Source organism: Amycolatopsis roodepoortensis (assembly GCF_024628825.1).
GTDB classification, from domain to species: domain Bacteria; phylum Actinomycetota; class Actinomycetes; order Mycobacteriales; family Pseudonocardiaceae; genus Amycolatopsis; species Amycolatopsis roodepoortensis.
In genome coordinates this window covers 8,475,917-8,532,882 of the sequence record NZ_CP102415.1, presented here as the reverse complement: position 1 = coordinate 8,532,882, position 56,966 = coordinate 8,475,917, and the positions used below count along the sequence as shown (strand labels likewise).

The 56,966-nt window shown below is 68.9% G+C and carries 52 protein-coding genes and 1 pseudogene (2 of these 53 running past the window's edge); 26 read left to right on the top strand and 27 right to left on the bottom strand.

All coding sequences use genetic code 11. The features are described 5' to 3' along the window. The 6 genes from NQK81_RS41055 to NQK81_RS41030 form a co-directional block, all read left to right on the top strand. On the top strand, window positions 1-850 hold the 3' portion of the coding sequence (locus NQK81_RS41055) for a class I SAM-dependent methyltransferase (RefSeq protein WP_126734119.1). The gene continues 2 nt to the left of window position 1, outside the view; 850 of the gene's 852 nt are visible here — the last part of the coding sequence; the start codon is cut by the window's left edge — 1 of its three bases falls inside, at window position 1; it ends in the stop codon at window positions 848-850. Beyond that, window positions 847-1,749 carry a GNAT family N-acetyltransferase gene (locus tag NQK81_RS41050; RefSeq protein WP_126734120.1) on the top strand — a complete coding sequence of 301 codons (903 nt, stop codon included), beginning with the start codon at window positions 847-849 and terminating at the stop codon, window positions 1,747-1,749. Before NQK81_RS41055 ends, NQK81_RS41050 begins: the two co-directional genes overlap by 4 nt. A gap of 24 nt (window positions 1,750-1,773) precedes the next feature. Then, the gene (locus NQK81_RS41045) at window positions 1,774-2,703 is read left to right on the top strand and encodes a GNAT family N-acetyltransferase (RefSeq protein WP_257485794.1); all 930 of its coding nucleotides are present in this window, start codon (window positions 1,774-1,776) and stop codon (window positions 2,701-2,703) included. Between the two features lie 137 nt (window positions 2,704-2,840). Next, the gene (locus tag NQK81_RS41040; RefSeq protein WP_257485793.1) at window positions 2,841-3,530 is read left to right on the top strand and encodes an ATP-binding cassette domain-containing protein; all 690 of its coding nucleotides are present in this window, start codon (window positions 2,841-2,843) and stop codon (window positions 3,528-3,530) included. Then, window positions 3,527-5,422, top strand: a complete 1,896-nt coding sequence (locus tag NQK81_RS41035) for a YhgE/Pip domain-containing protein (RefSeq protein WP_126734123.1) — start codon at window positions 3,527-3,529, stop codon at window positions 5,420-5,422. Before NQK81_RS41040 ends, NQK81_RS41035 begins: the two co-directional genes overlap by 4 nt. Further along, window positions 5,419-5,997: a TetR/AcrR family transcriptional regulator gene (locus NQK81_RS41030; RefSeq protein ID WP_034315955.1), complete on the top strand. Its 579-nt coding sequence runs from the start codon at window positions 5,419-5,421 to the stop codon at window positions 5,995-5,997. The genes NQK81_RS41035 and NQK81_RS41030 overlap by 4 nt, the downstream gene beginning before the upstream one ends. Window positions 5,998-6,107: 110 nt before the next feature. On the opposite strand, the gene NQK81_RS41025 is transcribed toward NQK81_RS41030, so the two are convergent. The 7 genes from NQK81_RS41025 to polA form a co-directional block, all read right to left on the bottom strand. Further along, window positions 6,108-6,434, bottom strand: coding sequence for a CU044_2847 family protein (locus tag NQK81_RS41025; RefSeq protein WP_257485792.1), 327 nt, complete (start codon window positions 6,432-6,434; stop codon window positions 6,108-6,110). A 9-nt stretch (window positions 6,435-6,443) separates the two neighbouring features. After that, complete coding sequence (locus NQK81_RS41020) at window positions 6,444-7,733, bottom strand: ABC transporter substrate-binding protein (RefSeq protein WP_257485791.1); 1,290 nt, start codon at window positions 7,731-7,733, stop codon at window positions 6,444-6,446. Next, entirely contained in the window at window positions 7,730-8,818 is a 1,089-nt protein-coding gene (locus NQK81_RS41015) for a GlnX family signal transduction membrane protein (RefSeq protein WP_257485790.1), read from the bottom strand. The genes NQK81_RS41020 and NQK81_RS41015 overlap by 4 nt, the downstream gene beginning before the upstream one ends. Continuing rightward, window positions 8,815-10,227: a vWA domain-containing protein gene (locus NQK81_RS41010; RefSeq protein WP_257485789.1), complete on the bottom strand. Its 1,413-nt coding sequence runs from the start codon at window positions 10,225-10,227 to the stop codon at window positions 8,815-8,817. The genes NQK81_RS41015 and NQK81_RS41010 overlap by 4 nt, the downstream gene beginning before the upstream one ends. Before the next feature lie 10 nt (window positions 10,228-10,237). After that, complete coding sequence (locus tag NQK81_RS41005; protein WP_257485788.1) at window positions 10,238-12,481, bottom strand: serine/threonine-protein kinase; 2,244 nt, start codon at window positions 12,479-12,481, stop codon at window positions 10,238-10,240. Continuing rightward, entirely contained in the window at window positions 12,478-14,082 is a 1,605-nt protein-coding gene (locus NQK81_RS41000) for a S1 family peptidase (RefSeq protein WP_257485787.1), read from the bottom strand. The genes NQK81_RS41005 and NQK81_RS41000 overlap by 4 nt, the downstream gene beginning before the upstream one ends. A 64-nt stretch (window positions 14,083-14,146) precedes the next feature. After that, complete coding sequence (gene polA / locus NQK81_RS40995; RefSeq protein WP_257485786.1) at window positions 14,147-16,888, bottom strand: DNA polymerase I; 2,742 nt, start codon at window positions 16,886-16,888, stop codon at window positions 14,147-14,149. A 62-nt stretch (window positions 16,889-16,950) separates the two neighbouring features. Here polA and NQK81_RS40990 point away from each other — a divergent pair, with 62 nt between their 5' ends. Both NQK81_RS40990 and NQK81_RS40985 read left to right on the top strand, forming a co-directional pair. After that, window positions 16,951-17,379, top strand: a complete 429-nt coding sequence (locus NQK81_RS40990; RefSeq protein WP_093933444.1) for a PaaI family thioesterase — start codon at window positions 16,951-16,953, stop codon at window positions 17,377-17,379. A gap of 188 nt (window positions 17,380-17,567) precedes the next feature. After that, window positions 17,568-18,536, top strand: a complete 969-nt coding sequence (locus NQK81_RS40985; RefSeq protein ID WP_257485785.1) for a LysR family transcriptional regulator — start codon at window positions 17,568-17,570, stop codon at window positions 18,534-18,536. On the opposite strand, the gene NQK81_RS40980 is transcribed toward NQK81_RS40985, so the two are convergent. Then, window positions 18,502-19,314, bottom strand: a complete 813-nt coding sequence (locus tag NQK81_RS40980) for an alpha/beta hydrolase family protein (RefSeq protein WP_257485784.1) — start codon at window positions 19,312-19,314, stop codon at window positions 18,502-18,504. The genes NQK81_RS40985 and NQK81_RS40980 overlap by 35 nt on opposite strands. A 465-nt stretch (window positions 19,315-19,779) precedes the next feature. Here NQK81_RS40980 and NQK81_RS40975 point away from each other — a divergent pair, with 465 nt between their 5' ends. From NQK81_RS40975 to NQK81_RS40955, 5 genes are all read left to right on the top strand, one after another. Continuing rightward, a complete protein-coding gene (locus tag NQK81_RS40975; protein WP_257485783.1) occupies window positions 19,780-20,934 on the top strand; it encodes a branched-chain amino acid ABC transporter substrate-binding protein in 1,155 nt (384 codons plus the stop codon). Between the two features lie 113 nt (window positions 20,935-21,047). Further along, complete coding sequence (locus NQK81_RS40970) at window positions 21,048-22,019, top strand: branched-chain amino acid ABC transporter permease (RefSeq protein WP_034315979.1); 972 nt, start codon at window positions 21,048-21,050, stop codon at window positions 22,017-22,019. Beyond that, window positions 22,016-23,155, top strand: coding sequence for a branched-chain amino acid ABC transporter permease (locus tag NQK81_RS40965; protein ID WP_306856013.1), 1,140 nt, complete (start codon window positions 22,016-22,018; stop codon window positions 23,153-23,155). The genes NQK81_RS40970 and NQK81_RS40965 overlap by 4 nt, the downstream gene beginning before the upstream one ends. Next, on the top strand, window positions 23,152-23,925 hold the full coding sequence (locus tag NQK81_RS40960) for an ABC transporter ATP-binding protein (RefSeq protein WP_257485781.1): 774 nt from the start codon (window positions 23,152-23,154) through the stop codon (window positions 23,923-23,925). Before NQK81_RS40965 ends, NQK81_RS40960 begins: the two co-directional genes overlap by 4 nt. After that, on the top strand, window positions 23,915-24,628 hold the full coding sequence (locus NQK81_RS40955; protein WP_192741557.1) for an ABC transporter ATP-binding protein: 714 nt from the start codon (window positions 23,915-23,917) through the stop codon (window positions 24,626-24,628). Before NQK81_RS40960 ends, NQK81_RS40955 begins: the two co-directional genes overlap by 11 nt. A gap of 174 nt (window positions 24,629-24,802) precedes the next feature. On the opposite strand, the gene NQK81_RS40950 is transcribed toward NQK81_RS40955, so the two are convergent. Further along, complete coding sequence (locus tag NQK81_RS40950; protein ID WP_257485780.1) at window positions 24,803-25,327, bottom strand: hypothetical protein; 525 nt, start codon at window positions 25,325-25,327, stop codon at window positions 24,803-24,805. Continuing rightward, complete coding sequence (locus tag NQK81_RS40945) at window positions 25,324-25,917, bottom strand: ATP-binding protein (protein WP_257485779.1); 594 nt, start codon at window positions 25,915-25,917, stop codon at window positions 25,324-25,326. The genes NQK81_RS40950 and NQK81_RS40945 overlap by 4 nt, the downstream gene beginning before the upstream one ends. An 83-nt stretch (window positions 25,918-26,000) precedes the next feature. Between NQK81_RS40945 and NQK81_RS40940 the strand changes: the two genes are divergently transcribed. Further along, the gene (locus NQK81_RS40940; RefSeq protein WP_185927180.1) at window positions 26,001-26,537 is read left to right on the top strand and encodes a hypothetical protein; all 537 of its coding nucleotides are present in this window, start codon (window positions 26,001-26,003) and stop codon (window positions 26,535-26,537) included. Here the strand turns inward: NQK81_RS40940 and NQK81_RS40935 are convergent, their stop codons facing one another. Further along, window positions 26,538-27,020: a MarR family winged helix-turn-helix transcriptional regulator gene (locus NQK81_RS40935; RefSeq protein WP_257485778.1), complete on the bottom strand. Its 483-nt coding sequence runs from the start codon at window positions 27,018-27,020 to the stop codon at window positions 26,538-26,540. Window positions 27,021-27,102: 82 nt separating this feature from the next. On the opposite strand from NQK81_RS40935, the gene NQK81_RS40930 reads away from it, so the two are divergent. Continuing rightward, window positions 27,103-27,744, top strand: a complete 642-nt coding sequence (locus tag NQK81_RS40930) for an FMN-dependent NADH-azoreductase (RefSeq protein WP_257485777.1) — start codon at window positions 27,103-27,105, stop codon at window positions 27,742-27,744. Between the two features lie 49 nt (window positions 27,745-27,793). Here NQK81_RS40930 and NQK81_RS40925 read toward each other — a convergent pair whose 3' ends face one another. From NQK81_RS40925 to NQK81_RS40880, 10 genes are all read right to left on the bottom strand, one after another. Continuing rightward, entirely contained in the window at window positions 27,794-30,928 is a 3,135-nt protein-coding gene (locus NQK81_RS40925; protein WP_257485776.1) for a TIM-barrel domain-containing protein, read from the bottom strand. 197 nt (window positions 30,929-31,125) lie between these two features. Continuing rightward, complete coding sequence (locus NQK81_RS40920; RefSeq protein ID WP_034316006.1) at window positions 31,126-31,911, bottom strand: DeoR/GlpR family DNA-binding transcription regulator; 786 nt, start codon at window positions 31,909-31,911, stop codon at window positions 31,126-31,128. Window positions 31,912-32,037: 126 nt separating this feature from the next. Beyond that, window positions 32,038-33,894, bottom strand: coding sequence for a DUF5107 domain-containing protein (locus NQK81_RS40915; RefSeq protein WP_257485775.1), 1,857 nt, complete (start codon window positions 33,892-33,894; stop codon window positions 32,038-32,040). After that, entirely contained in the window at window positions 33,891-34,958 is a 1,068-nt protein-coding gene (locus NQK81_RS40910; RefSeq protein ID WP_257485774.1) for an ABC transporter ATP-binding protein, read from the bottom strand. Before NQK81_RS40910 ends, NQK81_RS40915 begins: the two co-directional genes overlap by 4 nt. Window positions 34,959-34,964: 6 nt before the next feature. Then, window positions 34,965-35,894, bottom strand: a complete 930-nt coding sequence (locus NQK81_RS40905; RefSeq protein ID WP_257485773.1) for a carbohydrate ABC transporter permease — start codon at window positions 35,892-35,894, stop codon at window positions 34,965-34,967. Window positions 35,895-35,904: 10 nt separating this feature from the next. Further along, window positions 35,905-36,843 (bottom strand): carbohydrate ABC transporter permease, encoded by a 939-nt coding sequence (locus NQK81_RS40900; protein WP_257485772.1) that lies wholly within the window; start codon window positions 36,841-36,843, stop codon window positions 35,905-35,907. Continuing rightward, a complete protein-coding gene (locus NQK81_RS40895) occupies window positions 36,843-38,243 on the bottom strand; it encodes an ABC transporter substrate-binding protein (protein ID WP_306856012.1) in 1,401 nt (466 codons plus the stop codon). The genes NQK81_RS40900 and NQK81_RS40895 overlap by 1 nt, the downstream gene beginning before the upstream one ends. Window positions 38,244-38,324: 81 nt before the next feature. Continuing rightward, on the bottom strand, window positions 38,325-39,206 hold the full coding sequence (locus NQK81_RS40890; RefSeq protein ID WP_126734142.1) for a class II fructose-bisphosphate aldolase: 882 nt from the start codon (window positions 39,204-39,206) through the stop codon (window positions 38,325-38,327). A 10-nt stretch (window positions 39,207-39,216) separates the two neighbouring features. Next, entirely contained in the window at window positions 39,217-40,107 is an 891-nt protein-coding gene (locus NQK81_RS40885; RefSeq protein WP_257485770.1) for a 1-phosphofructokinase family hexose kinase, read from the bottom strand. Window positions 40,108-40,114: 7 nt separating this feature from the next. Continuing rightward, complete coding sequence (locus NQK81_RS40880; protein WP_126734144.1) at window positions 40,115-40,996, bottom strand: SIS domain-containing protein; 882 nt, start codon at window positions 40,994-40,996, stop codon at window positions 40,115-40,117. Between the two features lie 141 nt (window positions 40,997-41,137). Here NQK81_RS40880 and NQK81_RS40875 point away from each other — a divergent pair, with 141 nt between their 5' ends. The 4 genes from NQK81_RS40875 (at window position 41,138) to NQK81_RS40860 (ending at window position 44,598) form a co-directional block, all read left to right on the top strand. Then, window positions 41,138-41,986: a cobalamin-binding protein gene (locus tag NQK81_RS40875; protein ID WP_257485769.1), complete on the top strand. Its 849-nt coding sequence runs from the start codon at window positions 41,138-41,140 to the stop codon at window positions 41,984-41,986. Window positions 41,987-42,064: 78 nt separating this feature from the next. Then, complete coding sequence (locus tag NQK81_RS40870; protein ID WP_126734146.1) at window positions 42,065-42,538, top strand: carboxymuconolactone decarboxylase family protein; 474 nt, start codon at window positions 42,065-42,067, stop codon at window positions 42,536-42,538. 100 nt (window positions 42,539-42,638) lie between these two features. Next, window positions 42,639-43,091: a MoaF C-terminal domain-containing protein gene (locus NQK81_RS40865; protein ID WP_257485768.1), complete on the top strand. Its 453-nt coding sequence runs from the start codon at window positions 42,639-42,641 to the stop codon at window positions 43,089-43,091. A gap of 223 nt (window positions 43,092-43,314) precedes the next feature. Continuing rightward, a complete protein-coding gene (locus tag NQK81_RS40860) occupies window positions 43,315-44,598 on the top strand; it encodes an APC family permease (RefSeq protein WP_257485767.1) in 1,284 nt (427 codons plus the stop codon). Here the strand turns inward: NQK81_RS40860 and NQK81_RS40855 are convergent. The 4 genes from NQK81_RS40855 to NQK81_RS40840 all read right to left on the bottom strand — a co-directional run bounded on the left by NQK81_RS40855 (window position 44,562) and on the right by NQK81_RS40840 (window position 48,508). Beyond that, entirely contained in the window at window positions 44,562-45,368 is an 807-nt protein-coding gene (locus NQK81_RS40855) for a tryptophan synthase subunit alpha (RefSeq protein ID WP_257485766.1), read from the bottom strand. The two genes, NQK81_RS40860 and NQK81_RS40855, sit on opposite strands and share 37 nt — an antisense overlap. Beyond that, window positions 45,365-46,198 (bottom strand): prenyltransferase/squalene oxidase repeat-containing protein, encoded by an 834-nt coding sequence (locus tag NQK81_RS40850; RefSeq protein WP_257485765.1) that lies wholly within the window; start codon window positions 46,196-46,198, stop codon window positions 45,365-45,367. Before NQK81_RS40850 ends, NQK81_RS40855 begins: the two co-directional genes overlap by 4 nt. Before the next feature lie 19 nt (window positions 46,199-46,217). Then, window positions 46,218-47,354, bottom strand: a complete 1,137-nt coding sequence (locus tag NQK81_RS40845) for a hypothetical protein (RefSeq protein ID WP_257485764.1) — start codon at window positions 47,352-47,354, stop codon at window positions 46,218-46,220. A gap of 197 nt (window positions 47,355-47,551) precedes the next feature. Then, entirely contained in the window at window positions 47,552-48,508 is a 957-nt protein-coding gene (locus tag NQK81_RS40840; protein WP_257485763.1) for an AraC family transcriptional regulator, read from the bottom strand. Between the two features lie 308 nt (window positions 48,509-48,816). Between NQK81_RS40840 and NQK81_RS40835 the strand changes: the two genes are divergently transcribed. Continuing rightward, the gene (locus NQK81_RS40835) at window positions 48,817-50,262 is read left to right on the top strand and encodes an APC family permease (protein WP_257485762.1); all 1,446 of its coding nucleotides are present in this window, start codon (window positions 48,817-48,819) and stop codon (window positions 50,260-50,262) included. Here the strand turns inward: NQK81_RS40835 and NQK81_RS40830 are convergent. Beyond that, window positions 50,242-50,991 (bottom strand): GntR family transcriptional regulator, encoded by a 750-nt coding sequence (locus tag NQK81_RS40830; RefSeq protein WP_126734152.1) that lies wholly within the window; start codon window positions 50,989-50,991, stop codon window positions 50,242-50,244. The genes NQK81_RS40835 and NQK81_RS40830 overlap by 21 nt on opposite strands. A gap of 109 nt (window positions 50,992-51,100) precedes the next feature. Here NQK81_RS40830 and NQK81_RS40825 point away from each other — a divergent pair, with 109 nt between their 5' ends. Both NQK81_RS40825 and NQK81_RS40820 read left to right on the top strand, forming a co-directional pair. After that, on the top strand, window positions 51,101-51,970 hold the full coding sequence (locus tag NQK81_RS40825) for a Cgl0159 family (beta/alpha)8-fold protein (RefSeq protein ID WP_257485761.1): 870 nt from the start codon (window positions 51,101-51,103) through the stop codon (window positions 51,968-51,970). Window positions 51,971-51,990: 20 nt separating this feature from the next. Then, window positions 51,991-53,475 (top strand): CoA-acylating methylmalonate-semialdehyde dehydrogenase, encoded by a 1,485-nt coding sequence (locus NQK81_RS40820; RefSeq protein WP_257485760.1) that lies wholly within the window; start codon window positions 51,991-51,993, stop codon window positions 53,473-53,475. A 203-nt stretch (window positions 53,476-53,678) separates the two neighbouring features. On the opposite strand, the gene NQK81_RS40815 is transcribed toward NQK81_RS40820, so the two are convergent. Next, the gene (locus NQK81_RS40815) at window positions 53,679-55,067 is read right to left on the bottom strand and encodes an amino acid permease (protein ID WP_126734155.1); all 1,389 of its coding nucleotides are present in this window, start codon (window positions 55,065-55,067) and stop codon (window positions 53,679-53,681) included. A gap of 170 nt (window positions 55,068-55,237) precedes the next feature. On the opposite strand from NQK81_RS40815, the gene NQK81_RS40810 reads away from it, so the two are divergent. The 4 genes and pseudogenes from NQK81_RS40810 to NQK81_RS40795 form a co-directional block, all read left to right on the top strand. Further along, the gene (locus tag NQK81_RS40810) at window positions 55,238-56,143 is read left to right on the top strand and encodes a glutaminase (RefSeq protein WP_257485759.1); all 906 of its coding nucleotides are present in this window, start codon (window positions 55,238-55,240) and stop codon (window positions 56,141-56,143) included. Window positions 56,144-56,179: 36 nt separating this feature from the next. Beyond that, a complete protein-coding gene (locus tag NQK81_RS40805) occupies window positions 56,180-56,662 on the top strand; it encodes an MSMEG_6728 family protein (RefSeq protein ID WP_257485758.1) in 483 nt (160 codons plus the stop codon). Then, the gene (locus tag NQK81_RS40800; protein WP_257485757.1) at window positions 56,659-56,868 is read left to right on the top strand and encodes a hypervirulence associated TUDOR domain-containing protein; all 210 of its coding nucleotides are present in this window, start codon (window positions 56,659-56,661) and stop codon (window positions 56,866-56,868) included. The genes NQK81_RS40805 and NQK81_RS40800 overlap by 4 nt, the downstream gene beginning before the upstream one ends. Window positions 56,869-56,941: 73 nt before the next feature. Next, window positions 56,942-56,966: pseudogene (locus NQK81_RS40795) on the top strand (DUF3140 domain-containing protein) (its annotated part continues 101 nt past the right edge of the window); the annotation flags it as partial.

Genomic DNA, 56,966 nt, shown 5'->3' with positions numbered 1-56,966 from the left:
GAGCCAGCAGTCCGTCACCGAGCCCGAACGGCACGCCGAGGCCGAGGAGCGGCTCGGCACCGCGGGGGTCGCCTATCGGGCGGTCTCGGCGCCGGAGGCGACCGCCGCCAACCTGGCGTGGTGGGACGCCGACGCCGACGACTACCAGGCGACCCACGGCGGCTTCCTCGGCGACGCGGACTTCGTCTGGTGCCCGGAGGGCGTCCGAGAGGCCGATGTCGCGCTTCTGGGTGAAGTCGGCGGCAAGCGGATCCTCGAGGTCGGCTGCGGGCAGGCGGCCTGCTCGCGCTGGCTCGCCGCGCAGGGCGCCGACGCGGTGGCGACCGATCTGTCGGCGGGCATGCTGCGCCACGCGAGGGAGGGCAACGAACGGACCGGCACCCCCGTCCCGCTCGTGCAGGCGACGGCGGAGTCGCTCCCGTTCGCCGACGCGAGTTTCGACGCGGCGTGCTCGGCCTTCGGCGCGGTGCCGTTCGTCGCGTCGGTGGACGTCGTGTTCGCCGAAGTGCACCGCGTGCTCAGGCCGGGGGCCCGCTGGGTGTTCTCGGTGACCCATCCGATGCGCTGGATCTTCCCCGACGACCCCGGCCCGCAGGGGCTCACCGTCACCCAGCCGTATTTCGACCGCACGCCGTACGTCGAGGTCGACGAAGAGGGCGTCGCGACCTACGTCGAGTACCACCGCACCCTCGGTGACTACGTCCGCGCGCTCGCCGACGCCGGGTTCGCGCTGACCGATCTCATCGAGCCCGCCTGGCCCGAGGGCCACTCCCGCACGTGGGGCCAGTGGAGCCCGTTGCGCGGCAAGCTCTTCCCCGGTACGGCGATCTTCTGCACCCAGCGGGGATGACCCCGGCGGCGGAGCGGCAGCGGGCGCGGTTCGCCGCACTCGACCCGATGCTCCCGCCGCCGCCCCCGCTCCCGGCGGGCGAAACCGTCGAGGCGGCCGGCGCCTTCGGGACGATCACGCACGTGCGGTTCGCGGCGGGTTCCTGGCAACGGCTCTGGAGCCCGGCTCATCTGCAGATCCTCTCCGCGATCCTTCCGGCCGACGCCGGCGCGGGGATGAGCGCGCTGCTCTCCGCCTGGCGCGAGCGGATCGCGCTCGCCGACGCCGAACCCGATTCGTCGTGCACGGTCACCTGGCCCAGCCGCGACGTCACGGTGTCACGCGCACTGCTCGACCACGGGCTCGCGCCGCAACTGGCACTGGCCGTCCGCGCGCCCGCGGCGGGTGAGGAGTACTGCGTACCCGGCGTGACGATCCGCGCGTCGACACACGGCGACCTCGAAGAGATCGTCGGCCTGCGCTTGGAAGAACTCCGCTACACCTCGCTGGTCGGCCACGGTGTCGTCCGGCCGGGGGCCGAGGCCCTGCTCGCGGAAGAGGTCCGGCGGGGCCTGCAGTTCGGCGGCCGCGTGTGGATCGCCGAAGAGGAGGGCGTCACGGTGGGGATCGTGACCACGGGAAAGCGCTCCCCGATCCCCGGTGACGCGCTCGCCGGGCGGCTGCCGCCCGGCGAGTGGGGCTATGTCGGCACGCTCGCGGTGACCGCGGCCGCGCGGGGCCGCGGGATCGGGCGCGCGCTGACCGCCGTCGCGCACGACGAACTGTTCTCGCCGTCGCTGCGCGGTACCTTCGTCTCGTACAATCCGGCCAATCCGCTCTCCCCGGTGTTCTGGCACCGGCAGGGTTATCGTCCACTGTGGACGACGTGGGCCGCCAGTCCCGCCGCGGCCCTGCGGTAGCGGTCGATCCGGGGGACGGACGGGATGGAAATCGAGAAGACGTTGCTCGACGCGCACCGCGCCCGGTTCGCGGCGATCGACCGGCTCCTGCCCGAGGCCGCGTCGCCCCCGGTCGGCGGCGAGCGTGTGGACGCCGCCACGGCGGCGGGTGTCCAGGTCACCGGCGTGGTGCAACGTCAGCTGCACGGCCCGGACGACGTCACCCTGCTCTGGTCGGCCGCCGACGCCCGGCAGCTGTTCCCGTTCGTCGGCGACACCGGCACCGAGGGCATGGACGTGCTGCTGCGCGCGTGGCGGACGCGGATGGACGCCGAAACCCCCGGCGAGGACTCGGCCTGCGTGATCAACTGGCCGAGCCGCGACGCGGAGGCGATCCGCGCCTTCCTCGACCACGGGCTGGTGCCGATGTCCGCGCTCGCCGTGCGCACCGGGCGCCGTCGCGGCGATCCGGGCGCCGACGGTGTGACCGTCCGCCGCGCCCGGCACGCAGACTTCGACACCCTGCTCGCGCTGGCCGTGTCGACGCACGACTACATCGGTCAGGTCGCCACCCGGTACCGCCCGAACGCCGCCGAACTGCTCGCCCCGGCGCTGGAGCTCGCCCTCGACAAGGACCGGCCGCTGCTGTGGCTGGCCGAACGGGACGCCCGCATCGCCGCGTTCGCGCACGGCGCCTGGATCACCTCGTCGCCGGGTTCGGCCGAGGCCGAGCTCCTCCCCCACGGCCGCTGGGGTTACGTCAACAACGTGGTCACCGTGCCCGCCCTGCGCGGGAGCGGTCTCGGCCGCACACTGATGGCGGCGGTGCACGAGGAGTTCGCCGCGGGCGGCGCGGACGGCACGTACCTCTACTACAACCCGACCAACCCGCTTTCTTCGGTGTTCTGGCACCGCCAGGGTTATCGTCCACTGTGGACGTCCTGGGAGGTCCATCCGGCTTCGGCCCTGCGTTAGCTGTCCGGTTTGCGGTGGTTTCGTCACTCTTGCGTGTGACATGAGCCCCCCACGGTTGTATCCCTCCCAGGTCAGGGCTAACTTTTGAACTGACCAGTCAGTTCAAGTTCCGCGAGTCACCGACCTGGGAGTTCTTCGTGCGGGTTCAAGCCGACAGGGTGTCCGTGACCGGACCCCACGGCACGTTGCTGTCGCCTACCTCGCTCACCGTTTCGGGCGGTGAGCTGGCGATCGTGCACGGCGAGCCAGGGGTCGGCGTCACCGCCTTCGGACTGGCGCTGGCAGGCAGGCTGAAGCCCGCCACCGGGACGGTGACCGTCGAGGGCGGCGATCCGCGGAAGGTCGTGGCGATCGTCGACGCCCCCGGCGTGAGCGAGCCGGACGGCGCGTTGTCGCTGCAGGTCGTCGTCGGTGAGGAACTCGAACTGGCGAAGCGCCCGGCGAACAAGGCCGCCGTCGCGAGCTGGCTGGCCGAGCACGACGCCGCCGCTTACGCCACCACCCGCTTCGAAAACCTCGAACCGGTGACGCGCACGCGGCTGCTCACGGCCCTCGCCGCGGACCGCAAGGGGGTCGGCGTCCTCGTGCTCGACACCCCGGACCGGCACACCAGCGACGTCGACAGCTGGGCGAAGCTCGCCCGCGAACACGCCGAGCGCGGCCTCGCCGTCATCGTGCTCACCGCCACCACCCCGGTTTCGGCCCTGCCGGAGAAACCCGCCCTCTGCGGCGCCCTCGATCAGCCCGACCCCGTGCGCTGCGCGCCCGTCGAGCCCGAGCCTGCCGAAACCGCGGAGATCGAAAAGACTTCAGGAGACCAGGAATGAACCCCGTCCGGATCGCCGCCAACGAGCTGCGCCGGCTGAGCAGCGGCACCCTGCCGAAGCTCGCCATGGCCGCGCTCGTCCTGGTGCCGCTGCTCTACGCGTCCTTCTACCTCTACGCGAACTACGACCCGTACTCGCGTCTGGACAAGCTGCCCGCCGCCGTCTTCACCGCCGACACCGGCGCGAAGGACTCGGCCGGCGCGGAACGCAACGTCGGCCGCGAGGTCACCGACGAACTGGTCAAGTCCGGCACCTTCCAGTGGCACGAGGTCTCGCCGGAGGAGGCGGCGAAGGGCGTCCGCGACGACAAGTACTCGTTCGCGATCGGCATCCCGCGCGACTTCTCCACCGCGCTGCTGTCCTCGGGCAACTTCCAGCCCCAGCAGGCGACGATCACGCTGACCACCAACGACGCGAACAACTACCTATCCGGGACCATCGCGAAACAGGTGGCCGAACAGGTCCGCAAGACGATCGCGGAGAAGGTCGGCAGCGAGGCGGCGGACAAGTTCCTGGTCGGTTTCTCCACGATCTACGGCAAGATCCAGGAGGCGTCGACGGGTGCTTCACAGCTCGCCGACGGCGCGGGCAAGCTCAAGACCGGGCAGCAGCAACTGGCGGACGGCGCCTCCCAGCTCGCCTCCGGCAGCTCCCAGCTGGCGACCGGGCTCGGCACCCTGAAATCCAGTACCGCCCAGCTCCCCGCGCAGACGCAGAAGCTCGCCGACGGCGCCGGTCAGGTCGCCGACGGCAACCAGAAGGTCTCCGACGCCGCCTCGCTCGCGGCGACGGCGTCCGGGGACATCCAAGCCAAACTCGACGGTTACCGCACCCAGCTCGCGCAGGACCTGCGCGCCGCCGAAGTCCCCGAGGCGAAGGTGCAGGAGATCCTGAGCCGCCTCGACACGCTGCGGTCACCGGTCGACCAGGCGAACACGAAGATCCAGGGCGCGAACAGCCAGCTCGCCCAGCTCGCGTCCGGTGCCCGGCAGGTGTCCGACGGCGCGCACCAGCTGGCCTCGGCCACCCCGCAGCTCACCAGCGGCATCGCGCAGGCCGCCGACGCGTCGAACCAGATCCGTGACGGCGCCGCGAAGCTCAACGACGGCGAGAAGTCCGCGCTCACCGGCACGAACCAGCTCGCCGACGGTTCGGTGCAGCTGCGCGACGGGCTCGCCGCCGGGCTCAAGGAGATCCCGAACCCGGACGACCCGACCCGCGCGGCGACCGCCAACACCATCGCCGACCCGGTGGCGGTCAACTCCTCCGGTGTCGCCTCGGCCGGGACCTACGGCGCCGGTCTCGCCCCGTTCTTCATCTCGCTCGCGACCTGGATCGGCGCGTTCGTGCTGTTCCTGTTGCTGCGCCCGCTCTCGACCCGCGCCCTGACCGCCGGCGCGTCGCCGTTCAAGGTCGCGCTCGGCGGCTGGCTGTCCTCGGCGCTGCTCGGGATCGCGCAGGTGATCGTGCTGTTCGGCGCGGTGACCTGGCTGGTCGGCATCGACGTCGCGCATCCGCTCGGCGCGATCGGGTTCGCGGTGCTGGTGTCGCTGACCTTCACGTCCGTGGTGCACGCGCTCAACGCGTTCTTCGGCGCCGTCGGTAAGTTCCTGGGCCTGGTGCTGCTGGTGCTGCAACTGGTCAGCGCGGGCGGCACGTTCCCGTGGCAGACCATCCCGGACGCGTTGTACCCGTTGCACATCGTGCTGCCGATGGGTTACGCGATCGACGGGTTCCGGCACCTGCTCTACAGTGGCGCCTCGATGGAGATCCTCGGTGACATCGGCGTCCTGGTCGCGTATCTCGTCGGCGGGATCCTGGTCTCGACGCTGGCGGCGCGGAAACGGCGCACGTGGACGGTTTCGGCGCTGAAACCCGAGCTCGCGTTGTGAGTCCACGGGGTGAGGCGACGAAGCAGAAGCTGTTCGAGGCGACCCTGCGGCTGTCCGCCAGCCGCGGCCTCGTCGGCCTGACGGTGGACGACATCGCGGCCGAGGCGAAGGTCGCGAAGGGCACCGTCTACTACAACTTCGGCAGCAAGGACGGTCTTGTCGACGCGCTGCTGCGCTACGGCGTCGGCGTGCTCGCGGACCGGCTGCGCGCGGCCACCGGCGACGGCGACCCGATGGACGTCATCGAGTCGCAAGTGGACGGTGCGCTGGAGTTCATCGCCGAATACCCCGGTTTCTCGCAGATCCTGGTGAGCGAGATGTGGCGCACGCCCGGCACCTGGCACGAAACGCTGACGTTGCTGCGCGAGGAGATCATCTCGATCGTGCGCGAACAGCTCCACCGGCTGGACGCCGCCGGGCGGCTGCCCGACGGCGTCCAGATCCCGACGGCGGCGGCCGGGTTGTTCGGCACGATGCTGGTGGTCGCCCTCGACTGGCAGGTGTTCCAGCCGAAGCGGACGCGGGCCGACGTGCGGGAATCGGTGATGGTGCTGATCCGGGGCCTCGGCCGCTAGCCGTAACTCACGTGATCAGAGCCGTAACTCGCGTGCTTGGACTCGTAACTCGCGAGTTACGGCTTCAATCACGCGAGTTACGAGTCTGATCACGCGAGTTACGGCTTCGATCACGCGTCTTCGGTGTTTCGGGCCCACTTCAGCTTGACCTCGAAGTTGCCCTCCAGGCCCGTTTTCGCGATGACCGCGCCCGCCTGCGCGGTCAGCTTGACGCCGAACTTGAGCTCGACCTCGTCCGGCCCCCTGGTCATCGACCGGAAGGTGTCCAACGCCGCCACCGCCGCGTCCTTGACGTTCACGAGCGCCGCTTCGAAGGACCCCTTGGCGTCCTCGACCACGTCGTCACGCCGGGAGACCCGGGAGGTCCCGGGGACCGGGTCGATCTCGACGACCACCGAACCGCCGCCTTCGAGGGGGAACCGCGCCAGGTCGTTCACCGATGCTCCTCACTGTCCACAATGGATTTTCAACCATTCGCCGGACTGGATGCTCTCCCGGACGTCGTCGAGCTGTTTCAGCAGGATGTCGAGGCGGTCCCGGTTGCTCAGGTACTCCAGGACGGCACGGTGGAACGCGCCGGTCATCGTCGCGGGCATCAGGTCCGAGGCGTCGAAGCACAGCGCGGACGCCGTGGTGATCGTCTCCGCTACCTTCCGGCTCACCGGGTCCGGGTAGACGTCGAGGCCGAGTTTTCCGTTGGCGGAGAAGGCGTTCGCGCGGGGAATCGACGGCCAGATCCGCTGCGCCTTTTCCGAGGCGAGGAATTCCATCAGCTTCCGCGCCCCGGGCGTCCCCTGGAACATCCCGGCGAGGTCGGCGGCGACCTCGGAGACGTCCCGTCCCGGGAAGGCGAGGAAGTCGAAATCGGTGCCGGGCTTGGGGAACGTGCCATCGGGCCGCTGGAAATTCTGGTACCGGCTCATGATGAACGACGCCTGGTGTTCCAGCGCGCATCCGGGCGGATCGGCGAACATCGGCTTGCCCGCGTCGCCGAAGTCGGTCAGCAGGGCGGCCGCGGTCCCGCCGCGGATCGCGCTGGGCTCGAGCAGGGAACCCCAGTCCAGCCAGGCCTGTTTGACCTCCGGCGACCTCCATTCGAGGCCGCCGGACGCCCACTGCCGGTACTTGCCGGGGCCCGCCGAGTGCAACAGGATGTCCTCGATCCAGTCGGTTCCCGGCCAGCCCGAGGTTGGCGGGGCACCCATCCCGACGCACCAGGGCGTACCGCCGGCGGCCACCAGCCCGGCGGAGTACTCGCGGAGGCCGGCGAACGTCGTGGGCCGGATCCCGGTCATCCGCGCCGGGTCGTACCAGATCAGGCTCTTGAGGTCGGCCTTCACCGCGACCGCGTACAACCTCTCGGTGCCGATCTGCTGCAGCGTGACCCATTGCTGGCTGAAGGACCGGGTCACGGCGGCGGAGAGGTCTTGGTCGAGCGGCAGCAGGTCGCCCGACTTCTGGTACTTCGCCAGCACCCCGGCGTTGGGCAGCACGGCCACGTCCGGCGGCGTGCCACGCTGGACGTCCGAAGCGAGCACCTGGTCGACGGCCCGCGTGCCCTCGTAGAGGTAGTCGATCCCGGTGTCGGCCTTGAACGCGTCGAGCACCTGGCGGAACGCCTTCTCCTCCTCCCCGGTCCAGGACGCGAGGACGACGACGGGCCCGTCTTCCGCCGACGCCGAACAGCCGCCCGCGAGCAGCGACAGCGCCATCACCACGGCCAGCAGGCGTTTCACGGGCGGTACCGGTATTCGTCGATCCTGGCGTGCAAGCCGAGCAGGACGAGCGCGCCCGCGAGCAGGGTGCCCGCCGGGATCAGGAATTCCCGCCCGCCGGATTCGGCCGCGGCGGAGGCGTCGGCCGCCACCGCCTTCGCGCCCGCCGTGGCGACCCGGGTGTTGTCGGTCGCCGGCGCGGAGGCCTGCCGTGCCCGCTCCCGGAAACCGTCGACGGTCACACCGCATCCCTGCTCCTCGTCGCAGTATCCGGCCAGCAGCTCGGCGAGCCGTCGCTGGCCGTCTTCGTCGGCCGCCTTGATCTGCGCGGCCCGAGCGGCGGCGACACCGTCGAGCCGCTCCCCGACCGAGTCGAGCCGGTCACGGCTGACCAGGGTGAACACCAGGGCGACGCCGATGGCGGCGATCAGCACGGTCGCCGCGAGCAGCGGGACGTTCGCCACGCGGCGGAACCGTTTCCTCAGGTACAGCTGGGTGAAGACCAGCAGCACCAAGAGCGCGAGCACCGGCAGAAGCCACAGCGGGAGCATCGCGAGGCTCATCCCGGTGGACGTCAGCTGCCGGTTCAGTGCCTCGCGTTGCCTGCCCTGCAACAGGTCCAGCTCCTCCAGGACACCGCCCGGAGCGTGCAGCAACCGTGAGGCGTGCCAGAGGTCGACGGCACCGAGGACGGCGGCGTCCGGCTGACGGAAGTGCACGTCGGCCTGCCCGATGGAGCCCGAGTAGGCCGCGACCTGGCTTTCGATCACCTGCAGCGCGTTACCGCCTTCTTCACCCGCCTGGTTGAACTCCGCGACCCTCGCGAGGCTCTGGCTCGCCAGCGCCAGCTGATTCGAGTACTCCTGCCCCGGTCCGGCGAGTTTCGCCTCGCCGGAGGCGAAACTCGCGATCGCCGCGGCGTCGGCGGCCACCAGCGCGGCCCGCGCGGCGGTCACTTCGAGTACCGCGTGCGCGGTGCGGTCGCGGACGGTCTCCGCCGTGTTCTGGACGTTCTGGAACGCCCACAGCGACACCACCAGTACCGCGAGGGTGAGCGCCAGCAGGGCGGTCCGGAGCCGGACCAGCCGCACCCGGGTGGCCGTCACGAAACCGCCTCGCCGAACGGTCTTCCGCAGCCGACGCAGAAGTTCGCCCCGGCGGGCGAAAGCGCGGGGCAGACGGGACAGGTGAGTGGTGCTCCTCCGGGCATCGGCCGATCTTCCTGCGGAAGCGCGATTTCCGAAACCCTCGACGGGATGACGACGTGCAACGCGTGGCTGCGCGTCGCGTCCGGCCGCAGGCGCACGACCCCGTTCTCGGCGTCGACGATCTCCACGACCCCCGAGAGACGGCTGAGCGTTTCTTCGTCGCCCGCGGCCGTGGCCAAGGCGACCGCCCGGCCCCAGGCCCGCTCGGCCCCGGCCTGGTCGCCCGCCGCATAGGCGTCGCCGCCGGAGGTCAGCGCCTCGCCGAGATCGGCCTGGGCAGCGTATTTCGAGACCATCGGGTGAATCAGCGTCGGCGGGATCGGGTCGTGGGTCCACCGCCCCGCGATGGCCAGCGCGTCCTCCTCGACCGTGGCTCCCGGCACCGGAACGAGTTCCGTCCACGCCAGCTGACGATCCTGCCCGTGGCTGGGTTCGAGATCCGGATCGAGATCCAGGATCAGCTGGTAATCCCGCGTCTCGTCGCTCGCGAACGAACCGAGCGACAGCTCCTGCTCGCGGACACCGACCTCCTGGCACCGGTCGGTGAGGTCGTACTCGTCCGGGAACACCTGCTTGACCGACCGCAGCCTGCTGAACGGCATGGTGCCGACGCGCAGGCGGACCTCGGGCAGCACCTTCGTCATCGCGCTCTCGACCAGCTGCCGGAAATCCTCGGCGAGCTTGTCGTCCTCGACGACCGAGTCGACGTTCCCGCGCAGCACCCGGCCGATCAGGGTGAGTTCGGCGGGCTCCCACCCGTCACCGATCCCCCTGGCGTCGCAGACGAACCGGCCCTCACAGGCGTTCAGCACGCTCATCAGGTCGGCCCTGGTCTGCGAATCGTTGCGGCCGTCGGTGAGCAGGATCGCGTGGCGGACGGCGTCGGGCACGAGGTCGAAGAGGTCACGTGCCTTGGCGAGCCAGGCACCCATCGCGGTGCCGCCGACGGCCGCGAGGTGTCCGACGGCGGCGCGCGCCTCCGCCCGGGTCGCCGCGGAGGCGGTCACCAGGCCGTCTTCGGCCGGGTAGATCATCTTCGCGCGGTCGGTGCCCTGGATGACGGCGAACCGCACGCCGTCGGGCAGGACGTCGATGGCCGCCGCTGCCGCCCGCCGGGCCTCGCCGATCTTGGTGCTGGGGAAGCGCATCGAACTGGAGCAGTCGATCATCAGGACTTCGGCGGCCGTCCTGGACACGGCCGCCTCGCCGCCGCGGGAGACGACCCGGACGATCGCAGTCATCGTCCGGTCGCCCTCGGCAAGGAACTTGTTCTGGTGCACTTCGAGGCCCAGACTCGGCTCCCTCATTTCGCCCCTTTCACACCAAGGTCACCGGTCTCACGGAATTGGCGAGATCGATCAGCACGTCGTGCGCTTCCGCCGTCGGCGCGTGGTGGGCGAGCCGCCGGTACGACTTGTCCAGCACCGTGCGGGCGCCCGTCTCGCCCGCGCGCAGGATCTCGCCTTCGGTGATCCCGTCCTGCCCGAGGAGCACGGCGGCCAGCCCGGTCTCGCGCACGGCGGTCACCAGCCTGTCGAAGGAATCGCCGTCGAGGTCCAGAGCGGTCAGCCGGACCACGGCGTCGTCGAGTTCGGCCGACGCCGGGAGATCCCCCGTCCCCGGCATCGGCGCGGACAGCACCCGCACCCCGGCGATCCGCGCCGCCTCGTCGTAGCGCGAGAATTCCGGGACCTGGTCGAGGATTTCGACGGCGGCGGCGCGGTTGCCACGCAGCAGCCGGACCCGCGCGAGCCCGAACGCCGCGCTGACCTGCGACCGGTCCCGCACCCACAGTGCGTCGTAGTACCGCTCGGCGGCGGCCGCGCCGTTGAGGTGCTCCTCGCAGAGCCCGAGCGCGAGTTTCGGCGGCTCCTCGCCGGGGATGTCGCGGTACACGGCGGTGAACTTCTCCTTCGCCGCCGCGAAATCGCCGGCGCCGAGCGCGAGCAGGCCGCGGTGCCACGCCACTCGCCAGTCATGGGCGGCGCGCTCGCCGAGCAGCCGTTCGGCCTCAGCCACCGCCAGAGCGCCTTCGACGGTCGCCCCGAGCTCCAGATGTGCCCGGCAGCGGCGGAACTCGACCTCGACCGAACCCGGTACCTTGTCGAGCTTCTTCAGCAGCCGCGCGGCATCGGGCGCCCGGACGGCGCGCAGGAAGCTCGCCTGCGGGTCGTCCGGATCCTCGCGCGGCACGGGGAGCCCGACGGCGATCTCCGCGGCGCTCGGACGCGCGCCGAGCGAGACGGGTGTCCCGCGCGTCCAGTGCTCCAACGGCGGCGCCTGCCCGAGCCCCGCGTCGAGCAGGACCGCCCCTTCGGCGAACAACGTCGAGCCGGCGGGCCGGGATTGCTTGTCCCGCAAGGAAAGGATTTCGCTCAGCACACCGTCGAGCTGGACCAGCATCTCGCGCGCGGTCGCGAACCGTTGCTCGAACGGGGCGGTCGCGCGATCGAGGACCCGGAGGAACGATTCGATGCCGAACCGGACACCCCGCGCGTCGGTGGTGACCGACCAGCCGTCGCTGGCCTGGAAGAGCTCCCGCAGCGTCACGCCGACGGTGTGGATGTCGGACCGGACGGTGAGCCCGTGTTTCACCCGTTCCGCCGGGGTCACCTGATAGTGCTCGGTGCCGACGATCGGGCTCTCGTCGTCGGTGATCTTGCGGATCGCGCCGAAATCGATGAGCTTGATCCGCTTCTCGCCGTGGATCACGTTGTCCGGCTTCATGTCGCAGTACAGCAGGCCTTCGCCGTGCAGGTAGTCGAGCGCGGTCAGGATCTCGCGGCCGTACGCCACGACGTGCTCGACGAGCAGCCGTCCTTCACTGGAGTCCAGCCCGGCCCGGCCGCGGTTCTTGACCTCCCGCAGGGAAAGCCCGTCGACGAACTCCATGACGATGTAGCGGAGGCCCTCGTGTTCGACCACGTCGAGGATCCTGACGACGTTCGGGTGGTCCAGCGCGGTGAGCACCTGGCTTTCGGTCTCCGCGATCCGGACGGCGGCGGTGTTGTTCGTGTTGATGAGGCCCTTGAGCGCGACGTACCGGTCGCCGAGGCCGGAATCCGTCGCCAGGTAGACGAAGCCGAGTCCACCGCGCGCGACACAGCCGAGCACGTGGTACCGGCCGTCGACCACGTCACCTGCCGCGAGCTTGGGCGCGAAGGAGAACGGCGTCCGGCAGACCGGGCAGAACCCCTCGGTGGGCGCGGGCCCGCCGCCGATCGAGCGGCCGACCGGGGTGGCCGTGCATCCGTGCTTGCCGCAGAACCGTTCCTCCTCCGGGACATGCGGCTCGGTGAGCAGACGGCCCGCGACGTCCGGGAGTTCGACGACCGGCAGCGGGACCCGGTCGTCCGCGCTCGCGTGGCCCGCGATCTGCTGGGAACGGGTGACCACCGTGCTGGTGATCCTGGTCGGCGCCTCGCCGGGGCCGGGGATCACCAGGGTCGGTTTCTCCCGCGGCGCGGGCTCTTCCGGCGCCCCTGGCGGCAGTCCGCAGATCTTGCAGAAGCCGGTCTTGCCGAGTACACCCGGGCAGCCGTCCCGTCCGCAGGCCGTCATCCGTCGATCCGTTTCCGTACGGTGTCCGCGTATCGCTCGACGGCCTCCGCCGCGGCCGCGAGGTCACAAGGTCCTTCGAAGAGCATCCGCCAGGCGGGTGCATAGGCGGCATCCAGTTCGACGTCTTCGACGAGGCCGCTGTTACGCGCCATCTCGCCGTACGCGTCGAGCCGGGCGCGCAGTTCCGCGCGCCGCGCGAGGTTCTCGTCGAGGAGGCGACGGAGGTCGCGGGCGCGCTCGACGGTCTTGGCCACGGCTCGCTCGCAGACCGGAAGCTGCCGTTTCACCCAATCGGTGTCGCCGTCCTGCTCCGCCGAACGCAGTTGTGTCAACGCGCCTCTCAGCCGTCGTGCCTTGGGATGGACATGCGGTGCGTCCGAGAAGCGGGGCGCGTCGCTCAGATTGTCCTTCTCCAGACTGTCGAGTTCACCCAACCGGGTTTCCAGCAGGGCGAGGCGGCCCTCGGTGTCGTCCTCGGTGGCGGGCAGGACGTCCGTGCTCGACCGGACCACGCTCACCCCTGGCGAGGTCTCCTCGCGGAAGGCCAGCGCGAGCCGCAGCCCGAGTTCGTGCGCACGCTGGGCGAGCGGCACAAGCACCTCACCGACGAGCGCGTCGGGCTCGGCCGCCTCGTCGATCCCGTAGACGACGACGGTGCGGGCGGCCCCGTGGTGGCCGGCGGGCGAATCCGCGGCGACGTCGAGCCGGTCGGAGATCCGGCGGCGGACCTCTTCGGCGGTCTTGCCGACCGCGTCGACGGCGAGCACGACACTGCCCAGCGGCGGGACCGTCGGGCCGGTCACGCTCCGGCCCGCGCCGCGTTCGCGGTCGGCGAGCACGACGGCGCGCCGCAACGAGGCGGCGACGGCGGAATCGTCCGCGCCCATGATGATCACCCGGACGTCCGCCCGGCCGTGCCCGCCGAGCCACCGGGCGAATTCGCGGGCGAACCGCGGGTCGATCGCGGGCGGTTCCGGGTACCGCACGAAGCTGGGGTCGATCGCGGGGGTGCCTTCGGCCCAGCGGCGCAGGGCGGGCAGATACCCGAGCATGGTCTCGACCGGGATCATCCACGAGACGCGGGCGGCCTCGGTCGCGTACCGGGTCGCGACCATGCCGACGACATGGCCGGTCTTGTCGGCGATCACCGCCGAACCGCTGAAGCCGTGGGTGATCGGCTCGGCGTCCGGAGTGCGGTGCAGCTGGACGCGTTCGAGCCCGTGCCCGCCGTCGCCGACGACGGTCGCCAGCGACCACATGCCGTCCGAACCGGTCGGGAAGCCGTACGCGCGGACCCGCTGGCCGTCTTCGAGGGCCGTCCGGTGGAGCGGGGCGCCGGAGATCTGTTCCGCGGGGTCGCGCAACCGGAGCAACGCGATGTCCCCGCCGTCGTCGCCGATGGGCGCGGCCTGCGCGAGGATCGTGGCGATTCCGGGCTCCACACCGGGAAGCGCCACGAAATCCACGGCGACGTCGTCGTGGCCTTCGATCACGTGAGCGCAGGTGAGGAGGTGTTCGCCGTCGAGCATGGTCCCGGCGCCCAGGATCCGCCCACGGTGATCGCGCAGCCGCACCCGCCAGCGTCTGCGCTCGGAAGTCACCCGAACGACCCTACCGATCGTGAGTGGTGATGACGGCTCTAACCGTCATTACCACTCACGAGGCCTAATGCGCGGCGTCGTTCCACGACCGGCCGTATCCGACCGAGACCTCCAGCGGGACCGCCAGTTCGTAGGCGGAGCCCATTCCCTGGCGCACCAACGTTTCCAGCTGCTCGCGCTCGCCATCGGCGACCTCGAGGACGAGCTCGTCGTGGACCTGCAGGAGCACGCGGCTCTTCAGCTTCGCCTCGGTCAGCGCCTTGTGCACGTTGAGCATGGCGACCTTGATGATGTCGGCCGCGCTGCCCTGGATAGGGGCGTTGAGCGCCATCCGCTCGGCCATCTCGCGGCGCTGCCGGTTGTCGCTGTTGAGGTCCGGCAGATAACGGCGGCGGCCGAAGATCGTCTCGGTGTAACCGACCTTCGCCGCGTCGCCCACGACCGAATGGAGGTAATCGCGCACGCCGCCGAAACGGGAGAAGTACGCCTCCATCTGTTCCTTGGCCTCTTCGGTCGAGATCCGCAGCTGCTGCGAAAGGCCGTACGCCGAAAGCCCGTACGCCAGGCCGTACGACATCGCCTTCACCCGGAAACGCAGTTCCGGCGTGATCTCCTCCGGCGGCAGCGAGAACGCGCGCGACGCCACGAAAGTGTGCAGGTCCTCGCCGCTGTTGAAGGCCTGGATCAGCCCTTCGTCCTGCGAGAGGTGCGCCATGATCCGCATTTCGATCTGGCTGTAGTCCGCCGTCATCAGCTCGGCGTATCCGTCGCCGACGACGAAGGCGTCACGGATGCGGCGGCCTTCCTCGGTGCGGATCGGGATGTTCTGCAGGTTCGGGTCGACCGAGGAGAGCCGTCCGGTGGCGGCGATCGTCTGCAGCAGTGTGGTGTGGATGCGGCCGTCGTCGGCGACCGACTTGATCAGGCCCTCGACCGTGGTGCGCAGCCTGGTCGCGTCCCGGTGCTCCAGCAGATGCTGCAGGAACGGGTGCTCGGTCTTCTCGAACAGGCTCTGCAGCGCCTCGGCGTCGGTGGTGTAGCCGGTCTTCGTGCGTTTGGTCTTCGGCATGCCGAGCTCGTCGAACAGGATGACCTGCAGCTGCTTCGGCGAACCGAGGTTGACCTGCTTGCCGATGACCGCGTACGCCTCCTCGGCGGCCTGCGTCACCCGGCCGAGGTAGTGCGCCTCCAGGTTGGTCAGATGCTCGATGTCGACCGCGATGCCCGACGCTTCGAGACCGGTGATCACCTGCAGCAGCGGCAGTTCGAGCTCGGCGAGCAGCTGCGCGCCGCCCAGCTCTTCGAGCTCCTTGGTCAGTGCTCCCGCGAGCTCGGCGACCGCACGGGCCTTGACCAGCTCGGCCTGGATCTCCTTCTGCTCCAGATCCTCGGCGCCACCGTCGAGCAGCGAAAGCTGCCCGTCCCCGGTGTCGGCCTCGGACCGCAGCTCACGATGCAGGTACCGCAGGACCAGGTCGTCGAGCTCGAAGGTGCGCTGCCCCGGGCGGACCAGGTACGCCGCGAGCGCGGTGTCCATGACGAGCCCGGCGAACGTCCAGCCGCGCGCCCGGACGGCGTGCAGCGGGACCTTGAGCTCGTGGCCGATCTTCTGGATCTTCTCGTCGGCGAGCCAGGCCGTGAGCGCCTTGTCGTCCTCGGCGTCCATCGCGGTGACGTCGACATACGCGCCCTCGCCGTCCGCGGCCGCGAACGTGATGGCCTTCAGGTCGGAGCGGACCGACGCCCCGGTGGTGCGGAACGCCAGGCCGACCGGCTTGTCCTGGCCGGTGTGCGCGGACAGCCATTCCGTGAGCGCGCCCGGCGCGAGCTTCGAACCGCTGACCTCGAAACCCTCCTCGGCCTCGGGCTCGGCGCTCTGCAGGGTGGCGAAGAGCCGGTCCCTCAGCACGCGGAACTCCAGCTCGTCGAACAGCGCGTGGACGGCCTCGCGGTCCCACGGGCGCAGCTCGAGCATGGTCGGGCCGAGCTCCAGCTCGACGTCGCGGATCAGCTCGGTGAGCTGGCGGTTCAGCATGACCGCGCCGAGGTGCTCGCGCAGCGCGTCGCCGACCTTGCCCTTGACCTCGTCGACCCGGTCGACCAGCTCGTTGAAGGAGCCGAACTGCCTGATCCACTTCGCGGCCGTCTTCTCACCGACGCCCGGGATGCTGGGCAGGTTGTCCGAGGGGTCGCCACGCAGCGCGGCGAAGTCCGGGTACTGCGCCGGCGTGAGGCCGTACTTCTCCTCGACCGCCTCCGGGGTGAACCGGGTCATCTCCGACACGCCGCGCTTCGGGTACAGCACGGTGACCTGGTCGGTCACCAGCTGGAGCGCGTCACGGTCACCCGTACAGATGAGGACGTCGAAACCTTCCGCGGTCGCCTGTGTCGTGAGCGTGGCGATGATGTCGTCGGCTTCGTAGTTCTCCTTGGTCAGCGCCGGGATGCCGAGGACCTTCAGCACGTCCTCGACCAGCCCGACCTGGCCCTTGAACTCGTCCGGGGTGGTGCTGCGGTTGGCCTTGTACTCCGCGTACGTCTCCGACCGGAACGTCTTGCGGGAGAGGTCGAACGCCACCGCGAGGTGGGTCGGCGCCTCGTCGCGCAGCAGGTTGATGAGCATCGAGGTGAACCCGAACACCGCGTTCGTCGTCTGCCCGGTCTTCGTCTTGAAGTTCTCCGCGGGCAGCGCGAAGAACGCGCGATACGCCATCGAATGGCCGTCGATCAGCAGCAGTTTGGGCCGCTCGGCCTGTGCGGTGGCGGGTGTGGCGTTGGCAACGGTCGTGTTCTCACTCGGGCTCACGGGAGCGAGTCTAGGGTGAGGGTCTGACAGTCCTACCTGTCGTGTCGTTTAAGGAGCTCTGCGTGACCGAACAAGCCCTCGAATCCTTCGCCGGGATCGACCCGGCCTACGCCGGACAGCAGCTCAACGACAAGCTCGGGCTCGAGATCAGCGAATTCGGTCCCGAACGCGTCGTGGGCAGCATCCCGGTGGAGGGCAACCTCCAGCCCTACGGTCTCCTCCACGGCGGCGCGAACGCCGTGGTCGCCGAGGCGCTCGGTTCGATGGTCTGCGCGCTCAACGCCGGCACCGACAAGGCGACGATGGGGCTCGAACTCTCGTGCACGCACCACCGGGCGGTCCGCTCCGGGCGGGTGACCGGTGTCGCGACCCCGGTGCACGTCGGACGCGGGACCGTGACCGCCGAGATCGTCCTGACCGATGACCAGGGGCGACGGTCGTGCACGGCGCGGCTGACCTGCGTGGTGCGGGAGCGGCCGCCGGGCGCTTGAGCTCTCGAAGGGTCGTGAAGGAGGCCTTCACGGCACGAAGGTCGAGTTTCCTCGGCTGAGCCGAGGGAAGGGGGCCTTCACGCGGAGCCGGCGGAACGCGATCCCGCGCACGAGACGCCTGAAGTACGTGAAGGCCCCCTTCCTTGCGCCTAGGTACATGAAGGGGGCCTTCACGTACCTTCAGGGACGTGGATCTCGACACGGCCCAGGTGCGCGCGTTCGTCGCCACCGCCGACCACGGCCATTTCGGTCGCGCGGCAGAATCCCTGTTCCTCACCCAGCAGGCGCTGTCGAAGCGCGTCCGGAAGCTCGAGGACACCCTGTCGGTCCAGCTCTTCCGGCGCACCAACAGGTCCGTCGAGCTGACCGCCGACGGCGACCGGTTCCTCCCGCACGCGCGCGAGCTGATCCGTGCGGCCGACGCCGCCGTCGCCGCGATGGGCCTGCAGGACCGCCCGCCCCGCCTCGACGTCATCGATCCGCGCCTGTCCCCCATGTACATGCTGCGCCGCATCGCCCAGCGGGACCCGGCGCTGGCGGTCGAGCGCGTCGCCGGACGCGGGCTGGCCAACGCCCTCGACCCCCTGGTCCGCGGCGAGATCGACCTCGCGTTCGGCCGCGTCGCAGACCTAGGCCGCGAAGTGCCCGCGGAACTCGAACACAGCCTTGTCCGGCTGGAGCCACTGGTCGCCCTTCTCGCACCGGAACACCCGCTCGCGAACAACGATGTCCTGAAATTGTCCGATCTCCGCAGTGAGGGCATCTGGATTCCGCAATTGGGCGGCCCGGTCGAATGGCTTTCTTATTTGCAACGCCTATGCAAAGAATTCGACGTCCCGATCGACGACTCCGGTGTCAGTTACGACCTCAGACACACTCTGGAACAGACTCGCTACGGGAAGCAGCGGGTCACGCTCGCCGGCGCCGACATGGACCTCGCCTCCGACCTCAATCTGCGGGTCCTTCCGTTCGAGCCGTCGCCGCTGTTCCCGTGGTCGGTGGTGTGGCGACGCGGCGAAGGCCCGGCCCTGCGGCGCCTGCTGGCGCTCGCCGGCCGGACCAGCCACGAAGAAGGTTGGTGCACCTACGATCCCGCGCGATCCTGGCTGCCGGACGACGACCTCAGACAGCTAGGTGCCGGGCGAACCAGCGCGTGAGCTCGGCGTCGACCAGCTTCGCCTGCGCCGTCTGAGGAGCCGGTTCGAGGCCGGGCGCCTCGGCGAATTCGTGCGCCATCCCCGGGATCGTGACGAGCTCGGATCGCCCCTCCCCCAACGCCTTGTGCAGGGCCTCGGCAGGCTCGGTGATCGAAACGTCGTCCTCCTCGCCGATGACGAGCAGCACCGGCGCGGTCAGTTCGTCCGCCCGCCGCACGTAGTCGTACTCGTTCGCGACCGCGCGGGACCGGTCCGACCAGTGGTAGGTGACGTCGTAGACCCGCTCGTTCGCCGCGATCACCGGCGCCAGCTGGGTCACCGGGTTCACCAGCGCGGCCGCCGCCACGTCGATCTCCGGATGGGTCAGCATCTGCAACGCGACCGCGCCGCCCTGCGAACCGCCGACCAGCCCGACCGGTCCGTCCTCAATGGACAGGCGGGAGCGCAGTTCCGCCACCGCGGCCGGGAACTCCGCCTCGACCTGTTTGGTCAGCGGTTCGACGACGTTGAGCACGTTGTCCTCGCTCGCGAGCCGGAAGAAGCCCTCGAAACCGCCCTCGGGGAACCGTTTACCGGTCAGCGGCAACCCTAGGTGCACCCGCCACGCGTGCAGCCCCCGCATCGGCAGCGCCGCCGCCATGGCCGCCTCGCTGAACGGCGCGCCCAGCAGATGCCAGGTCAGCACCAGCGGCGCCGGACGTGCCCGGTCCGACGGCGGCACCGCCACGAACGGGACTCCCGCGGCGACGCCTTCGATCGTTTCGACGCTCATCTTCATGTTCTCCCAGATCCTCGTTTTCGGCTCTGGGAACAGCTAATCGCGAGGTCAGGGCCGAGATCCAACAGCCTTTCGGACCGCGACGACAACCATCGGTTGTCATGGCACCGGGGAAGCGGGGGCACCGTTGGCGCCCTTTGGGGCAGCATTGCTACGACGAACGGCCGCCCACGAAGGGGCTGAAAAAGCGGAAGATACGCGGCCGAAACATGATCATTACCCACGAGCATGATCGGCGTGGTAGCGGTGAATCCCCAGCGTGACCAGCGAAGACCCGCCAACCGGCAACATTCGCCTTTTCGTGCAATTCGTTCTGGTTTCGACCGTCACGATGTGGACACAGAGTGATGGGCGTCTGGGCAGATCATGGCGTAGGGGGATATCTTCCTGCCCTAACCTAGCCCCTGTGTCGGGGGCAACGCCTACCGGCGGCTGGTTGGTCATGGGAGGTAGTCGGTGTCAGGAGTGCGTTTTGGACGGGTTTTCGCCGTCGCGGCGGCTGCGTCGCTGGCGCTGGCGGGCTGTGCAGGCGGCAGCAGCTCGTCCGGCAGCGGTGACAGCAGCACGCTGAAGATCGGGTTCATGGGTGACCTCACCGGTGAGAACTCCGGGATCGTGATCCCGCCCCGCAACGGCGCCAAGCTCGCTATCGACGAGTACAACAAGACGAACCCGGCGATCAAGCTGGAGCTCAAGGAATACGACAGCCAGGGCAAGCCCGAGCAGGCGACGTCGCTGATCGCGACCGCCGTCGGCCAGGACAAGATCACCGCGCTGATCGGCCCGGCCTTCTCCGGTGAGTCGAAGGCCATCGGCGGTCAGCTGGAACAGAACAAGATCCCGAGTGTCTCGCCTTCGGCGACCAACGCGGGCCTCTCCTCGAACGGATGGAAGTACTGGCACCGCGTCGTCGCGAGCGACGCCAGCCAGGGACCGGCGATCGCCAACTTCCTCGTCACGGCGAAGTCGCCCAAGAAGGCCTACATCATCTCGGACGACCAGGAATACAGCGTCGGCCTGGCCGACAACTTCGAGAAGACCTTGAAGGAGAAGAACGTCCCGAGCGAGCGCGACAAGTTCGCCAAGGACGCGTCGGACTACTCCTCGACCGTCCAGAAGGTCAAGGCCGCGAACCCGGACATCATCCTCTTCGGTGGCTACTACGCCCAGGGTGGCCGTCTGCTCAAGCAGCTGCGTGACGGCGGCGTGACCGCCACCTTCGCGACCGGTGACGGTTCGCTCGACGCCCAGCTGATCAGCGGTGCCGGTGCCGCGGCCGCCGAGAAGGCCGTCGTCGGCTGCCCGTGCAACATCCCGGACGCCGGCTCCACCGACGAGTTCAGCACCAAGTACAAGGCCGCGTTCAACGTGGACCCGGCGATCTACTCGAGCGAGGGTTACGACGCCGCGACCGCCATCATCAACGCGGTCAAGTCCGGCGCCAACACCTCGGAGAAGATCAACGAGGCCCTCAAGACGATCGACTTCAAGGGTGCCTCGAAGCAGATCAAGTTCAAGGAGAACGGCGAACCGTCGACGGAGGCGATCAACATCTACCAGGTCACCGGTGGTGTCCTGAAGAACCTCGGCGTCTCGACCGAAGCCAAGCTCAACGGCTGACGGAGCAGATAGGAACACCTAACGGAAGCGGGGGCGCTGTGCGATCACAGCACCCCCGCTTCCCGCAAATGTGGCGAAAGAATCCTCGCCCCGTCCCGTAAGGCATCCACGTCATGCTTCAAGACCTGCAAGCCCAGTTCCTCGGTAGCACCATCGGCGGACTGGTCGCCGGAAGCATCTACGCCCTCATCGCCCTCGGCTACACAATGGTCTACGGCGTACTCCGGCTCATCAACTTCGCGCATTCCGAAATCTTCATGATCGGGACGGTCACGTCCCTGTTCGTCCTGATCACCATCGCCGGTGGCACCGCCCCGATCACGCTCGGCGTGTTCGGGATGATCGCCGTCCTGCTGTTGATCATCATCGCTTCGGCCGCCGTATCCGGTGGTGCGGCGGTCCTGCTGGAGCAAGTGGCCTACCGGCCGCTCCGCAAGAAGGGCGCGACCCGGCTCGCCGCCCTGATCTCCGCCATCGGCGCCTCGCTGTTCCTCCAGGAACTGTTCGGCCTCGAAATCATCGAGTGGATCACCGACAAGTCCGGCCGCGTGCAACAGAACGCGCCGCGCTTCATCCCGCACGAGGAGCTGTTCCACATCGGCAACGGCGTGGTCCGAACGGACCACGTGTTCGTCGTCGTCGGTGCCGTGATCATGATGGTCGTGCTCGACCAGCTGGTCAGCCGCACCCGCATCGGCCGAGGTATCCGCGCCACGGCGCAGGATCCCGAAGCCGCCGTGCTGATGGGCGTCAGCATCGACAAGATCGTGCGCCTCACGTTCCTCCTCGGCGGCGCGATGGCCGGTGTCGCCGCCGCGCTGTACGTGATGGAGTACGAGAACACCGATTACCGCATCGGGTTCCTCCTCGGTATCAAGGCGTTCACCGCGGCCGTGCTGGGAGGTATCGGCAACCTGCGCGGCGCTCTACTCGGTGGCATCGTGCTCGGTTTGGTGGAGAACTGGAGTTCCATCTTCTTCGGTTCGGCTTGGAAGGACGTCACCGCCTTCGTGGTACTGGTGCTGGTCCTGATGTTCCGTCCCACCGGCATCCTCGGTGAATCGCTGCAGCGGGCACGCGCATGAAGGGCAACGAAGAAGTGGCTGAAAAGTCCCCAGAGAACGGAAAGCCGACGCGCGCCGGCTTTCACCCCGTGGACGGCATGCGGGATTGGTGGGCACGCGCTCCGCATTGGCAACGCTATGGCGTGTACATCGCCCTGATCATCGGCGCGCTGATCCTGCCCGCGCCCGCGATCGGTTCGTTCATGTCGCCGGAATCGGACTGGACCACGGTCCTGATCTTCCCGGTCGGGGTGTACATCCTGCTGGCGATCGGCCTGAACATCGTGGTCGGCCACGCGGGCATGCTGGACCTCGGGTTCGTCGCGTTCTTCGCGATCGGCGCGTACACGCTCGCCGTGATGGGCACCCTGCACGGCTGGGGATTCTGGGGCACGCTCGTGCTCGGTATCTTCCTGGCGGCGATGTCAGGGGTGATCCTCGGTGCTCCGACGCTCCGGTTGCGCGGTGACTATCTGGCCATCGTGACCCTCGGCTTCGGTGAGATCGTCCGGATCACCGCGACGAACACCGACTCCATCGGCGGCGCCCGCGGTATCACCAACATCCCGCACCCGGAGCCCATGTTCGGGACCGAGTTCCTGCTCGACCCGGCGCCGTACTACTACCTGATCCTCGCGGCGATCGTGATCGCGATCATCTTCTCGGTGCGGCTGCACAAGAGCCGCGTCGGGCGGGCGTGGGCGGCCATCCGTGAGGACGAGGACGCCGCCGAGCTGATGGGTGTCCCGACGTTCAAGTTCAAGCTGCTGGCGTTCGCCATCGGCGCCATGCTCGGCGGTATGGCCGGTGTGGTCTACGCGAGCAAGGCCGTCTTCATCGAGCCGAACAACTTCCCGTTCATCCTGTCCGCGACCATCCTCGCGGCCGTGGTTCTCGGTGGAGCGGGCAACCTGCCCGGCGTCATGCTCGGTGCCTTCCTGGTCGCCTGGCTTCCGGAACGGTTCCGGTTCCTGTCCGAGTACCGCATCCTGATCTTCGGTGGTGTGCTGGTACTGATGATGGCGCTGCGGCCGGAGGGTCTGCTGCCGTCGCGGCAGCGCAAGGCGGAACTACACGAGGGAACGGGCGGGATGGGTGCCATGGGCGCCGAAGTCGCGGGTCCGGATTCCGAGGCTTCGGCGGAGGTGACGAAATGAGCGCGCTGCTCGAATTCGACAACGTGACGATGCGCTTCGGCGGTGTCACGGCGTTGAAGGAAGTCGACCTCACCATCAACCAGGGTGAGATCTTCGCCCTGATCGGCCCGAACGGCGCGGGGAAGACCACGGTCTTCAACGTGATCACCGGCGTCTACCGGCCGACCGAAGGCCAGGTGCGTTTCGGCGACACCCGGATCGACGGGATGAAGCGGTTCAAGGTCAACCAGGCCGGGATCGCCCGCACGTTCCAGAACATCCGGCTGTTCCACAACATGTCGGCGCTCGAGAACGTCATGGTCGGTGCGGACTCCCACCACAAGACCGGCGCGATCTCGGCGACGCTGGGCCTGCCCGTCCACCGCAAGGAAGAGAAGCGGGGCCGCGAGCTGGCTCGGGACCTGCTGGACTTCGTCGGCATCGGCCGGGTCGAGCACAACACCGCGAAGAACCTCTCCTACGGCGACCAGCGCCGTCTGGAGATCGCGCGTGCGCTCGCGACCGACCCGAAGCTGCTGCTGCTCGACGAGCCCGCCGCCGGGATGAACCCGGCGGAGAAGAACTCGCTGCAGCAACTGATCCGCAAGATCCGCGACGACGGCCGCACCGTGCTGCTCATCGAGCACGACATGGGCTTGGTCATGCAGATCGCCGACCGGCTGGCCGTGCTCGACTTCGGCCAGAAGATCGCAGAAGGGCTCCCCCACGAGGTGCAGAACAACCAAAAGGTGATCGAGGCTTACCTGGGGGTGGCGGAAGATGCTTCTTGAGGTTCAGGACATCAACGTCCACTACGGGAAGATCGCCGCGCTCAAGGGTATGACCATCGAGGTCGGCGAGGGCGAGATCGTTTCGCTCATCGGGGCCAACGGGGCGGGCAAGACCACGACCCTGAAGACGATCTCGGGCCTGCGTCCGCTGACCAGCGGCCGGATCCTCTTCGACGGCAAGGACATCTCGAAGACGCCCGGCCACAAACGGGTCGAGCTCGGGATCGGCCAGTCACCGGAAGGCCGGGGCGTGTTCCCCGGTATGACGGTGCAGGAGAACCTCCTGATGGGTGCCTACACCCGTAAGGACGACCTGAAGGCCGACCTCGACGAGGTCTACGAGCTGTTCCCGCGGCTGAACGAGCGCAAGACCCAGTTCGGCGGCACGATGTCCGGTGGCGAGCAGCAGATGATCGCCATCGGCCGCGCGCTGATGACCAAGCCCAAGGTGCTGCTGCTCGACGAGCCGTCCATGGGCCTGGCGCCGATGCTGATCGCGCAGATCTTCGACATCATCCGCGAGATCAACAAACGCGGGACCACGGTCCTGCTGGTGGAGCAGAACGCGCAGCAGGCGCTGAAGCTCTCGGACCGCGCGTACGTGCTGGAGACCGGTCGAGTGGTCAAGAGCGCCCGCGGTGCCGAGCTGCTGGACGACCCGCAGGTGCGGGCCGCCTACCTCGGTGGCGACCTGGGCGTCTGACGCCTTGTTCGGAGGGGCCCCGTCGCGTTTTCGCGGCGGGGCCCCTTCTTGTTGAGAGATAGCCGAGGCGTAGTGCCGGTGGCCGTGTCGCGTAAGCCACTTTCGGGACGTCAGGTGTCCCGAAAGTGGCTTTCGCGACATGCCCCGGAGCTCGCATCGCGTCTGACGTACCCCTCATCCCAGCTTGATGTCCGTGCCGGTGAGGTTCTTCATGTCGGTCAGCGTCGGACCGCCGAAAGCCCGCAGCACCACGGGTTTCGCCTCCTTGGGGAGATCGAAGTAGAGGTCGAACTCGACCCGCACGCCGCGCCCCAGCTCGAACTTGTCCGGCTGCCGTTTGATCGTCATGGCCTGGTTGTCGACCGCGATCACCGCGCCGGAATCGGTGACGAGTTGCTGGCGCCGGGTGTCGAAGAGGATTCCGGACACGCCTTTCCCGGTGACCACCAGCCGGAGCCGGACGAACTGCCCCTTCGCCTCGAACTCGGCGTGGCTGCCGGTGAGGCTGGGCAGCCCGGCGGCCAGGCCGATGAGGGAGAACTCGGTCTCCCCGTTGAGCGCCGGTGGCAGGTGCAGGGCGGTCTCGTCCGGCCGGACCTCCCTGGCGGGGAGGTCGTAGACGGGTTTGGCGGGCGGCTGTCCCTGCTCGGTGGAGCAGCCGGCGAGCACGAGGAAGGCGACCGCGAGACATTTTCTCATCGGGCGACCTCCACGCTCAGGTACTGCCACACGTCGACGTCCGGCAGCCGTACCGGGCCAACGGCCTCGACCGGCCGGAAACGGACGGTCGTGCCGGTCGTGCCGTCGTCCGGGATCGGCGTCAGATCGGAGACCGGGACGCCACGTTCGTAGCGCTGGGTCCAGGAACCGTTGCGACGCCGGTTGGTGTGCACGAGCCATTCGCTGAGCGCCGCCACGACCGACACTCCGCGCCGCGGATGACCATCCGGGAGGCGTTGCACGCCGGGGAAATCGAAGAAGCGCAGATCCTTGGTCGACATGACCGGCTTCTTCACGAAGCCGCCGTGCCCGTCGGCGCGGGTGGCCGTTCCCCTGCCGTCGTCCGCCACGGAGACCGAGCCGTCGGCATGAACCGTGACGACGGCATGCCCGGCGCCTGTGCTTTCGGCTTCCTCCGCGGCGTAGGCGAGCACTTCGAGGACGAGATGCGGCACGCCACCGGGGGCGAACTCGCCCGCGTTCCGGCGGATCTCCGCCAGATGACCGAGGTCCACGGAACCGGCCCAGTCGTGCGTTGTGGTGCGCCATCGCGCGCTCGCGTCGCTCACCCCGACATTCTCCTACGACTACTGTGCGGCGGTGGCGCTTCGACGTCTTCACTGAGCCGGAAAATCGGGGTACAACCGAACGCGTGGCCCCGACTCCCCGCGCCGACCTGTCCCCCGCCGGCTGGATCTCGTCGAGTGACCTGCCATGGCGCCGGCTGGTCACCTTCGGGCCGGCAGGTTTCGACGGTTACGCGCGGCTGCGCTTCGTCCCCGACCCGGCGTTCGACGGCCAGAGCGAGAGTGACGCCGTGGCGGCCGCTCCGGAAGACGAACTGCTGCGAGCCCTCTTCGAAGTCCTCGCAACGCGCACCAGCACCCCGGACGACTGCTTTTTCTGTCTGTGGGACGGCTACGGCGACGCGTTCGGACACCCGAAGGTCGTCGTCCCCCACCGGGAGTACTTCCTCTTCAGCGGCACGACGGCGGACGCCGGCTTCTGGGGGACGCCGGGGCCCGCCTTCGTCTGGCCGTCCGACCGCGCTTGGTGCGTGGCCAAGGACGTCGATCCGCACTGGGCGGGAATCGGTGCCGACGCGGCGACGCTGGACCTGCTCCTCGCCGACCCACGGCTGGACATCGTCGCCGCGAACCCCGATCGGGAACAGCCGGCGTACCGCTGATCAGCAGTCTTCGACGACGTGCGCGGCGTCGACGCAGCCGGCGGGCTCGGCGTGCCCCGCCGCCTGGTACAGCAGGGTGTACAGCGTCTCGCGCTGATCCTTGTCGAGCGCGCCGAGCACCTCGTCTTCGACCGCGGCGAGGGCGAACTCGGCCTTGACGAGCTGCTTCAGGCCGACGTCGGTGAGTTCGACGATGTGGCGGCGCCGGTCCGCCGGTGACCGCCGGCGTTCGATCAGGTTCACGGACTCGAGGTCGTTCAGCAGCCCGACGACGTTCGTGCTGTCCATCTCCAGCGTCTTCGCGAGGTCCTGCTGCGAGCAGCCGCCGAGGTCGCGCAGCACGGTCAGTGCGACGAGGTGCCGGGGCCGCAGGCCGAGCGGGGTCAGGACGGACTCGCTACGCAGCCGGATCCGGCGGGTGACGTGGTCGAGCAGCGCGCCGCAGCGGTGCGGGGGCTGGTTCACGACCGGGAGTTCGGACACCCGTCAAGTGTACGTTCCCCATGATGGTCACCACAGCATCAATGGTTTGCGTTACACAAACTATCTGTGCAAGATAGTAGGCATGACGAATCTGCTGCACATCGACTCGAGCATCACGGGCGAGCACTCGATCAGCCGCCGCCTCACCGCGCGTGCCGCCGCGGCCTGGCGCGCCGCGCATCCGGAAGGCACGGTCACCTACCGCGACCTGGGCGCCGACCCGCTGCCGCATCTGGACGCGACGGCCAACGCGGCCAAGGCGACCCCGCCGGAGCAGCACACCCCGGAGCAGGCCGCTGCCTGGCGGCTCATCAAGGAGCTCGTCGACGAGGTGAAGGCGGCCGACACGATCCTGCTGGGCCTGCCGCTGTACAACTTCGGCCCGCCGAGCACGGTCAAGGCCTGGGTCGACCACCTGATCGCGCCGGGGCTGTCGCTCGACGCCGAGACCAGGGAAGGCCTGCTCGGCGGCCGTGACTTCATCGTCGTGACCGCGCGCGGCGGCGGCTACGGCGAAGGCACCCCGCGCGAGGGCTGGGACCACGCACAGGCGTGGATCCCGCACGGTATCTCGTTGACCGGTCTCGAACCGCGCTTCGTCACCGCCGAGCTGACCATGGCGATGGTCAACCCGGCGATGGCGGAGCTGATCCCGTTGGCCGAGGCCAGCCAGGCCGAGGCCGAACGCGCCATCGACGCGCTGTGGACACCCGTCGCGGCTTGACTCGTGAGTGGTAAGGACGGTTCCAACCGTCCTTACCACTCACGAGGACTCAGCCGATGCCGGCGGCGAAGACGTGCATCGCGGTGTTCGACGGAAGCGTCACCGCGACGACCTCCTTCCCGGCGGTCAGCGGGACGGAGTTCGCGAACACCCGGTAAGGCGTGGTCGGATACGCCGCCCCCGCGCGGGTGTTCTTGCCCATCACGGTCGCGACCGTGGTCGCGCCGTACTGGGCCGGATCGGCACAGCACCAGTTGGGGAACCCGAGTTCGGCCTGGCTCGTACTGCCGTCGGCATAGCGGACGACGACGGTGCCCTTCGCCGTACCCGTCCCGGTTCCGGTCAGCACCAGTTTGGTGCCCGAACCGCGAACCGCGATGGTCTGGCCGGACGCGAGGACGTTGTCCTTCTGCCCGCCACCGGTCACCGGCCAGGTCAGCCGAGCACCGAGCGCGGAGAAGCCCGCACCGGGCTTGAGACCGGCTTCGGCGAGGCCTTCCGCCCGGAAACTGCTGCCGCCGCCATCGATGTCCCCCACCGCGACATGCGCCGCGTCGGTGACGCCGACGTTGCCGTAGGCCGAGGCCAGCGAAGCATGCGGCACGGTGACCGTCACCGAGTCGGTGACCCGGTTCTCCCCGAGCCGCGCCTGGTACGACGCCGACGCGGTGAGCTGGTAGTCGTCCGGCTTGATACCCGCGTCCGGTGTCACCCTCACCGGGACCTGGACGGTCCTGCCGGGCATCACCAGCCGTGGCCCGGCGGGCACCTCGACACGGAAGCCGTTGGCGGGCAAGGAGAACGAGACGTCGCGGACCGGCAGCGGGGTGCCGTTGGTGAAGCTCAGCGTGCCCGTCGCGGTCTGCCCCGGACCGGCGACCGCCGGCACGGAGAGAGCGACCGAACCGTTGCGGTCTTCGGGGAAGATCCCGCCGACCGCGCTCGTGCCGAACAGCCGCAGGTCCTGCCGGTCACCGGCGCCGATCTTGCCCGTCTTGACCCGCACGACCCCGCCGGTGGCCTGATCGAACCACCAGCCCGACGGTGCCGCGTCCAGTTCGGCCTTGCTGCCGTACTGCCGCAGGATCGAGGTCCCGGCCAGTACCGTCGCGGGCTTGCTTCCCGTGTGGACGGTCAGCTGGTAGTTCCGTGAAGCGGGCTTCCCTGCGTAGGAACCGGAACTGGCCCCGATCCCGACCGTCACCGTGCCAAGGCCGGACGTCGGCGCGTCCACGGTGAAGGTCTGCTTCGCCTGGTCGCCGTTCTTGTAGGCCCGCGTGACGCCGTCGTCCTCGGTGAGTGTGAACGAACCCTTGCCCTGCGGGTACACGTCGAGATCGAGCACGCCCTTGTCCCTGGTCTGCCACGACTTCGTGCCCTCGGCCCACATCGGCACCACGGCCCCGGCGCGGACGAACAGCGGCAGCGTGTCGAGCGGCGCGTCGTAACCGTCCACAGTGGTCGGACCGGTGTAGGTCTTGCCGCTCCAGTAGTCGACCCAGGTGCCCTTCGGCAGGTAGATGCCGTTGCGCACGGTCGAGTTCTCGTACACCGGCGCGACCAGGAAGTCCTTGCCGGACAGGAACTCGTACTTCGCCTTCTCGCCCCAGACGTTCGGGTCGTCCGGGTACTCGAGCGCCAGCGGGCGGACCTGCCCGACGCCGGTCTTGTGCGCCTCCACCGAATGGCTGTAGGTGTAGGGCAGCAGCCGCTCCTTGAGCAGCAGGTACTTGCGGTTGATCGAGGTGTACGGCTCGCCGTATCGCCACGGCTGCTTGTCCGACGCGGCCCAGCCGTCCATCGTCATCGAGACCGGCAGGAACGCCTTCCACTGCAGATCGCGGACGTAGGTCTGCGGGCTGCCGCCGAAGATGCCGTCGATGTCGCCGGTGTTGTACGCCATGCCGGACGTCGTGGCGCCGGCGTAGGTCGGGATCTGCCATTTGATGTAGTCGTACGAACCGGCCTGGTCGCCGCTCCACAGCACGCCGCAGCGCTGCGCGCCCGCCCAGCTGACCGGCGTCCAGACGAAACCGCGCGCGTCGCTGTTGTCCTCGATGCCCTTGTACGCGGTGTCGCAGGCGTCCAGCGCGAACTCGTACCCCGGGCCGACCCACGCGACGTCGAGTTTGCGGACCCGGACCCCGGCCTTGACCTCCTCGACCTGGTTCGGCACGCCGTTCTCGGTCCACAGCCCGAGTTGCATGTTGTTCTTGCGGAGGCCTTCACCGGTCTGCTGCAGGTTTTCGTACCCGCAGCCGTATCCGTCGTTGACGAGCATCCAGCCGTTGGGCATGCCGTGCTCGGTGTAGCCCTCCGCGACCTTGACCGCGTCCAGCGTGTGCCGCTCACCGCGGTTGGCGTTGTGCAGGTAGCAGTCGGCGTCACCGTGTTCGAGACCGTAGAGCGGTGGCAGGAAAGGCTTCCCGACCAGATCGGTGTAGCCGGTGATGACGTCCTTGAGCCCGTCGCCGACGACGTACGTCGCGTCGAAGCGGCGCTCGTCGTGCGTGGTGCGCACCGGCTCGGTGAAGGCGTAGGTGCCCTGCGCGAAAGTGTTGCGCAGCACGCCGTATCCGGCCGTGGAGGCGTAGAACGGCTGCGAGTTCGGGGCTCCGCCGTCGTTCCAGTTGTAGTCCGCGAAGATCCGGATCGTCTGCCCGCGGTGGCTGAAGCGGCCGTTCTGCTCGCCGCCGCCCACGAACTGCTCGGTCGCCGTCCGGGCGAGGGTCTGCGTGGTCTGTTTGCCGGTCCAGGACAGCGGCGCCGACTCCTCCCAGAGCCGCTTGCGGTCCGCGCCGTCGTACAACGCGAGCCGCAGCGGATGCTTGTACGCCCGCAGCGTCGCCTTGCCCGTGGAAATCGCCCAGTAGTCCCCCTTGTCCGTCCTCTTCGGCGTGACCGGGGCACCCGTACGCGGCAGCACGATCTTGCTTCCGGCCGGATCGGTGAACGTGCCGTCCGGCGCCAGCCAGACCCGGACGGCGCCTTCGGCCGGGAAGCTCACGCGTACCGCGGCGCTTCCCGAATTCAGGGTGACCGTGGGGCCTTCGGCGGAGATCCCGGTCAGATCGCCCAGCTTGCCGGACGACGCCGCGGCCGGATCCGCGTGGGCGGCGACCGGGGAAAGCCCGAGTAAGGCCACTGCGGCCAAACAACTCAGGGATTGCGCAACTCTGCTCATTCGAGACACCTTTCGCGCATGAATACGCAAGATGGTCTCTGTATAGCGCACGGTTCGCGCAAAGTCATCCGCCGAAGCGGTGCTGCCGACTTTCGTCGGGTCGCCCGAAGATCCTTATGGGGCAACGGGTACCCAGGTACATGAAGGCCCCCTTCCTGTACCTGGGCGCAAGGAAGGGGGCCTTCATGTACCTGGACTCAGACGGCCTGGACCTCGACGCCCGCGGCCTCGAACGCCCGCAGCACCTTCGGGTCGGCGTTGGAGTCGGTCACCAGCGCGTGCACCTGAGGAGTCGCGCAGATCCGCGCGAACGCGCGGCGGCCCAGCTTCGAGCCGTCGGCGACCGCGACGACGCGTTCCGCCCGCTCGACCATCAGCCGGTTGATACTCGCCTCGCCTTCGTGGTGCGCGAAGGCGCCCGCGTCCGCGTCGAACGCGTCGACACCGAGGAACAGCAGGTCGATCGTCAGTTCGCTGAGCACGCGCGTCGCCAGCGGTCCGCTGAGCTCGAACGACTGCGGACGCGCGACCCCACCGGTGACCACGATCTTCACGTGTGGCCGGACCGCGAGTTCGTGTGCGATGTTCAGCGCGTTGGTGACCACCGTCAGCCCTGGCGAATCACGGAGACCGGCCAGATCGGACCGCGTGGCCAGCGACCGGGCGACGCCGGCCGTCGTCGTCCCGCCGTTGAGGCCGACCACCATGCCCTGCGCGACGAGCGCCGCCGCGGCGACGCTGATCCGCTGCTTCTCGGGAACGTGCCGCGCGGTCTTGTACCGCAGCGGCAGGTCGTAGGCGAGATCGTTGGCCACCGCCCCGCCTCGGGTGCGGGTGAGCAACTGCTGCTCCGCCAGGTGGTCGAGGTCGCGCCGGATCGTGGCGGCGGAGACGTTCAGCTCCTCGGCCACGTCCTCGACGTCGATCTTCTCCCGCTGCCCCAGCAGGTCCAGCAGGGTGCTCAGCCGTTCGTGCCGGGCCATCGGCGCCACTCCTAGCTCGCTGCGGCCTATCGCGCATACCGGTGCGCTGTTGGCCACTGTTTCGAGCAGTATGCTGCATCGCGGTTGTCCGCCGCGGGCGGCACGCCGGTCGAGTGGCCCGGCCGGTCACTTCATCCGGAAGTCGTGCTGTTCCGGCAGCGGTTCATCGGAGACCGCCGCCCAGGTGTCGGACAAAGACGTCTCCCCTTCCCTGATGTTCGCGACCTCGAAACCGGCGTCGTACACGGCCTTTGCCCCGTCGGCGTCGCCGAGGGCGAGCCGGGTGCGGGCGGTCAGCAGAGCGATCCGCCCTTCCACGGGCATCCCGGCCAGCAGTTCACTCGCCTCGTCCGGGAGGCCGGCGGCGAGCTGGGCCGCAATGGCCTCGACGAGCAGAGGACGCAGTGACGGCGCGAGGGCGACCGCCCGCCGGTACAGCCAGGCGGCCTCGGGCCCGGCGGTGGCGACCGCGAGATTCCGCAGTGCCCAAGGGTTCTCGGCCGCCGACACGGACTCGCGCCAGGCGCCGACCGCGTCCGAATGCCGTCCGGCGGCCCAATGCGCGACGCCGCGGTGGTACCAGGTCAGCCAGTTCTTCGGGGCGTACTCCATGAGATCCGCCCAGTACCGGTTCACCAGCGTCGGCGGCGGCACCGCGAGCGGATCCCCGTCCGGCGGCGTCCCGTCGAGCAACGCGAGCCACGGCTCCTGGTCCGGCCCGAGCGACTCGTCCGGGAACGGTGTGCCGGGCAGGCACATCGGCGCCCGCCGGTTCTCCAGGGCGCCCCAGCCGGAACCGGTGGCCAGTAAGGATTCCGGGGTGACGTCGGCGATCTTGCGCCAGTCGCCGAGGTATTCGTCCAGGGTTTCCGCCGACGGCAGGCCGGTGGCGACGGCTTCCCGGGCCGCCGTCCAGTCCTCGCCGTGAACCGCCGTGGGATCCGCGGTGACCGGACCATAGGCCTCCAGCCAGTCCCAGCTCTCCCCCGGTGGCAAGCGCAGGTGCTCCAGCTGGGTGCGGGCCAACCCGGCCTGGATCTCCAGGTAGCCGCCCGCGCCGGGAGCCAGCCACTCCTGCCAGCGGCGTCCACCGGTGGATTCTCCCCACAGGAACAACTTGCGGCCCCGCAAGCGGCCGGTCGACGACTGCGCCAGCCCCGTGCCGTCGGCCTCGACCGCCGCGACCCACGGCCGCCCGGTCACCTCGAAGAAATAGTCCGCCGCGGCCTCGGCGCGAGCCGGATACGTCAGCTCGCCGGGCACGTCGACCAGGTCGAGCCGTCCCGAATAGCCGTAGTGCCATGCCTGAGTCGCGGGAGCGAGCACACGGGTGCCTTCGTTCTGCGGCACCGCGATGTTCGACCACCAGTACACCGGGACGTCGTAGGGATGCGGATTCCGCACCCGCACGGCCACGAGCAGGTGCTCCGAGCCGTCGGGCAGCCAGAAGTCGATCTGGTACGGCAGGTCGCGGGTGCGTTCCCATTCCCACAACCGCAACACCGGCGTGCCGTCCGGGCCCTCGATCTCCGCGGCGAACATCGGTTCGCAGGTCAGCGTCGTATGCCCGGTGCTCCCGAGGTTCCACTCGACACCGCCGGCGAACCACGCGTCCCGCAGCGCGAGGTTCGCGGGCTGGAACACCGGATTGCGGTAGAGCAGCTCACGCTCGGACGGCTTGTGGACCAGTGAGTACAGCCGTCCGCCCAGCGACGGCAGCACGGTGGCGCGGAGCTTGTCGTTCTCCAGCACCAACGCCGGGAGTTCGCGTTCCGTGCGATCCCGGGTGTAGCCGTCCTGCAGGAGGCACGGCAGCGGAGTGTCCAGGCGCCCGTACCCGATGTTCTCCGCCAGGTCCGGCGGTAACTCGTCCACATTGGACACCTTGGCCACCGCTTCGGGCTTCCGGAGCGGCGGCAACGGGTTCTCCGGCCCGAGGTCGGCGGCGGGCAGCAGCAACCCGGTGCGGTACAGGCGGGTCATGCGCCGGGGAGCCGATCGCCCGTGGCGGCGTCGAACAGGTGCACCGCGCCCGGTTGCGGCGTCAGGGTGATCGGCTCGCCGCGCTGCCACGGGGCCATACCGGGGGTGCGGACGGTCAGCACGCGGTCGCCGTCCCGGCAGTAGAGGTACTGGTCGCTGCCGAGTTCCTCGACGACCTCGACGACCGCCTCGAAACCGCCGTCCCCGATCGTCCAGCCCTCGGGCCGGACACCGACGACGATGCCGGGGCCGGTCAGCGCCGAGCGCTGTGCCGGGGTCAGCGGCAGCCGCGTACCGCCGACGACGGCACCGTCACTGTCCACAGTGGTCTCCAGAAGGTTCATCGCGGGCGAGCCGATGAACCCGGCGACGAACACGTTGACCGGCTTGGCGAACAACCCGACGGGCGTGTCGCACTGCTGCAGGATCCCGTCCTTCAGCACGGCGACCCGATCGCCCATGGTCATCGCTTCGACCTGGTCGTGTGTGACGTAGAGCGTCGTGATGCCCAGCCGCCGCTGCAGGGAGGCGATCTGGGTCCGGGTCTGCACCCGGAGTTTGGCGTCCAGATTGGACAGTGGCTCGTCCATCAGGAACACGCTGGGCTCGCGCACGATCGCCCGCCCCATCGCGACCCGCTGCCGCTGCCCGCCGGACAGCTTCGCGGGTTTCCGGTCCAGGTACTCGGTCAGGTCGAGCACGGCCGCGGCCTCGCGCACCTTGCGCTCGCGTTCGGCCTTGGCCATCTTCGCCAGTTTCAGATGGAAACCGATGTTCTCCCCCACCGTCATATGCGGGTAGAGCGCGTAGTTCTGGAACACCATGGCGATGTCCCGGTCCTTCGGCGGGAGTTCGGTGACGTCGCGGTCGCCGATGTGGATGGAGCCGTCGTCGACGCCTTCCAGCCCGGCGAGCATCCGCAGGGTGGTCGACTTCCCGCAGCCGGACGGGCCGACCAGCACCAGGAATTCGCCGTCGGCGACCTCGAGGTCGAGGCCGTCGACCGCGGGGCGTTCCACTCCGGCGTAGAACCGGGTGGTGTCGGAGAAGGTCACGGTGGCCATCAGGTCCTACTTTCCGGCGCCGAGGGTCAGGCCGGTGATGATCCGGCGGGCGAGCACGAGGTAGAGCACGAGCATCGGGAGCACGACGATCGCCACACCGGCGATCAGGCCGCCGTACTCCGACTGGTAGCTCGCGGCCCCGTAGAAGGTGAACAGCGCGCGCGACAGCGTGAAATGCGCCTGGTCCTTGAGGAACACGATCGCCAGCAGCGTCTCGTTCCACAGCCCGATGGCGTTCAGGGTCAGCGCGGTGATCATGCCGCCGCGGGTCAGCGGCAGCATGACCGAGAAGAACGTGCGCGTCGGCGAGGCGCCGTCGAGCGCGGCCGCCTCCTCCAGTTCGTCCGGCAGCGACCGGAAGAAGCCCGTCATCAGGAACACCGTGAACGGGATCGACAGCGCCACGTACAACACGAACAGGCCGAACTCGTTGTCCAGGTGCACCTTGCTGAGCACCACGAACAGCGGGATGATCACGGTCTGGAACGGCACGCCCATGCCGATCGCGACGACGTTCGTCATCGGCCCGGCACCGCGGACACCGAGCCTGGTCAGGGCGTACGCGCAGGGCGCCGAGACGGCGACCGTGACGACCGTCGCCAGCCCGACCAGTACCACCGTGGTCAGCACGGCTTCCCCGAAACCGGCGTTGTTCCAGGCGTAGATGAAGTTCCGGAACGGCTTGCCGGCCTTGAACCACTGGTACGGCAGGTCGAACGGCTTGGTGAAGATCTCTACCGGTGTCTTGAACGACGCCGTCAGCAGCCAGTACAGCACCAGGATGTTGCCGGCGGTGAACAGCCACACGATCGTGGAACCCAGTACCCGCAACGGGCTGAACCGTTTGGAACCGGGCGCCGGGCGCGGTTTGCGTGGCGGCTTGCGCACCGGTTTCGGCGACGGGCGCGCGGGCGCCTCGACGTCGGTGACGGACATGTGATCTCCCTCAGAACTGGATCGCGTCACGGCGCATCAACCGGCGGAGCAGGACGACGAGCACGGACACCAGCGCGATCATCGCCACCGCGCAGGCGCACGCGGCACCGAAGTCCGGGGTGCCGTTCGAGCCGAAGGTCCGGTCGAACACGTAGATCCCCAGCGTCCACGCCTCGTTGGGCGGGGCGTAGGTGCCCGGCCCGGCCAGCACGAACACCAGCTCGAAGATCTTGAGCGCGTTGATCGTCCACAGCACCCCGGCGACCCCGACGACGTCCCAGGTCATCGGCAGCGTGATGTTCTTGAACTTCTGCCACGGCGACGCGCCGCCCAGTTCGGCGTCCTCGTAGAGATACGGCGGGATGCGGTCGACCGCGGCCATCAGGATGGTGATGTAAAACCCCGAACTGGCCCAGATCAGCGAAGCCGTCACCACACCGGTCACATTGGACGGTGCGAGGAATTTCGCCGCGTCCGCGCCGAGGCTTTCCAGCACGTAGTTCGCCAGTCCCTGTTTCCCCGGCTGGTACTTGAAGACGAAGCCGAGGAACATGCCGAGCGCGACCGGCGCGACGATGTTCGGGAAGAACAGGATCGCGCGGACGATCTTGCCGCCCTTCATGTCCCGCAGCACCATCGTGAACAGGAACGCCAGCGCGAACGTGCCGATGCCGCCGAGGAACACGTAGATCAGCGTGTTGCGGAAGGCGTACTGGAACGAGTCGCTCGCCCACATCTGCGTGTAGTTGGTGACGCCGTTGGGTTCCGGCGTGTCCCCCGCCCCGGCCCAGCTGGTGAAGCTCAGCACGACGGTCGCGATCGTCGGCAGGACCAGGAAGGCCAGGTACAGCACCAGCGCCGGCGCGGCGAACGGCCAGAACAGCCGTTTCTTGCGACTCAGGTGCGCCCCGGCCTTCACGGCCCGCACCGGCGTCGTGACCGTCGCCATCAGCCCTGGTTCTTCCAGAACTCGGCGCCCTTGGTGGCGAGCTGGTCCACGAACTGCTGCGGGGTGATCTGCCCCTTCAGCAGCGCGATGTCGGCGGGGTCGAAGACGTCGGTCTGCCATTTGCCGCCGGCGACACCGTCGATCCCGTCGTACTGCAGGACGTGTTCCTTCTTCGGGTCGTCCAGCGCGGCCTTGACCTGCTTGAGGTCGTCCGGCACGGCGAGGTCGGCACGCGGCACGAGGTTGTCGGCCACGATCGGGATCCCGGCGAGCAGGTCCTTGTTGAGGAAGTAGGCGATGAACGCCTTGGCCGCCTCGGGGTGCTTGGCCTTCTTGGTCACCGAGAAGCCGATCGACATCTGCTCGACGGTGTCGTGCGTGGCGCCTTCGGGCATCGGGAACTGGAAGGAACCGTAGTTGATCTTCGTCCCGGCACCCTGCTTGTCCAGGTACTCGCGGGTCTCGCTCGGCGCCCAGCTGCCGACGTAGAGGAACCGGGAGTCGCCGTCGGCCCAGCGCTGCTGCACCTGCGGGAACTTCGCCGCGTCCCAGCCGTCGATGAAGTACTTGGGCAGCTTCGCGGTTTCGGTGGCGGCCTTGAGGAAGCCGGGATCGGTCTTCCACGCCTGACCGGTCTTGTCGGTCGCCGCCTTGTACAGCCCGCCCGCGCCGACGTACCGCTCGGCGAGCTGGGTGTAGAAGTACATGTTGTAGAACGGGATGTCGCCGTCGAGGCTGATGGCGGCCTTACCGTCGGCCTTCGCCTTGTCGAACAGGCCGATCAGCTCGTCCATCGTCTTCGGCTGCTGGATGTCGCCGGCGGTGTCCTTGTTGAACCACCAGGCGCTCGACTGGATCGTGTACGGGACCATGAAGTTGTGGCCCTCGCGGTCCTTGTTCTGCGGGAAGTCGTACGAGCTGGGCGAAAGCACGTCCTTGACGGTCTTGTCGCCTTCGCCGACCTTCATCGCGAACACGTCGTCGACGCTCTGCGTGCCGCCCGGCGTCATGACCGCCGCGCCGACCTTGCTGACGTCCTGGTCGAACAGGTCCGGCACGGCGTCGGTGTTCAGCGCGGGCACCAGGTTCTGCGTGTAGGCCTTGCGGCCCAGCCACTGCACGTCGACCTTGACGCCCGTCTTCTCCTGGAAGCATTTGAAGGCCTTCTGGAGGACCTTGCCCTGCGGCTCGTCGGCCGTCCACATGGACCAGTACGTGAATTCCTTGTCCGTGGCGGGTTTCACCGCCGCCTCCGGACAAGGCGCGTTGAGGAACTGGTCGACGCCCGGGAGCGCGTTCTCGCCGGTGCCACCGGCGACGTCCCCGCCGCCGCATCCCGCGAGCAGGAGCGCCGCCCCTGCCATCGCTGACACCGCTGTCGTGAGCCTGCCTACCCGCATCCGCCACCACCTGGATCGAAGATCACACAAGTTCTGCTTGTTGTTGCGCAGTTTTGTGAGGTTTCGCGCACATGTCAACAGTCAATCGCGCAAAGTCTGCTCAATCGTCACCTTGACCGGTTCAATCCGATCAAGCTTGAGCACTCCCAGCAACCGCCGCACCTCGACGGCGACCGCGGCGCGCCCGGCACCGAGATACTTTCGCGGGTCGACGCGCTCCGGATGCGCGCGCCAGTCCTCCGCGGCGGCCGCGGTGAACACCTTGTTGAGCTGGGTGGCGATATTGATCTTCGTCATCCCGGCCCGGACCGCCTCGGCCAGCCCGTCGTCGGGCACGCCCGACGAGCCGTGCAGCACGAGCGGCACCGGCACCCGCTCCCGCAGGCGCGCGATCAGCTCGAAGTCCAGCGCGGCGTCACGGGTCAGCATGGCGTGCGAACTGCCCACCGCCACCGCGAGCGCGTCGACCCCGGTGGCCGCGACGAACTCCGCCGCCTCGTCCGGATCGGTGCGCGCCCCGGGCGCGTGGACGCCGTCCTTGCCCCCGACCTCGCCGAGTTCGGCCTCGACCCAGACGCCGTGGTCATGGCAGTACGCGGCGACCTCACGGGTCGCGCGCACGTTGTCGGCGTAGTCCAGTTTGGACGCGTCGAACATGACCGACCCGAAACCGAGCGCGACCGCCTCACGGACCAGGTCGGCCGATTCGGCGTGGTCGAGATGCACCGCGACCGGCGTGACTGCCTCTCTCGCCGCGGCGAGCGCCGCGGTTCCGATCGGCGCCAGCGAACCGTGGTACTTCACGGCGTTCTGGCTCAGCTGCACGATCACCGGTGCTTCCGCCGCGGCGGCGCCGTCGATGATCGCGGTGAGGTGTTCGAGCTGGATCGCGTTGAACGCGCCGCAGCCGTGCCGCGCGGCCGCGGCGGCTCCGACGATCTCCCCGGTTCCCACCAGAGGCATGGCAGTTCTCCTAGTCCGGGCGGGCGCGCACGGCGACCAGCCCCTGTTCGGCTTGGTAGTGCGCGAGGTCGACGTCGCCGGCGAGCGGGCCGAGTACGGCCGCCCCGGACAGCGCGACGGCCCGGCGCAGGATGTCCGGCCACGATTCGGCGCGGCTCAGCCCCAGCGCCAGCGCGGCGACGACGGCGTCGCCCGCGCCGGTGGTATTGCCGCGGAGCGCAGTCGACGGTGCCGCGTGCCAGGTGCCGGAACCGGTCACCGCCAGGAGCCCCTCTGGCCCGAGCGAGACCACGACGGCACCCGCCCCGGCCTTGCGCAGCTCCCTCGCGGCGGCCACCGGATCCCGCAGGCCGGTGACCTCGCGCAGTTCGTCGGCGTTCGGTTTGACCACGGACGGTCTTCCGGCGAGGCCGTCGAGCAGCGCCTCGCCGGAAGTGTCCAAGATGGACGGTGCGCCGCCGAGGAGCCCGGCGTATCCCCCGGCTCCCGGCGGCAGGCTGCCCGAGCAGACGAGCACGTCCGGCTTCCGGGCCCGGACGGCCGTCGCAAGCGCTTGCCATTCGTCCTCGGTGAGCCGTGGGCCGGGCTCGTTGAGCAGCGTGACCGATCCGTCGTCCGCGAGAACCGTGGTGGTGCGCCGGGTTTCGCCGCCGATCGGCACGACGCCCGCCGGGATACCCGCCGCCGCGAGCTCACCCACGACGGCCGTTCCCGTCGGGCCGCCCGCGGTGAAGATCGCGCGGACGTCGGCGCCGATCGTGTGCAGCACGCGGGCGACGTTGACGCCCTTGCCGCCCGCCCGCTGCCGCACGGTCCGCACGCGGTGCACGTCACCGGGCCGTAGACCGTCCACTGTGTACGTGACGTCCAGCGCGGTGTTCGGCGTGACGGTGACGATCACGGCGAGCTCAGGTCAGGACGACGGAACGGGTGAGGCTGCGGGGGTTGTCCGGGTCGAGTCCCTTGCGGGCGGCGATGGCCCCGGCGACGCGCTGCGCGCGGACCAGGTCCGCCAACGGGTCCAGGCCGCTCTCGACGAACAGGCCGCCCGCGCGGGCGACGTCGTCGGCCAGCCCTTCCGGCGCCTGCCCGAACATCCAGGTCACCCGGCCGGGTTCGCTGATACTGATCGGGCCGTGCCGGTAGTCCCAGGCCGGGTACGACTCCGTCCACAGCAGGCAGGCCTCGCGGAATTTGAGCGCGGCCTCGTTCGCGATGCCCACGGACCAGCCGGTGCCGAGGAAGCTGAACTGCTCCGCGGTGACCAGCTCGTCGGGCAGCGGTTCGGCGAGCACGCGTTCGGCCTGGTCGGCGACCGCGGTCAGGTCCTCGCCGAGATGGGCGCGCAGCATCGCCAGCGCCGTCGTGGCGAACCGGGTCTGCACGACCGAGCGTTCGTCCACCACGGAGAGGTCGACGATCTTGTCCGCGGCGGCCTCGATCTCGCGCGGCACGCCGGTGATCGCGATGGTCGGCGTCCTGCCCCGCAGCTTCGCCAGCAGGGCGTGGACCTCGGTCGTCGTACCCGACCTGGTCAGCGCCACGACGTGGTCGTAGCCACGGCCCTCCGGGAACTCGGACGCGGCGAAGGCGTCGGTCTCGCCGAGCCCGGCGGACTCGCGGAGGACGGCGTACGCCTGGCCGATGAACCACGACGTGCCACAGCCGACGATCGCGACCCGCGCGCCCGGCGGCGGCAACAGGTCACTGTTCGCCGAGGCCAGCGCCGCCGCTTCCCGCCAGCAGCCGGGCTGGCTCGCGATCTCCGCCGCCATGAAGGTCCCGCTCATGAACTCCCCATCCGTGCCAGTTGTGCGCAATAGCTGTCACGTTAGGTGCAGTTTTGTGCAACGTCAATGCTCTATTAGCGCACTTTCAAGCATTTGCTCCGCGCAGATGTGCAGGATGGCCCGGTCGCCTACCGTGGGCGGATGCGGATCGTCTCGCTGCTCCCTGCCGCGACCGACTTCGTCGCGACCCTCGGGCTCCTGCCGTCGCTGGCCGGCCGGACCCATGAGTGCGACTGGCCACCCGGCGCGCTGGACGACGTCCCGGTGGTCACGAGCAGCGCGATCGACCACGACGTGCTGTCGAGCCGGGAGATTTCGGCGGCCGTCGGCGGCGAGCATCGCGGCTCGGCCCTGTACTCCCTCGACGCCGCCATGCTCGCGGCGGCCGAACCCGACGTGGTGCTCACGCAGGATCTCTGCGACGTCTGCGCGGTCTCCTACCGGCAGGTCTCGGAGACCGTGCGCGCGCTGGACGGCGACATCCAGGTGGTCAGCCTCGAACCGCGAACGCTCGACGGCATCTTCACCTGCTTGGCCACGCTCGGCGAAGTGCTGGGCGTCCCCGAACGCGCGGCTCACGAGACTCGCCTTCTCCAGGAACGCTGGGAGGCGGTCCGGGTTCGCGTCGCGGGACGACCGCGGCCGAGGGTGGCCGCCATCGAATGGCTCGACCCGCTCTGGCCCGCCGGGCACTGGGTCCCGGAGCAGATCGACGCCGCCGGCGGCATCCCGCTGCTCGCCGCCGCGGGCGAGCACACCCGGCCGATCACGTGGGACGCCGTCGCCGAAGCACGACCCGACGTGTTGCTGCTCATGCCCTGTGGCTTCCCGCCGGAGCGGACAGAGGCGGAACTGCGTCTGCTGACCGGCCTGCCGGGCTGGGACGACATCCCGGCAGTGCACGTCCTGGACGGCCCAGCCTACTTCAACCGGCCCGGCCCGCGCGTCGTCGACGGCGCGGAGATCCTCGCCGAGCTCTTCCATGGGTGACCGGCGTCACATCGAACGCTGTCACAACCCCTCCGCCCCACTCGTCATGTGTGCAGGAACCGACGGAGAGGAAAGATCATGGAACCGCGAATCAACCTGTTCGAGAACGACGTCATCCTCAAGTACGTCAAGCGTCTCGGCGCCGCGAACCGGCCGATCGAGGAGTCCTCGCTGCCCCACGCGACCCAGGAACTGGTGAAGCTGCGCGCCAGCCAGATCAACGGCTGCGGTTTCTGCACCGACATGCACAGCAAGGACGCCGCGCACGCCGGCGAGACCTCGGTGCGGCTCAACCTGGTCGCCGCCTGGCGGGAGGCGAACGTGTTCACCGAGCCCGAGCGCGCGGCTCTCGCGCTCACCGAGGAGGGCACCCGGATCGCCGACGCGCACCACGGCGTCAGCGACGACACCTGGGCGCAGGTGCGCAAGCACTACGACGACGAGCAGATCGGCGCCCTGATCGCGTTGATCGCCGCGATCAACGCGTACAACCGGCTCAACGTCATCGCCAGGACGCCCGCCGGCGACTACCAGCCCGGCATGTTCGACTGATCCTCGCGTCCACCGACAAGAGGATCGCTTCGCCGGACAACGATCGAGAGGCGACGGGCTGCTAAACCTGCGGATACCAGCGACCCGGAGGTTTCAGCCCGTGCGACTCGACGTCCGTTTCTTCCCCGTGACCGGGACCCATCCGCTCAGCACCGACCTCGTCGGGCTCCGCGCGAATTTCCATTACGGCTCCGGGAACGTGCTGGAGCAGCACTACGCGGACCGGACCACGATGATCTGGACCGGTGTGTCCGGTGATTTCGCCGGTGTGCGGCAGAAGGAAGCGACACTGCGCGTCTTCGAAACCGGCCCGGCGCAGTATTTCGTCACCTGGTACGAGACCGGGACCGTCGCGACGGCCGCGCACGGCGAGATCTTCGACGGCGGTTATCCCATCGCGGTGATGGCCGATTTCGGCCGTTCGATCGCGACGGCTGCCTATACGAATCCGCGCGAGGACGGCGGGCAGTACTTTTTGGTGGACCAGGCGACCATCGAGATTCTGGAGAAGCCGCACGGATGGCCCTCCTTTCCCGCGCCGCGTGGGTCTTGAGCGTTCTGTGGAATACGGCGAACGTGGCGTAGGGGGTGTCGCGAAAGCCACTTTCGGGACATCAGGCGTCGCGAAAGTGGCTTTCGCGACATGGGCGCCGGCGGTGAATGCTCCCTTCACCCACCACTCCACGTTCGCCTATACGCTTGACACCCGAACGCCGCTCTCCGCTTGATCCCGCCGGCGAAGTTAACCCCAGGCCCGTGCCGGGTATCTGACGGTCATGAGCCGATCGACAGTCGAGCACTCGTCCCGGTCGAACACCCGGCATCTGACCGTGCCCCAGGGCGTCGCACTGTATGTCGGCGCCGTCCTCGGCACCGGTCTGCTGGTACTTCCCGCGCTGGCGGCCAAGGCGGCGGGTCCGGCTTCCCTGATCGCCTTCCTGGTCCTGGTGCTGGTCTCCGCCCCGGTCGCGGCGACCTTCGGCGCGCTGGCGGGACGGTATCCGGACGCCGGCGGGCCGGCGACGTTCGCCCTGCGGGCGTTCGGGCCGAAGACCTCGGCCGTGACCGGATGGTGGTTCTATTTCGGCACCCTGGCGGGAATGCCCGCCGCCAGCGCGTTCGGGGCGGCCTACATCACCGAACTGGTCGGTGGCGGCCGGACGATGACGATGTTCCTGGCCGCCGTGCTGGTACTCATCGCCATCGGGGTGAACCTTTTCGGCGTGCACCTGTCCGGCCGTGTGCAGTTGGTGCTCACCGGTTTCCTGGCACTCCTCCTGGTCGGCGCCGTGGTGCTCGCGGCGCCGAAGGCGGACACGGCCAACGTCCAGCCGTTCGCGCCACACGGCTTCTCCGGTATCGCGACCGCGATCAGCCTGCTGGTGTGGGCCTTCATCGGGTGGGAGACCGTGACCCATCTGGCCCCCGATTTCCGGAATCCGCGGCGAGATCTGCCCTTGGCCACGGGAATCTCCATCGTCGTCATCGGTGTGCTCTATCTCGCCGTCGGCGGAATGACGATTCTCGTGCTCGGCCCGCGAGCCGGGGAAACCGAAGCGCCACTGGCCGCGTTGCTCGGCGAAGGGCTCGGTACCTCCGTTCGAGTGGTCGCCGCGGTGATCGCCGTCGTGGTCACCCTGGGGGTGCTCAACGTGTTCGTGGCGAGTATGGCGAAACTCGGCGCGGCGCTGGGCCGTGATGGCGCTCTGCCGCATTGGCTGGCCAAGGGCAGCCGATCGGGTGACGTTCCGAGGCGCAGCCTGCTCGTGGTGACCACCGGGACCGCGATCAGCTTCCTCGTCGCGATCCTCACCGGATTCGAGCTGGAACAGGCGTTGCTCGCGGAGAACGCCTGCCTGATCGCGATCTACCTGGTGGCGATGGCCGCCGGGGTCCGGCTTCTGCCGTCCGGCGGCAAACAACGGTGGTTCGCGGTGATCGCGACGGTCCTGGTGTTCGGCGTGCTCCTGCTGGCGGGCTGGTACCTGTTGTTCGCGGCGGCGCTCGCCGTGGGGGCACTGCTCTACCTGAAGTTCTCCAGAAGGTCCGCTGACGCCTGAGCGGACCGGGCCGCGGTCATCCCGGCGAGCCAGCGCTCGAACGCCGGCACACCGTGACCGAGGACGGTGAGCGCGTGGCTGCCGACGATGAAACCGTCGGCTCCCTGCCGCGCGACCGCTGCGACGTCGTCGGCGTCCCGGATGCCGAAAGCGGTGTAGACAGGCAGGTCCGGACGAATACGCCGGATGTCACCGATACGGCGGCCGAGCCCATCGTCGATGGTGCCCGCCCGTCCGGTCTCGGCGCTGAGCGCGAGATACACGAATCCGTCGCCGCTGCCGAGCACGCCGGCCTCTTCGTCGGTGAGGTGCCCGGCCGTCACCCGCAGCGGTGGCACCAGGGCGAGTCCGCGGCGGCGCGCCCGGGCCGCGTACTCGGGAAACGGCCGGATGTCGTGCTCACAGAGCAGACCCGCGCAACCGGAAAGGATTTCGTCACCGGCACGCCAGTCGTCGGCGGCGGGCCAGGCCGATCGGTAGACGATCCCGACCCGCACCGGCGCCTCCGCCAGCCATTCGCGCAGCCGGGACGAGCGCGGGTCCAGGGTGTCCGGCCCCGCCTTCGCCAGCGCCTCCGCGACGACGCTCCCGGTGCTGGCGGAGAAGCCCGCGTCGAGCAGGATCGGGAACTCGACGAAGTCCACTCCCGCGGCCACCGCGGCACGGACGGCGGCGAGGCTGGTGTCCCAGTCGGGGAAACCCGGGATCAGGTAGACGCCGAATCCCAGTCTTCCGTTGATGGCGACGCTCTCACGAAGACCGGCACTCATACCGGTTGCTCCTGCCTGGAGGCGGCGATGTTCATGACCCGCAGCGCACAATAGGTCTCCCACAACGTCGAACCAGGGTTCGTGCTGAACCCGCCGTCGGGTTGCGCGCATCGCTGGACCGCGGCGTGCAACTCGGCCCATGGCCAAGCCAGGTTCAGCAACTGAGCGGTTCGCGCACCCCAGTAAGCGCTCGCGAGCGACCATTCCGCGCGCGACGGCCGCATCCGGATGTGCCCGAAACCGTCGTCGCACGAGATGACGAACGGAGCGCTCGCCTGTGCGTCGGCGTGATCGTCCTCGGTTCCGAGCCATTGCCGGATCGCGACCGAGCAATAGGTCCGTTCGATGTCGGACGGACCGTCGGGCAGGAGCGCACAGCCATGATCGTCCCCGGTACACGCGCGCAGGAACGCGCGGATCTCGGCGGCGCCGTCCGGTTCCGGCCGGGCGTCGAGGATGATCAGGGACCTGACCCCGTAGAAGAGGTCGTCCATGTCGACGACGATCCTGCCGCCGGCGACGAGCGCCTCGTCCACCCACCGGACCACCGCGCCGGCATCCGGCACGGGGACCCCGGCGAGCTGATACAGCCGCAAGGCGTAGTACGTCGCTCCCAAGGACGGTGCCCCGCCCCGGAACATCGCGTAGGCGCCACCGGTCCGGGCCGCCGAGGCGAATTCCAGCTCCGGCCGCGTCAGGCCGGTTCCCCGCATCGCGCGGATCTCGGCGCCGAACCGGGCGGCCTCGAGGCTGGGACCGCTTTCATCGGTCTCGACGAGCAACCCGTCGCTGTCACGGCAGGATTCGACGAAGGTGAGGGCGTCGGTCATGGTGTGCTTCCTTTCTTCCTCAGCCGGGCGCGGACCCGAAGATCTCGTTCTGTGGCGGGAAACTCTGGAAGTCGAGTGCTTCGAAGCCATAGTCGGCGGGCAGCTGCTGCGGTGCGGGGGTGTGGAACAGCAGTGAATCGGCGTGCATCCGGTTCCCCGAGGCGTTGGCGTACGCGTTGTACAGCTCCAGCGCCCGGCGCTGCGCTTGCGGAATGGAAGCCAGCGGACCGGCGGCGACGAAGTCGTCGACCTCCTTGAGCACGGCCATGCCGAGACAGAAGGTCAGCAGATCCTGCGGCTCGGCGACCAGACCGGACTCGGTCCGGACCACCCGGTACGGCTTGGGCATGGCTTCGAGCAGGTCTCCGGCGTAGATGACGAAGTCGGCGACGTCCGTGCCCGCGATGTCGAGTTCGAGGATGCTGGGACTGAGGAGATAGTTGAGGTAGCCGAAGATCTTGGGGTTACGGCTGAAATAGAACAGGCAGGCGGCTTCTTCCTCGGCGCGTGCCCCGGCGTCGATCTGCCCGGCCAGCCGCGACATGACCGTGCCGTAACAACCGGAGTCGACCAGCGCGACACGTTCGGGCTCGAACCACTCACCGTGCGGTAGTCCGAGCACGTCCGCGAGGGCGCCGTGGTCGGCGCGTGAGGCGTGGGCGAGACGGATGTCGAGACCGGTGGACAGTTTCAGGTCGAGCCGCCGCGCCGTGAGGTACGTCGTCAGCATGTCGCGCGCGAGGAAGAGCACGTGACGGCGACGGCGGTGCACGCACCATCGGACGACCCAGTGCGCGAAGGAGACCCAGAGCGGCAGCCACGGCCGGACTCGCCAAAGGAACCGTTCGATCGCCGAGCCGGCGCCGTCCGCGAGGGGGTGGCCGCGACCGGGATCGATGGCGTGGCACACCTGCGCCAGCTGGACTTCGGAGAGATCGCCTTCCCCGCGCATGGTCTGGATGAATTCGCGGATGGCGTCGTCCATCGCGGGGGCGGGGGAACCCGTGATGGCGCACCATCGCGCGATCCAGTGCTCGCCTATTCCGGCCCACGCGGCCGACGCGCTGGCCGCGTCGGGGCCGGGACATTCGGTGAGCAGGCCGGTCAGCCACGCCGGGACGTCGCCGGCCGGCACGCGAGGGGCCGCGGCCAGCACGGCCGCGGCACCTCCTCTTCGGGACGGTATTTCACGCTCTTGGGGCATGACCCTGACCCTTCCGTCGGAGGTACCGGAAGCGTCACGCCGCATACCTGGTGCAGCAGGGAAGAACGATGTACCGGTGGGTGACGCTCAAGTCCACCGTATGAGGGCATGGGGACCGTGGCGATCACTTCCGCGCACGGTCCTGTCCATCATCCGTACCCCGAGCGAAAAGGCCCGACGAGGCGGCGCAAGGTATGCGAAGGGGCTTCACCGAACCGGTCACGATAGGTGGCCGCGAACCGCCCGAAGTGGAAGAACCCGTGCCGTTGGGCGACCTGTGCCACGGTGACCGCGTCGGGCTCGCCCGCGGAAAGGTCGGCGTGGGCGCGTTCCAACCGGACATCGCGAAGATAGGCGTTGGGAGTGGTCGCCAGATGCCGCTTGAACCCCTTCTCCAGCGCGCGCACGCTCACCCCGAGCTCGCGGGCGAGGCTCGTCACCGAATGATGCCGGTGCGGTTGCCCGTCGATCAGCCGGGTGGCCTCGCGAATGGTGCGTGAAGACACGAGTTTCGCTTCGCCGGTCACGACGTCCCAGTAATTGTGCTTCTGTGAGGCCAGAAACGTGGTCATCAAGCCCTGTTCGACGGAATCCGCGACGGCTTCGATCTCCAGCGCGCTGTCCGTGTCGTCCAACGACCCCACGTAGGCCGTCAAAGCGTCATACCATCCTTTGGCGGGCTGACGACCGGTGTTCAGCGTCTCCTCGAATCGCAACGGCTGCGGCAGTGCGCGCCCGAGCATCGCACTCAACCGCATTTCCAGCATTCCGCGGTCGATGATCACCATCAACTGTGCGAACTCCCGCGACCAGCCGGCCTCCAGCACGGAACCGGGATTGCACACTTCCCCGGTGGTGGCCGCACTGCCGGCCACCGGGACGGCGATCAGGAAGTGCTGGCGGGTACAGCCGATCCGCAGTCCGGCCGCGGCCGGACAAGCGACGTAGGCGACCGTGAAGTTCTTCGTCCGCCGGGCGTGCACGCGGACCTTCGACGCCGAACGCGCGCGGAACCGGCATTCCCCGAAGAGGCCGGCGAGACATGTCCGTATCTCCTCCGGGTCTTCCGAAACCAGCAGCATGAACTTTCCCAGCGGTGTGTCCATTCGAGTCCCCCTTGAGGACACCGGAGGCGGATCGTTCCTGACGGCGCTCCTTCCCGTGTACCCGGTCGGGTGGGATGACCTGGACGGGACGGGCAAATCCGACCGAACAGCCTAAGCGGCAAGATCGGTCGTATCGGGCTAACCACTCCCGCGCGCTCTAAACGCGTCGATTCCGGTCAACCGGCCTCGGACGCGGACACCCGCTCGGAGTACTCAGCGCTGACGAACAAGCCCCGAGCACGCAAAAGCAAAGCCCACGCGCACCTTCGCTCCCATACTGGCCGTCCAGCCGAGACGAGGAGCACCGAATGAGCCGTGACGACACGTCGCTCGCCAAGAACGTCCTCGGCGTGCCGGGCATCGTCTTCCTCGTGCTCGCCGCGGTCGCGCCCTTGACCGGGATGATCGTGATCGCGGCCATCGGCATCGCGGTCGGGAACGGCGGCGGCATGGTCGCGGCGTTCCTGCTGGCGACGGTCGTCCTGCTGCTGTTCGCCGTCGGCTACGCGCAGATGTCGCGAGTGCTCACCAGCGCGGGCGGCTTCTACGCCTTCGTGGTCAAGGGGCTGGGCAGGACACCGGGTCTCGTCGCCGGATTCGTCGCGATGCTCGGCTACAACTGTTTCGTCGCGGGCGCGATCGGCACGAGCGGGTTCTTCACCTCCACGGCGATCGACGACGTCTTCGGCGTGAAACTCGATTGGCTGTTCTGGAGCGCGCTTTCAGTCGTGCTGGTCCTCCTGCTCAGCCGCCGGGGAATCGCGGTCAGCGCGAAGGTCTTGGGTGTCTCGCTGATCCTCGAAGTGGCGATTCTGCTGATCATGGATTTCAGCGTGCTGTTCCGGCACGGCTTCTCGTTCGCCGCGTTCAGCCCGTCCGTCATGTTCCAGGGAGCGGGCGGGCTCGCGTTGTTGTTCGCCGCCAACGCTTTCATCGGGTTCGAGGCGACGGCGCTGTTCGGCGAGGAGGCGAAGGATCCCAAGCGGACGATCCCGCGGGCGACCTACATCGCGATCGGGTTCATCGGGGTGTTCGCCGCGTTCACGACCTGGGCCGTGGTCAGCGCGATCGGCGCCGAGCAGGCGCAGGACGTGGCCGCCGCGCACCTGTCGAGCGGGGATCTCGTGCTATCGGTCGCGCAGGAGTACCTCGGCGGCCCGTTGACGAAGGTGATGTTGCTGCTTCTGGTGGTCAGTCTCTTCGCGGCGCTGCTGGCGCTGCACAATTCGGCCACCCGCTATCTGTACGCGCTGGGCAGGGTCGGCGTGTTGCCGCGCCTGCTGGGCAAGACCAGCCCGGGCAACGGCGCGCCGCGCTACGCCTCGATCGTCCAGCTCGGGTTCGGTTCGCTGGTGGCGCTGGCGTTCCGGCTCGCCGGACTCGACCCGGTCGCCGACCTCACCGCCAGCATGACCGGCTTCGGCACGCTCGGGATCCTCACCCTGCAATTGTTCGCGGCGGTGGCGATCCTGGTCTACTTCCGCCGCACGCGGGATCGCCGGGTCGTGAAGACGCTGATCGCCCCCGGCCTGGGCGCGGTGGGGCTCGGGCTGATCGTGACGCTGGCGATCCTCAACTTCCCGACGCTCGCCGGCTCGAGCAACGGCGTCGTCCCGCACCTTCCGTGGCTGCTCCTGGTGGTCGCGCTGGCCGGGCTCGCGCTCGCCGGCTGGCTGCGGCGGTTCCGCCCTTCGGTGTACGCGGCGTTGGAGACCGACCTGGAACGCGAGCCGTCAAACGTTGTTGGTCAGTGAGAGGTTGAACGAATAACGCGAGGCCCGGTAGACGTGCCACCCGTATTCCACGACCTTGCCCGACTCGTCGTAGGTGGTGCGGCGCATGGTCAGCAGTGCGGCACCCGGCTTCTCGTCGAGCAGTTCGGCGTCCTCCTCGGTCGCCTGTCGGGCACCGACGTTCTGCTGGGCCGCGTGCAGTCGGACGCCCGCGGAGCGCAGTAGCTGGTAGAGGCCCTTGTCCCGCAGCTCGTCGTCGGCCGGGGCGATGAGGCCGTCGGGCAGATAGTTGTTCATGATCGCCAGCGGCTCGCCGCCCGTCGAACGCACCCGCTTCAGGCGCCGGACGTGGGTCAGGCCCGGCGCCTCGAGATACTCGATCGCGTCGTCACCCGCGGGCTCGACCCGGTTGAGGAGGACGACGGACTCCGGCTTGTCGCCGATCTCGCTGAGGTCGTCGAAGAGGCTGCTCAACCGCAGCGGCCGCGCGACCTTGGTGCGCACGACCTGCGTGCCGACCCCGCGTTTGCGGACGAGGAGCCCCTGGTTGACCAGTGACTGGATCGCCTGGCGGATGGTCGGCCGCGAGAGGTGCAGGCGCGCGGCCAGATCGAGTTCGTTGTCCAGCCTGGCGCCGTTGGGCAGCCTGCCGTCCTCGATGGCGGCGCCGATCTGCCGGGCGACCTGGGAATACAGCGGCTCCGGACCGTTCGGATCCACCACGATCTCGCCGGGCGCCCAGGGTTTCATGCGCGGAGCCTACCGCGACCGGCCACTATGACCTTATGTCCATATGTCTTGACAAAGTCTCTCGAGCCTTGCGATGGTCGGAGGACCACGCGAGCCGGGAGGTACGAAGGTGTCGGACACAGTGCGCCGGATCGTCGCCGCGCGGGTGCGCGATCCGGGGGCCGTCGCGGTGGCCGCCGCCACCCGCGTCCGGGCGAAGACCCCCTTCAACGACAAGGGCCGCACGATGATCATCGCCGCGGACCATCCGGCGCGCGGCGCGAACGGCGTCGGCTCCGATCCGCTCGCGATGGCCGACCGCGGCGAACTGCTCGACCGCCTCGGCCTGGCGCTGGAACGTCCCGGGGTCACCGGAGTGCTGGCGACGCCGGACATCATCGACGACCTGCTGCTCCTCGGCGCCCTCGACGGCAAGACCGTCATCGGCTCGATGAACCGCACCGGGCTCGCGGGATCGACTTTCGAGATCGACGACCGGTTCGCCTGCTACGACGCCGAAACCATCGAGCGGATGCGCTTCGACGGCGGCAAGACGCTCACCAGGATCTGCCTGACCGATCCGGCGACGCCGAGCGTCCTCGAGAACACCGCGAAGGCGGTCAACGACCTCGCCGACCGGAAACTGATCGCGATGGTCGAGCCGTTCCTCGCCGACTGGGTCGACGGACGGCTCCGCACCGACCTCTCCCCCGACGCCGTGATCCGCTCGATCACCATCGCCTCCGCGCTCGGCCGTTCGTCGGCCTACACCTGGCTGAAACTGCCGGTGGTGCAGGACATGGAGCGCGTGCTGGCCGCCTCGACGTTGCCCGCTGTCCTGCTGGGCGGCGAGGTCAAGGACCCCGACGCCGCCTTCGCCGCCTGGCAACGCGCGCTCGCGCTGCCGACCGTGCAAGGCCTCGTGGTCGGCCGGTCCCTGCTCTATCCGCGCGACGGTGACGTCGCCAAGGCCGTCGACACGGCCGTCGGACTGCTGTGAACACCTGTGGAGGACAACGCGTGAAGACCATCGACCACTGGATCAACGGCGCCGGGACCACGGCGGGCTCCACCCGCACCGCCCCGGTGTACGACCCGGCCGCGGGATGCGCGCGGTCGGAGGTGCTCCTCGCGGAACCGTCCGATGTGGACATCGCGGTGGCCGCCGCGGGCAAGGCGTTCGAAACCTGGGGCGATTCGTCGTTGTCTCAGCGGACGAAGGTGATGTTCGCCTTCCGCGAGCTGCTGGTGAAGCACGAGGACGAACTCGCCCGGATCATCTCCGCCGAGCACGGCAAGGTGATCGACGACGCGCGCGGCGAGATCGTCCGCGGCCGCGAGATCGTCGAGTACGCCTGCGGGATCGCCGACGCGCTCAAGGGCGGCTTCTCCGACCAGGTCTCGCGCGACGTGGACGTGCACGACTTCCGGCAGCCGCTCGGGGTCGTCGCCGGGATCACGCCGTTCAACTTCCCGATCATGGTGCCGCTGTGGATGCACCCGATCGCCATCGCGGCAGGCAACACGTTCGTCCTCAAGCCCAGCGAGCGCGTCCCGTCGGCGTCCCGGCTGGTCGCCGAGTTGTACGCCGAGGCAGGGCTTCCCGACGGCGTGTTCAACGTCGTCAACGGGGACAAGGTCGCGGTCGACGCGATCCTGGAGCATCCCGATGTCGCCGCGGTGTCGTTCGTCGGGTCGACCCCGATCGCCAAGTACGTCCACGAACGCGCGACGGCGACCGGCAAACGCGTGCAGGCGCTCGGCGGGGCCAAGAACCACGCCGTCGTCCTGCCCGACGCCGATCTGGAGTACGCCGCGAACCATCTCACGGCCGCCGCGTTCGGCTCCGCCGGGCAGCGCTGCATGGCGATCTCCATCGGGGTCGCCGTGGGTTCGGCGGGCGACGGACTGGTCGAGATCCTCGAGCGCAAGGCCGCCGAGATCAAGGTGGGCCCCGGGCACGAGGCGGGCAACGACATGGGCCCGGTGGTCACGGAGGCAGCGCGGCGGCGGGTGATCGACTCCGTCGCCCTCGGCGCGGAGCAGGGCGCGACCGTGGTCGTCGACGGCCGGGACCTCCGGGTCGCCGGGCACGAAGAGGGTTTCTTCGTCGGACCGTCCCTTTTGGACCACGTGACCACCGAGATGGCCGCTTATCGCGACGAGATCTTCGGGCCGGTGCTCGGGATCGTGCGGGTGTCCACACTGGACGAAGCGATCGCGCTGATCAACGCGAACCCGTACGGCAACGGGACGGCGGTCTTCACCGGCAGCGGCGAGGCGGCGCGGCGGTTCCAGCGCGAGGTGAAGGTCGGCATGATCGGGGTGAACGTGCCGATCCCGGTGCCGATGTCGTACTACTCCTTCGGCGGCTGGAAGGACTCCCTCATCGGGGACAGCCCGATCCACGGCCCGGCGGGCGTCCGGTTCTACACGCGGGCGAAGGTCGTCACGACCCGGTGGCCGCATTCCGCCGCAGGTTTCCACTTCCCGACCTCGAGCTGACGACCGCGTTTCGTCCTCTGAATGCGCTTCGGGGCGGGGTGAAGGGGCCTTTCACCGCATCTGACGCAGCGAAGGCTCCCTTCACCCCATCCGGCGCCCGCGCCTCACCTGTCGCGAAAGCCACTTTCAGGACATCACACGTCGCGAAAGTGGCTTTCGCGACACGGCCCCGATCTCGAAGCACTCACGAAATCGGTGAGGGATCAGCGCACCTCTTGCCGTTGCCGCTTCCCGACGATCCGCCAGCCGACCGCCAGCACCACGACCAGCACCGGGATCGAGTAGAACGCGATCTTCTCGGCGCCGTCGGAGAAGCCCATCAGGACGACCACCAGCGCGAGGAAGCCCAGCGTCGCCCAGCCGCTGTACGGCGCCCAAGGCATCCGGTAGGACGGCCTTTCGAGCTCTCCGCGCAGCGCCGCCTGGCGCAGCCGCAGCTGGCAGAAGATCAGCGTCGCCCAGGTGGTGATCACGCCGAGCGAGGCGATCGCGATCGCGATGTCGAAGGCGTCCTTCGGCACCAGGTAGTTGAGCACCACGCCGAGCACGTAGGCGCCGGAAGTGAACAGGATGCCGCCGTAGGGCACGTGACGGCTGCTCATCCGGCCGACGAACTTCGGCGCTTCGCCCTTGTCCGCGAGCGCCCGCAGGATGCGGCCGGTCGAATAGAGGCCGGAGTTGCAGCTCGACAGCGCGGCGGTGAGCACGACGGCGTTCATCACGTCGCCGATGCCCGGGATCCCGAGGCGGCTGAACACGGTGACGAACGGGCTTTCGCCGCCGTTGTAGAACGGCCACGGCAGGAGCATCGCCAGCAGCAGCACGGATCCCACGTAGAACACGCCGATCCGCCAGACGACCCCGTTGATGGCCTTCGGCAGCACCTTGCGGGCGTCCTTGGTCTCGCCGGCGGCGATACCGACGACCTCGATCGCCGAATACGCGAAGATGACCGCCTGCAGCGTCATCAGCGCGATGCCGATACCGGCCGGGAAGAATCCATTGTGGGCGGTCAGGTTGTGCACGCCCGCCGTGGTGCCGCCGATGTCGGCGCTGGTGAGCACCAGCCCGGCCGCGGTGACCAGGAAGACCACGATGGCCAGCACCTTGACCACCGAGAACCAGAATTCCAGCTCGCCGAACAGTTTCACCGAAAGCAGGTTCACCACGATCAGCACGCCGAGCGCGACCAGCGCGGTGATCCACTGCGGCACGTCGGGCAGCCATTTGTGCACGTAGATGGCCACCGCGGTGATCTCCGCGATCCCGGTCATCGCCCAGTTCACCCAGTACATCCAGCCGGAGACGAAACCCGCCCACGGCCCGATGAACTTGCGGGCGTAGGTGACGAAACTGCCGGAGGTCGGCTGGTGGAGCACCAGCTCACCGAGGGCACGCATCACGAAGTACGCGGCGATACCGCAGAGCGCGTACGACAGGACCAGCGACGGCCCCACCTGGTGGAGCTTGCCTCCGGCACCGAGGAACAACCCGACGCCGATCGCGCCGCCGATGGCGATCATCTGCACTTGGCGGTTGCCCAGTGCTTTTGAGTAGCTTTCACCTTTTTCGGTGAGCAGCGAGGAATCCATGGTTGCCAGACGCTAGAGCGTGTGCGGCAGGTCACCAACAGTGCTAAGGAAGACTTAAGGTGTGCGGGACGTCACTCTGGTGGTTTTACTGGAATTTCCCTTTTCGATTTGACAAGTTCACCGGCGAACCCCGATCTTCGCGCGCGAAGGAGCGCTTCTACGCTACGGCCGTGGACCTCGCAGCGCTGCTGGACCGGATCGCCGACGACGTCGCGCCGGAGATCGGCCGCGGCTCCGTCGCGGACTACATCCCCGCCCTGGCCAGGGTCGAACCCGGGCGGTTCGGCATGGCGGTGGCCGAAGTGGACGGTGGACTGCACGGCGTCGGCGACTGGGAGACGCCGTTCTCCATCCAGAGCATGTCGAAGGTCTTCACCCTGGCGCTCGCGCTCTCCCACGGCGACGGCGTGTGGGAACGGGTGGGCCGCGAGCCGTCCGGCAACCCGTTCAACTCGCTGGTGCAGCTGGAGAACGAGGACGGGATCCCCCGTAATCCCTTCATCAACGCGGGCGCGCTCGTGGTGACCGACGAACTGGCGCACCACGGCGACGCGGCGGAGACGCTGCTTCGGTTCCTCCGCGAGGAAAGCGGCCACGCCGGCATCGGGATCGACACCGAGGTCGCCGAGTCCGAGGCCGCCCACGCCGACCGCAACCGCGCGCTCGCGTATTTCATGGCGTCGTACCGGAACATGCGCCATCCGGTGCCCGCCGTCCTCGACCAGTACATGCGCCAGTGCTCGATCGCGATGAGCTGCCGCGACGTCGCGCGCTCGGCGGTCTTCCTCGCCCGGCACGGCGTGCGCAACGACGGCACCAGGCTGCTCGAGCGGAGCGCGGCCAAGCGGGTCAACGCGGTGATGCTGACCTGCGGCACCTACGACGCCGCGGGCGAATTCGCCTATCGCGTCGGGCTTCCCGGCAAGAGCGGGGTCGGCGGCGGCATCGTCGCGATCGTCCCCGGCCGGTGCGCGATCTGCGTGTGGAGCCCGGGACTGGACCCGCGCGGCAACTCCGTCGCGGGCGTGGCGGCGCTGGACCGGTTCACCACCCTGACCGGCTGGTCGATCTTCTGATCGGTTTGAACCCGTGACGACGGGGAAAACGCCGGTGTGCAGACGTTTCTCCCCTGTCCCGACTTCCGCGCCTCCGCTTCCGTGCTCGACCAGCGGCGGCTCGGCAAGCAACGGGTCGAGACGATCCAGGTGCTGCGCGCGCTGACGGTGCCGGGGTACGGCTGGCGGCACCACCCGGCCGCGGCGATGTGGGCGGGCTACGAGGAGGCGCTCGTCCGGTACGGCTTCGACATCTGCGAGGTCTGGTGCGCGACCGGCCGCCAGGACACCTGCCGCGACACGCTTCGGCTCGATCTGCTCAGCGCCACCGGGATCCACGAGGTCCGCACCCAGGACCGCCTCGCGGACGCGCAGGAGCTTCCGCCGTGGCTCGGCGACCCGGATTTCCACCGCGGCCACCAGTCCGCGCTCGTCCGCAAGGAACCGGAGCACTACCGCCCGAAGTTCCCGGACGTCCCCGACGACCTGCCCTATGTCTGGCCAGCGTCGGACCGGCCACGACGAGAAGGAGTGCGATGACCGAGCGATTCCGCAAAGGCGACAAGGTCCGCTGGAACAGTCACGGCGGGCAGGCCGAAGGTGAGGTCCTGAAGGAGATCACCTCCGACACCGAGGCGGGCGGCCGCACGGTCCGCGCGTCCGAAGAGGAGCCGCAGTACCTGGTGCGCAGCGACAAGAGCGGTGGCGAAGCGGTGCACAAGCCCGAGGCACTGGAGAAGCTGTGAGCGAGGACAAGTGAAGCGGCGAGCGAACTCGAAAAATGGCTGAAGACGAGTCCCGCAGGCGGGGCAGCACAAGGACGAAGAGCACATGCGCAAGGTGA

Coding starts and splice junctions, on each gene's coding strand:
- NQK81_RS40930 (WP_257485777.1), top strand. CDS start 27,103: ATGACGAATCTGCTGCACATCGACTCGAGCATCACGGGCGAGCACTCG.
- NQK81_RS40870 (WP_126734146.1), top strand. CDS start 42,065: ATGGAACCGCGAATCAACCTGTTCGAGAACGACGTCATCCTCAAGTAC.
- NQK81_RS40895 (WP_306856012.1), bottom strand. CDS start 38,243: ATGCGGGTAGGCAGGCTCACGACAGCGGTGTCAGCGATGGCAGGGGCG.
- NQK81_RS41050 (WP_126734120.1), top strand. CDS start 847: ATGACCCCGGCGGCGGAGCGGCAGCGGGCGCGGTTCGCCGCACTCGAC.
- NQK81_RS40890 (WP_126734142.1), bottom strand. CDS start 39,206: ATGCCTCTGGTGGGAACCGGGGAGATCGTCGGAGCCGCCGCGGCCGCG.
- NQK81_RS40800 (WP_257485757.1), top strand. CDS start 56,659: ATGACCGAGCGATTCCGCAAAGGCGACAAGGTCCGCTGGAACAGTCAC.
- NQK81_RS41045 (WP_257485794.1), top strand. CDS start 1,774: ATGGAAATCGAGAAGACGTTGCTCGACGCGCACCGCGCCCGGTTCGCG.
- NQK81_RS40900 (WP_257485772.1), bottom strand. CDS start 36,843: ATGGCGACGGTCACGACGCCGGTGCGGGCCGTGAAGGCCGGGGCGCAC.
- NQK81_RS40835 (WP_257485762.1), top strand. CDS start 48,817: ATGAGCCGTGACGACACGTCGCTCGCCAAGAACGTCCTCGGCGTGCCG.
- NQK81_RS41035 (WP_126734123.1), top strand. CDS start 3,527: ATGAACCCCGTCCGGATCGCCGCCAACGAGCTGCGCCGGCTGAGCAGC.
- NQK81_RS40960 (WP_257485781.1), top strand. CDS start 23,152: ATGAGCGCGCTGCTCGAATTCGACAACGTGACGATGCGCTTCGGCGGT.
- NQK81_RS40860 (WP_257485767.1), top strand. CDS start 43,315: ATGAGCCGATCGACAGTCGAGCACTCGTCCCGGTCGAACACCCGGCAT.
- NQK81_RS40920 (WP_034316006.1), bottom strand. CDS start 31,911: ATGGCCCGGCACGAACGGCTGAGCACCCTGCTGGACCTGCTGGGGCAG.
- NQK81_RS40910 (WP_257485774.1), bottom strand. CDS start 34,958: ATGGCCACCGTGACCTTCTCCGACACCACCCGGTTCTACGCCGGAGTG.
- NQK81_RS40955 (WP_192741557.1), top strand. CDS start 23,915: ATGCTTCTTGAGGTTCAGGACATCAACGTCCACTACGGGAAGATCGCC.
- NQK81_RS40925 (WP_257485776.1), bottom strand. CDS start 30,928: ATGAGCAGAGTTGCGCAATCCCTGAGTTGTTTGGCCGCAGTGGCCTTA.
- NQK81_RS40840 (WP_257485763.1), bottom strand. CDS start 48,508: ATGGACACACCGCTGGGAAAGTTCATGCTGCTGGTTTCGGAAGACCCG.
- NQK81_RS40980 (WP_257485784.1), bottom strand. CDS start 19,314: ATGAAGATGAGCGTCGAAACGATCGAAGGCGTCGCCGCGGGAGTCCCG.
- NQK81_RS40880 (WP_126734144.1), bottom strand. CDS start 40,996: ATGAGCGGGACCTTCATGGCGGCGGAGATCGCGAGCCAGCCCGGCTGC.
- NQK81_RS40830 (WP_126734152.1), bottom strand. CDS start 50,991: ATGAAACCCTGGGCGCCCGGCGAGATCGTGGTGGATCCGAACGGTCCG.
- NQK81_RS40950 (WP_257485780.1), bottom strand. CDS start 25,327: ATGAGAAAATGTCTCGCGGTCGCCTTCCTCGTGCTCGCCGGCTGCTCC.
- NQK81_RS40815 (WP_126734155.1), bottom strand. CDS start 55,067: ATGGATTCCTCGCTGCTCACCGAAAAAGGTGAAAGCTACTCAAAAGCA.
- NQK81_RS40905 (WP_257485773.1), bottom strand. CDS start 35,894: ATGTCCGTCACCGACGTCGAGGCGCCCGCGCGCCCGTCGCCGAAACCG.
- NQK81_RS40875 (WP_257485769.1), top strand. CDS start 41,138: ATGCGGATCGTCTCGCTGCTCCCTGCCGCGACCGACTTCGTCGCGACC.
- NQK81_RS40915 (WP_257485775.1), bottom strand. CDS start 33,894: ATGACCCGCCTGTACCGCACCGGGTTGCTGCTGCCCGCCGCCGACCTC.
- NQK81_RS40965 (WP_306856013.1), top strand. CDS start 22,016: ATGAAGGGCAACGAAGAAGTGGCTGAAAAGTCCCCAGAGAACGGAAAG.
- NQK81_RS40970 (WP_034315979.1), top strand. CDS start 21,048: ATGCTTCAAGACCTGCAAGCCCAGTTCCTCGGTAGCACCATCGGCGGA.
- NQK81_RS40855 (WP_257485766.1), bottom strand. CDS start 45,368: ATGAGTGCCGGTCTTCGTGAGAGCGTCGCCATCAACGGAAGACTGGGA.
- NQK81_RS40850 (WP_257485765.1), bottom strand. CDS start 46,198: ATGACCGACGCCCTCACCTTCGTCGAATCCTGCCGTGACAGCGACGGG.
- NQK81_RS41010 (WP_257485789.1), bottom strand. CDS start 10,227: ATGAGGGAGCCGAGTCTGGGCCTCGAAGTGCACCAGAACAAGTTCCTT.
- NQK81_RS41005 (WP_257485788.1), bottom strand. CDS start 12,481: ATGACGGCCTGCGGACGGGACGGCTGCCCGGGTGTACTCGGCAAGACC.